General features: G+C 68.4%; 57 protein-coding genes (2 of these 57 cut by a window edge). 36 read left to right on the forward strand and 21 right to left on the reverse strand.

What is annotated here, in order from left to right; all coding sequences use genetic code 11:
• Positions 1–382, forward strand: partial view of an ACR3 family arsenite efflux transporter gene (arsB, locus tag EV138_RS20690; protein ID WP_133982030.1) — the final stretch only. It extends 650 nt beyond the left edge of the window; only the last 382 of its 1,032 coding nucleotides appear in the window; its start codon lies off the left edge, out of view; its stop codon occupies positions 380–382.
• Between the two features lie 19 nt (positions 383–401).
• Complete coding sequence (locus EV138_RS20695) at positions 402–818, forward strand: arsenate reductase ArsC (RefSeq protein WP_133980506.1); 417 nt, start codon at positions 402–404, stop codon at positions 816–818.
• A gap of 36 nt (positions 819–854) precedes the next feature.
• Here the strand turns inward: EV138_RS20695 and EV138_RS20700 are convergent, their stop codons facing one another.
• Positions 855–1,355, reverse strand: coding sequence for a P-loop nucleotide/nucleoside kinase family protein (locus tag EV138_RS20700; protein ID WP_133980507.1), 501 nt, complete (start codon positions 1,353–1,355; stop codon positions 855–857).
• A 151-nt stretch (positions 1,356–1,506) separates the two neighbouring features.
• Here EV138_RS20700 and EV138_RS20705 point away from each other — a divergent pair, with 151 nt between their 5' ends.
• The gene (locus tag EV138_RS20705; protein ID WP_133980508.1) at positions 1,507–2,403 is read left to right on the forward strand and encodes an alpha/beta fold hydrolase; all 897 of its coding nucleotides are present in this window, start codon (positions 1,507–1,509) and stop codon (positions 2,401–2,403) included.
• A 389-nt stretch (positions 2,404–2,792) separates the two neighbouring features.
• Positions 2,793–5,321: a tetratricopeptide repeat protein gene (locus EV138_RS20710; protein WP_133980509.1), complete on the forward strand. Its 2,529-nt coding sequence runs from the start codon at positions 2,793–2,795 to the stop codon at positions 5,319–5,321.
• Between the two features lie 6 nt (positions 5,322–5,327).
• On the opposite strand, the gene EV138_RS20715 is transcribed toward EV138_RS20710, so the two are convergent.
• Positions 5,328–5,852, reverse strand: coding sequence for a hypothetical protein (locus EV138_RS20715; RefSeq protein WP_133980510.1), 525 nt, complete (start codon positions 5,850–5,852; stop codon positions 5,328–5,330).
• Positions 5,853–5,975: 123 nt separating this feature from the next.
• Here EV138_RS20715 and proC point away from each other — a divergent pair, with 123 nt between their 5' ends.
• Together proC and EV138_RS20725 are read left to right on the forward strand one after the other, a co-directional pair.
• On the forward strand, positions 5,976–6,779 hold the full coding sequence (proC, locus tag EV138_RS20720) for a pyrroline-5-carboxylate reductase (protein WP_112248254.1): 804 nt from the start codon (positions 5,976–5,978) through the stop codon (positions 6,777–6,779).
• A gap of 61 nt (positions 6,780–6,840) precedes the next feature.
• Positions 6,841–7,404: a hypothetical protein gene (locus tag EV138_RS20725; RefSeq protein ID WP_238158258.1), complete on the forward strand. Its 564-nt coding sequence runs from the start codon at positions 6,841–6,843 to the stop codon at positions 7,402–7,404.
• A 4-nt stretch (positions 7,405–7,408) separates the two neighbouring features.
• Here the strand turns inward: EV138_RS20725 and infA are convergent, their stop codons facing one another.
• Entirely contained in the window at positions 7,409–7,633 is a 225-nt protein-coding gene (infA, locus tag EV138_RS20730) for a translation initiation factor IF-1 (protein ID WP_133980511.1), read from the reverse strand.
• A gap of 205 nt (positions 7,634–7,838) precedes the next feature.
• On the opposite strand from infA, the gene EV138_RS20735 reads away from it, so the two are divergent.
• Complete coding sequence (locus tag EV138_RS20735; RefSeq protein WP_133980512.1) at positions 7,839–8,741, forward strand: TIGR03560 family F420-dependent LLM class oxidoreductase; 903 nt, start codon at positions 7,839–7,841, stop codon at positions 8,739–8,741.
• On the opposite strand, the gene EV138_RS20740 is transcribed toward EV138_RS20735, so the two are convergent.
• From EV138_RS20740 to EV138_RS20750, 3 genes are all read right to left on the reverse strand, one after another.
• Positions 8,712–9,485 (reverse strand): endonuclease/exonuclease/phosphatase family protein, encoded by a 774-nt coding sequence (locus EV138_RS20740; RefSeq protein ID WP_133980513.1) that lies wholly within the window; start codon positions 9,483–9,485, stop codon positions 8,712–8,714. The two genes, EV138_RS20735 and EV138_RS20740, sit on opposite strands and share 30 nt — an antisense overlap.
• Entirely contained in the window at positions 9,482–10,450 is a 969-nt protein-coding gene (gene trpS / locus EV138_RS20745; protein WP_133980514.1) for a tryptophan--tRNA ligase, read from the reverse strand. Before trpS ends, EV138_RS20740 begins: the two co-directional genes overlap by 4 nt.
• 189 nt (positions 10,451–10,639) lie before the next feature.
• The gene (locus EV138_RS20750; protein WP_133980515.1) at positions 10,640–11,776 is read right to left on the reverse strand and encodes a GDSL-type esterase/lipase family protein; all 1,137 of its coding nucleotides are present in this window, start codon (positions 11,774–11,776) and stop codon (positions 10,640–10,642) included.
• Between the two features lie 143 nt (positions 11,777–11,919).
• On the opposite strand from EV138_RS20750, the gene EV138_RS20755 reads away from it, so the two are divergent.
• Together EV138_RS20755 and EV138_RS20760 are read left to right on the forward strand one after the other, a co-directional pair.
• On the forward strand, positions 11,920–13,095 hold the full coding sequence (locus tag EV138_RS20755) for an acetoin utilization protein AcuC (protein ID WP_133980516.1): 1,176 nt from the start codon (positions 11,920–11,922) through the stop codon (positions 13,093–13,095).
• A 262-nt stretch (positions 13,096–13,357) separates the two neighbouring features.
• On the forward strand, positions 13,358–13,573 hold the full coding sequence (locus tag EV138_RS20760) for a helix-turn-helix domain-containing protein (RefSeq protein ID WP_112248247.1): 216 nt from the start codon (positions 13,358–13,360) through the stop codon (positions 13,571–13,573).
• Positions 13,574–13,636: 63 nt separating this feature from the next.
• Here EV138_RS20760 and EV138_RS20765 read toward each other — a convergent pair whose 3' ends face one another.
• Positions 13,637–14,152, reverse strand: a complete 516-nt coding sequence (locus EV138_RS20765; protein ID WP_133980517.1) for a MarR family winged helix-turn-helix transcriptional regulator — start codon at positions 14,150–14,152, stop codon at positions 13,637–13,639.
• A 65-nt stretch (positions 14,153–14,217) separates the two neighbouring features.
• Here EV138_RS20765 and EV138_RS20770 point away from each other — a divergent pair, with 65 nt between their 5' ends.
• Positions 14,218–15,465: an amidohydrolase family protein gene (locus EV138_RS20770; RefSeq protein ID WP_133980518.1), complete on the forward strand. Its 1,248-nt coding sequence runs from the start codon at positions 14,218–14,220 to the stop codon at positions 15,463–15,465.
• Between the two features lies 1 nt (position 15,466).
• Here EV138_RS20770 and EV138_RS20775 read toward each other — a convergent pair whose 3' ends face one another.
• Both EV138_RS20775 and EV138_RS20780 read right to left on the reverse strand, forming a co-directional pair.
• A complete protein-coding gene (locus EV138_RS20775) occupies positions 15,467–15,928 on the reverse strand; it encodes an NUDIX domain-containing protein (RefSeq protein WP_133980519.1) in 462 nt (153 codons plus the stop codon).
• A 79-nt stretch (positions 15,929–16,007) separates the two neighbouring features.
• Positions 16,008–16,649 carry an NADPH-dependent F420 reductase gene (locus EV138_RS20780; RefSeq protein ID WP_133980520.1) on the reverse strand — a complete coding sequence of 214 codons (642 nt, stop codon included), beginning with the start codon at positions 16,647–16,649 and terminating at the stop codon, positions 16,008–16,010.
• A 63-nt stretch (positions 16,650–16,712) separates the two neighbouring features.
• Between EV138_RS20780 and EV138_RS20785 the strand changes: the two genes are divergently transcribed.
• From EV138_RS20785 to EV138_RS20795, 3 genes are all read left to right on the forward strand, one after another.
• A complete protein-coding gene (locus EV138_RS20785) occupies positions 16,713–17,063 on the forward strand; it encodes a winged helix-turn-helix transcriptional regulator (RefSeq protein WP_238158259.1) in 351 nt (116 codons plus the stop codon).
• A 181-nt stretch (positions 17,064–17,244) separates the two neighbouring features.
• A complete protein-coding gene (locus tag EV138_RS20790; protein WP_133980521.1) occupies positions 17,245–18,000 on the forward strand; it encodes an AIM24 family protein in 756 nt (251 codons plus the stop codon).
• Between the two features lie 108 nt (positions 18,001–18,108).
• Entirely contained in the window at positions 18,109–19,098 is a 990-nt protein-coding gene (locus EV138_RS20795; protein WP_133980522.1) for a helix-turn-helix transcriptional regulator, read from the forward strand.
• Here the strand turns inward: EV138_RS20795 and EV138_RS20800 are convergent.
• Positions 19,070–19,927, reverse strand: coding sequence for an alpha/beta fold hydrolase (locus EV138_RS20800; protein WP_133980523.1), 858 nt, complete (start codon positions 19,925–19,927; stop codon positions 19,070–19,072). The two genes, EV138_RS20795 and EV138_RS20800, sit on opposite strands and share 29 nt — an antisense overlap.
• A 114-nt stretch (positions 19,928–20,041) precedes the next feature.
• On the opposite strand from EV138_RS20800, the gene EV138_RS20805 reads away from it, so the two are divergent.
• Both EV138_RS20805 and EV138_RS20810 read left to right on the forward strand, forming a co-directional pair.
• Positions 20,042–21,949, forward strand: coding sequence for an AfsR/SARP family transcriptional regulator (locus tag EV138_RS20805; protein ID WP_238158260.1), 1,908 nt, complete (start codon positions 20,042–20,044; stop codon positions 21,947–21,949).
• 14 nt (positions 21,950–21,963) lie between these two features.
• Positions 21,964–22,473 (forward strand): GNAT family N-acetyltransferase, encoded by a 510-nt coding sequence (locus EV138_RS20810; protein ID WP_133980524.1) that lies wholly within the window; start codon positions 21,964–21,966, stop codon positions 22,471–22,473.
• Here the strand turns inward: EV138_RS20810 and EV138_RS20815 are convergent.
• Positions 22,470–22,952, reverse strand: coding sequence for a GNAT family N-acetyltransferase (locus tag EV138_RS20815; RefSeq protein WP_133980525.1), 483 nt, complete (start codon positions 22,950–22,952; stop codon positions 22,470–22,472). The genes EV138_RS20810 and EV138_RS20815 overlap by 4 nt on opposite strands.
• Positions 22,953–23,126: 174 nt before the next feature.
• Here EV138_RS20815 and EV138_RS20820 point away from each other — a divergent pair, with 174 nt between their 5' ends.
• The 3 genes from EV138_RS20820 (at position 23,127) to EV138_RS20830 (ending at position 25,397) form a co-directional block, all read left to right on the forward strand.
• Positions 23,127–23,228: a 30S ribosomal protein bS22 gene (locus tag EV138_RS20820; RefSeq protein WP_008356322.1), complete on the forward strand. Its 102-nt coding sequence runs from the start codon at positions 23,127–23,129 to the stop codon at positions 23,226–23,228.
• A gap of 65 nt (positions 23,229–23,293) precedes the next feature.
• Positions 23,294–24,301 carry an NAD-dependent epimerase/dehydratase family protein gene (locus EV138_RS20825; protein ID WP_238158262.1) on the forward strand — a complete coding sequence of 336 codons (1,008 nt, stop codon included), beginning with the start codon at positions 23,294–23,296 and terminating at the stop codon, positions 24,299–24,301.
• Entirely contained in the window at positions 24,294–25,397 is a 1,104-nt protein-coding gene (locus tag EV138_RS20830; RefSeq protein ID WP_133980526.1) for a lysophospholipid acyltransferase family protein, read from the forward strand. The genes EV138_RS20825 and EV138_RS20830 overlap by 8 nt, the downstream gene beginning before the upstream one ends.
• A gap of 248 nt (positions 25,398–25,645) precedes the next feature.
• Here EV138_RS20830 and EV138_RS20835 read toward each other — a convergent pair whose 3' ends face one another.
• Together EV138_RS20835 and EV138_RS20840 are read right to left on the reverse strand one after the other, a co-directional pair.
• Positions 25,646–26,794, reverse strand: coding sequence for a DUF5667 domain-containing protein (locus tag EV138_RS20835; protein WP_238158263.1), 1,149 nt, complete (start codon positions 26,792–26,794; stop codon positions 25,646–25,648).
• A gap of 110 nt (positions 26,795–26,904) precedes the next feature.
• Positions 26,905–27,447 (reverse strand): sigma-70 family RNA polymerase sigma factor, encoded by a 543-nt coding sequence (locus tag EV138_RS20840; RefSeq protein WP_133980527.1) that lies wholly within the window; start codon positions 27,445–27,447, stop codon positions 26,905–26,907.
• A gap of 332 nt (positions 27,448–27,779) precedes the next feature.
• On the opposite strand from EV138_RS20840, the gene EV138_RS20845 reads away from it, so the two are divergent.
• From EV138_RS20845 to EV138_RS20880, 8 genes are all read left to right on the forward strand, one after another.
• Complete coding sequence (locus tag EV138_RS20845; RefSeq protein ID WP_238158264.1) at positions 27,780–29,228, forward strand: class I adenylate-forming enzyme family protein; 1,449 nt, start codon at positions 27,780–27,782, stop codon at positions 29,226–29,228.
• A complete protein-coding gene (locus EV138_RS20850; protein ID WP_133980529.1) occupies positions 29,225–29,458 on the forward strand; it encodes a glutaredoxin family protein in 234 nt (77 codons plus the stop codon). Before EV138_RS20845 ends, EV138_RS20850 begins: the two co-directional genes overlap by 4 nt.
• A 115-nt stretch (positions 29,459–29,573) precedes the next feature.
• Positions 29,574–30,332 carry a redox-sensing transcriptional repressor Rex gene (locus EV138_RS20855; RefSeq protein WP_112248238.1) on the forward strand — a complete coding sequence of 253 codons (759 nt, stop codon included), beginning with the start codon at positions 29,574–29,576 and terminating at the stop codon, positions 30,330–30,332.
• Positions 30,329–31,612, forward strand: a complete 1,284-nt coding sequence (locus tag EV138_RS20860) for a glutamyl-tRNA reductase (protein ID WP_133980530.1) — start codon at positions 30,329–30,331, stop codon at positions 31,610–31,612. The genes EV138_RS20855 and EV138_RS20860 overlap by 4 nt, the downstream gene beginning before the upstream one ends.
• The gene (hemC, locus tag EV138_RS20865) at positions 31,609–32,487 is read left to right on the forward strand and encodes a hydroxymethylbilane synthase (RefSeq protein ID WP_133980531.1); all 879 of its coding nucleotides are present in this window, start codon (positions 31,609–31,611) and stop codon (positions 32,485–32,487) included. The genes EV138_RS20860 and hemC overlap by 4 nt, the downstream gene beginning before the upstream one ends.
• Positions 32,484–34,226 carry a bifunctional uroporphyrinogen-III C-methyltransferase/uroporphyrinogen-III synthase gene (locus tag EV138_RS20870; RefSeq protein ID WP_133980532.1) on the forward strand — a complete coding sequence of 581 codons (1,743 nt, stop codon included), beginning with the start codon at positions 32,484–32,486 and terminating at the stop codon, positions 34,224–34,226. Before hemC ends, EV138_RS20870 begins: the two co-directional genes overlap by 4 nt.
• A 1-nt stretch (position 34,227) precedes the next feature.
• Positions 34,228–35,211: a porphobilinogen synthase gene (gene hemB / locus EV138_RS20875; protein WP_133980533.1), complete on the forward strand. Its 984-nt coding sequence runs from the start codon at positions 34,228–34,230 to the stop codon at positions 35,209–35,211.
• 12 nt (positions 35,212–35,223) lie between these two features.
• Positions 35,224–35,652 (forward strand): EVE domain-containing protein, encoded by a 429-nt coding sequence (locus EV138_RS20880; RefSeq protein WP_133980534.1) that lies wholly within the window; start codon positions 35,224–35,226, stop codon positions 35,650–35,652.
• Here EV138_RS20880 and EV138_RS20885 read toward each other — a convergent pair.
• Positions 35,649–36,209: a TetR/AcrR family transcriptional regulator gene (locus EV138_RS20885; protein ID WP_133980535.1), complete on the reverse strand. Its 561-nt coding sequence runs from the start codon at positions 36,207–36,209 to the stop codon at positions 35,649–35,651. The two genes, EV138_RS20880 and EV138_RS20885, sit on opposite strands and share 4 nt — an antisense overlap.
• Positions 36,210–36,281: 72 nt before the next feature.
• On the opposite strand from EV138_RS20885, the gene EV138_RS20890 reads away from it, so the two are divergent.
• Positions 36,282–37,289: an alpha/beta hydrolase gene (locus EV138_RS20890; protein ID WP_133980536.1), complete on the forward strand. Its 1,008-nt coding sequence runs from the start codon at positions 36,282–36,284 to the stop codon at positions 37,287–37,289.
• Between the two features lie 98 nt (positions 37,290–37,387).
• Positions 37,388–38,158: a DinB family protein gene (locus tag EV138_RS20895; RefSeq protein WP_202866777.1), complete on the forward strand. Its 771-nt coding sequence runs from the start codon at positions 37,388–37,390 to the stop codon at positions 38,156–38,158.
• A 30-nt stretch (positions 38,159–38,188) separates the two neighbouring features.
• Here the strand turns inward: EV138_RS20895 and EV138_RS20900 are convergent, their stop codons facing one another.
• Together EV138_RS20900 and EV138_RS20905 are read right to left on the reverse strand one after the other, a co-directional pair.
• The gene (locus EV138_RS20900) at positions 38,189–38,716 is read right to left on the reverse strand and encodes a dihydrofolate reductase family protein (RefSeq protein WP_133980538.1); all 528 of its coding nucleotides are present in this window, start codon (positions 38,714–38,716) and stop codon (positions 38,189–38,191) included.
• A 58-nt stretch (positions 38,717–38,774) separates the two neighbouring features.
• Positions 38,775–40,535 carry a hypothetical protein gene (locus EV138_RS20905; protein WP_202866778.1) on the reverse strand — a complete coding sequence of 587 codons (1,761 nt, stop codon included), beginning with the start codon at positions 40,533–40,535 and terminating at the stop codon, positions 38,775–38,777.
• A gap of 205 nt (positions 40,536–40,740) precedes the next feature.
• Between EV138_RS20905 and EV138_RS20910 the strand changes: the two genes are divergently transcribed.
• From EV138_RS20910 to EV138_RS20930, 5 genes are read left to right on the forward strand one after another with little or no spacing between them, the layout of a single operon-like run.
• Complete coding sequence (locus EV138_RS20910) at positions 40,741–41,676, forward strand: carbohydrate ABC transporter permease (protein WP_133980539.1); 936 nt, start codon at positions 40,741–40,743, stop codon at positions 41,674–41,676.
• Positions 41,666–42,550 carry a carbohydrate ABC transporter permease gene (locus EV138_RS20915; RefSeq protein ID WP_133980540.1) on the forward strand — a complete coding sequence of 295 codons (885 nt, stop codon included), beginning with the start codon at positions 41,666–41,668 and terminating at the stop codon, positions 42,548–42,550. The genes EV138_RS20910 and EV138_RS20915 overlap by 11 nt, the downstream gene beginning before the upstream one ends.
• Positions 42,551–42,570: 20 nt before the next feature.
• Positions 42,571–43,902: an ABC transporter substrate-binding protein gene (locus tag EV138_RS20920; RefSeq protein ID WP_133980541.1), complete on the forward strand. Its 1,332-nt coding sequence runs from the start codon at positions 42,571–42,573 to the stop codon at positions 43,900–43,902.
• A 25-nt stretch (positions 43,903–43,927) separates the two neighbouring features.
• A complete protein-coding gene (locus EV138_RS20925; protein WP_133980542.1) occupies positions 43,928–45,103 on the forward strand; it encodes a Gfo/Idh/MocA family protein in 1,176 nt (391 codons plus the stop codon).
• Positions 45,104–46,015, forward strand: coding sequence for a DUF6807 domain-containing protein (locus tag EV138_RS20930; protein ID WP_133980543.1), 912 nt, complete (start codon positions 45,104–45,106; stop codon positions 46,013–46,015).
• Positions 46,016–46,024: 9 nt separating this feature from the next.
• Here the strand turns inward: EV138_RS20930 and EV138_RS20935 are convergent, their stop codons facing one another.
• Complete coding sequence (locus EV138_RS20935; protein ID WP_133980544.1) at positions 46,025–46,954, reverse strand: phosphotransferase enzyme family protein; 930 nt, start codon at positions 46,952–46,954, stop codon at positions 46,025–46,027.
• Between the two features lie 342 nt (positions 46,955–47,296).
• On the opposite strand from EV138_RS20935, the gene EV138_RS20940 reads away from it, so the two are divergent.
• Positions 47,297–49,012: a hypothetical protein gene (locus tag EV138_RS20940; RefSeq protein ID WP_133980545.1), complete on the forward strand. Its 1,716-nt coding sequence runs from the start codon at positions 47,297–47,299 to the stop codon at positions 49,010–49,012.
• Between the two features lie 406 nt (positions 49,013–49,418).
• Here the strand turns inward: EV138_RS20940 and EV138_RS20945 are convergent, their stop codons facing one another.
• The 4 genes from EV138_RS20945 to EV138_RS20960 form a co-directional block, all read right to left on the reverse strand.
• A complete protein-coding gene (locus EV138_RS20945) occupies positions 49,419–50,246 on the reverse strand; it encodes an isocitrate lyase/PEP mutase family protein (RefSeq protein ID WP_133980546.1) in 828 nt (275 codons plus the stop codon).
• Between the two features lie 54 nt (positions 50,247–50,300).
• Entirely contained in the window at positions 50,301–51,317 is a 1,017-nt protein-coding gene (locus EV138_RS20950) for a glutathione S-transferase family protein (protein ID WP_133980547.1), read from the reverse strand.
• Between the two features lie 42 nt (positions 51,318–51,359).
• A complete protein-coding gene (locus EV138_RS20955; RefSeq protein WP_133980548.1) occupies positions 51,360–52,568 on the reverse strand; it encodes a cytochrome P450 in 1,209 nt (402 codons plus the stop codon).
• Between the two features lie 138 nt (positions 52,569–52,706).
• The gene (locus EV138_RS20960; protein WP_133980549.1) at positions 52,707–53,921 is read right to left on the reverse strand and encodes an aldose epimerase family protein; all 1,215 of its coding nucleotides are present in this window, start codon (positions 53,919–53,921) and stop codon (positions 52,707–52,709) included.
• Between the two features lie 234 nt (positions 53,922–54,155).
• Between EV138_RS20960 and EV138_RS20965 the strand changes: the two genes are divergently transcribed.
• Positions 54,156–54,755: a cysteine hydrolase family protein gene (locus EV138_RS20965; RefSeq protein WP_133980550.1), complete on the forward strand. Its 600-nt coding sequence runs from the start codon at positions 54,156–54,158 to the stop codon at positions 54,753–54,755.
• A 7-nt stretch (positions 54,756–54,762) separates the two neighbouring features.
• On the forward strand, positions 54,763–55,569 hold the 5' portion of the coding sequence (locus EV138_RS20970; protein WP_133980551.1) for a GlxA family transcriptional regulator. Its footprint extends 132 nt past the window's final position; 807 of the gene's 939 nt are visible here — the first part of the coding sequence; its start codon is at positions 54,763–54,765; its stop codon lies off the right edge, out of view.

Raw genomic sequence — 55,569 nt, forward strand, 5'->3', positions numbered from 1 at the left:
CGGCCCGGTCGCCCTGTACGGGTTGCTCTTCACGATCGTCATGCTGTTCGCGCTGCAAGGCGACGCGATCATCAGTGCGCCGCTCGACGTCGCCCGGATCGCCCTGCCGCTGCTGGTGTACTTCGTGATCATGTTCGGCGGATCCTTCGCGCTCGGCCACCGGCTGCGGCTGGGCTATGCCAAAACCGCGACCCTGGCCTTCACCGCAGCGGGCAACAACTTCGAACTCGCCATCGCGGTCGCGATCGGTACCTTCGGCGTCACCTCCGGCCAAGCCCTGGCCGGCGTCGTCGGCCCACTGATCGAAGTACCTGTGCTGGTCGCTCTGGTCTACGTGTCGCTGTGGGCCAAGCGTCGCTTCTATCCCGACTCCGCCAACTGAGCTCTCTGTGAGGAGCAACATGCCCGGGACCACACCTGAGGTCTTGTTCGTCTGCGTCCACAACGCCGGTCGGTCCCAGATGGCCGCGGCTCTGCTCGACCATCACGCCGCCGGACGGGTCGTCGTACGGTCGGCCGGATCGAAGCCCGCCGACCAGTTGAACCCCGCCGTCGTCGAGGCGATGGCCGAGATCGGCCTGGACATCTCCAAAGAGTTTCCGAAGCCGTTGACCGACGAGGCGGTGCACGCCGCCGACGTCGTCATCACCATGGGCTGCGGCGACGAATGCCCTTATTTTCCGGGCAAAACCTACCTCGACTGGAAACTGGACGACCCGGCCGGTCGCGGGATCGAGGCGGTCCGCCCGATCCGCGACGAGATCGACGCCAGAGTCCGCGCATTGATCGCCGAACTCGTCCCGCCGACCACAAGCTGATAGCGATTCTCCGGAGTGGCGCGATCTCCCCGGTCTTCAGATCGTCAAGCCCCGCAGGTCATCGGCGGACTGCACCCGGATCGCATTCTCATCGTCCTGAGGCGGCACGAAGTCGGCGAGGTGCTGGTCCAGTACTGCGTCCGCGACATCGCGTCGCCGAGGGTCCACCTGGTTCTCGGCCCGGCGTCGGCGGATCGTCGCGTGGTTCACGTCGACGTAGACCAGGCTGAAGTGCGCCCGCGCCGACGCGGCCAGCGAACGCCAGCCGTCGCGCAGGAACCGCGGCGAACTGGTGTCGTCGACGACGACGGACGTCCCCGAGGTCAGGAGTTCCCGGACCTCAGCAGTGGCCAGCTCATGGGTCCGGACCCATTCCCCGACCGGGATACCGTCGCCACCCCACAACCCGCGGCGCTCGTTGATCTCATCGAGACTCACGATCCTCGCCGACAGCCTCGGCGCCAGGGCCCGCGCCACCGTACTCTTCCCGGAGAACGAGGTCCCACACAGGAGAACCAGCCTGACGTCCGATGCCATCCCCGCATCCAACCGAATCGCCGATGCCACAGCAACGGAGTATCGCCCACCTGGGGGTACGCGGCTTCCTTGGTGCAGACCGGGTCTTGAGGCCTGCTGAGGTTGAAAATGCGGTCGGCTCACGTCGACGGGACAACTATGGTGACCTGTCATGACCGAGACTTTCGTGCGCTCCGGTCCGCTGCGCTTGTGGACGGAACAGATCGGAAGACGCGATCATCCCGCCGTTCTGCTGATCGCGGGCTCGTCGGCTCAGGGAATCATCTTTCCCGACGCGTTGGTCGACCGCCTGGTACTGCGCGGGGCGCAGGTGATCCGCTACGACCATCGCGACACCGGGCGCTCGAGCATCGTCGACTTCGACCGGCATCCGTACGGCCTGTCCGATCTGGCCGCCGACGCGCTGGCCGTCCTGGACGCCTATGAGCTGCCGTCCGCCCATCTCGCCGGGGTATCGATGGGCGGCGCGATCGCGCAGTGGCTGGCCGTGCACGAGTCGGCCCGCGTGCGCTCCCTCACCCTGCTCTCCACCACCCCCATGAGCCACGATCCCGGTCCGGTGTGGCAGCGAGCCATGACCGGGCAACCAGCCGACCCCGATGAACTACCCCCGCCGACCCCGCGTTTCCTGCAGCATCTGGCCGACTCGGACGGTACGCCGCCGGGCCTGGAAGCCGACGTTTCGAACTTCCGGGCCATGAACGGCGACGGCCGCCCGTTCGACGAACCGGCCGTCAGGGCGATGCTCCAGCGTTGTCAGGCGAGGGCCACCGATCCGTCCGCCGCCGCCCACCACGCGCTGATCGGCCGGAAGAAGGGCCCGGATCTGTTCGCCCCGCTGTCGACGATCGCCGCCCCCACCACGATCGTCCACGGTGATCAGGACCCGCTCTTCACTCTGGCCCACGGCGAGGCGCTGGCCGCGGCCATCCCGGGGGCACACCTCCACGTCGTCCGTGGCATGGGCCACGGCTACTTCTCCCCGGGCCTCCCGGAGCTGCTCGCCGACCTGATCTCCCTGGACACCGGCTTGCTTGGCAGCGGTTGACCTGGGATTGCCCGGCGGGTTGTTGATCAGTCAGAAGTCGGGACGTCCGGGGGACTTCGAGCACTGACGAGCGGCCGCCTGGGTGATCGAACACGACGTGTGCCTTGGGGCTGGCGCCCGCGTCGGTGTGGCTGGGGGGCGCCGGCCTTGCTGTACACATCGGCGCGGCGGGTGAGCTGCACAGAGCCACAGAGTCGTGGGCTGAGCATCCGCTGTCGCGGTTCCCGGTCAAGGTCGGTCAGCCGCGGGGAACTGGACCAGGGCGACCCGCGTCGTACTGCGCGCCGCGGTGGCCGTGCTGGTTCGCGTTGCCGCGGGTGGGGTTGTCGACCACACTCGAATGCGGCGTGAACGACGGCGAGCCGATCAGGTCAGCGGGGTGGAGAGCAGTGGGGCACACGGGGAGAACGGCACCGCCGGAACCAGGTGGCGCACAGACCGTCGACGAGCTGGCCGCGCGGCTCCGGGCGCTGCACAGCTGGGCGGGGGTGTCGTACCGCGAGATCCATCGCCGCATGGTCGCGTCCCGGCGCCGCCGCGGGATCACCGAGATCCCGGTCTACAACACCGTCTACCGCTGTCTGCAGCCCGGACGAAGCCGGCTGGACGTCGAACTGGTCGTCGACATCGCCGCCGCCCTGCTCGAGGACGAGTCGCTGGTGGCGGCCTGGCGGCAGGCCCACCAGGTCGTCGCGGGCCGCGCCGCGGACGCGGCAATCGTCAGTGTCACCGACAGCATCCCGGCCGACCAAGACAGCTTCACCGGCCGGTCGGCCGAGGTCGGGGAGCTGTTGGCTGCCTGCGAAGCCGGTACGACGCAGTTCGTGCTCGGCGGGATGGCCGGTGTCGGCAAGACCCAGCTGGCCAGGTACTTCGCGAACCGACTGGTTGAAGCGGGTCACGGGAACGACCTGCAACTCTCGGTCGACCTGCGCGGGTTCGACCCCGACAGACCGCCCGCCGATCCGGCCGCCGTGCTCGACGGGTTCCTGCGTCGGCTCGGCGTACCGGGTAGTCAGGTGCACGCTCTTGATCTGGCCGGGCGAGCCCGGCGGTTCCAGCAGTTGATGGCGGATCGCAAGGCGATTGTCCTGCTGGACAACGCGGCCTCGGAAGACCAGGTGCTGCCGTTGCTGCCGCGGAGTCCGAGCTGTGTGGCCGTGGTGACGAGTCGCTATCAGCTGAGCGGTCTTCCGGATGTCCGCTGCCTGCGACTGGACGTGTTCAGCCCTGCGGAGTCGCTCGACCTGCTGCGCGGCGTCGCCGGCGACGAGGCGATCGCGGCCGATCAGACAACGGCAGCAAGGATCGCGACCCTGGTCGGTCATCTGCCGCTGGCCCTGGCTGTGGTGGCCGGCCGGATCACCGAATCACCCGGCTGGTCCTTGGCCGATCACCTGGAACGCCTCGCCGAGCATCGCGAACGGCTCCGGCTGGAGGGCAGCGTGGAGCCCGCTCTGGCCTTGTCCTACGAGGCTTTGCCGCCCGAACACAGGCGGTTGCTCCGACTGCTCGCTCTCCATCCGGGTCACGACTTCGACGTGTACGCCGCCGCGGCCGTCTCCGGGCACAGCCGCGAGCAGGTGACTCGCGAACTGACGGACTTGCTGCGGGCCAGCCTGCTCCAGCCGGCCGCGCCCGGACGCTTCGTCCTGCACGATCTGGTCCGGGTGTTCGCCAGTGACCGCTCCCGCGACGAGGACCGAGCCACCGTACGGCGTGACGCGCTGACCAGGTTGTTCGACCACTACCGGTGGACGGCGGCCCAGGCCGCTGCCGGATATGCCCCGTACGAAGGGAGCGTGCGAACCCTGGTCGAGGATCCGGGCACCGAGTGCCCGCCGGTCGGGAACCGCGAGCTGGCCAAGGTCTGGCTCGATGGGGAGCGGTCGAACCTGATCGCTGTGGTCCGGGCCGCCGCCGAGCTGGGTAGTCCGCGACCGGTGACCGACATCTCGACGGTCATCCATTACTACCTGGACACCTCGGGCTATTACCGGGAGGCCGAGGTGCTGCACGAGTGCGCGGTCGCCGTCGCGCCGGACGACACCACCCGCAGCCGCGCTCACAACAACCTCGGCTGTGTCTACTGGCGTCTCGGCCGGTACGCCGACGGCCGGGACTGCTATCAGCGAGCACTCGACCTGACCCGCAAGACCGGTGACCGGGTCGGTATCGGCAAGGCGCTGGGAAATGTTGCCCTCGGCCACTTCAGGCTCGGCCGCTATCCCGCGTCGATCGACTGTTTCGAGCAGGCCCTGGCGATCTTCCAGCAGGAGAAGGCCGAACGCATCTCCAGTGCCAGCACGACTCGTGGCGGACTCGGCTGGAGTCTGCTCCGGGTGGGCCGGACGGCCGAGGCGCTGAAGCGGTTCGAGGAAGGCCTGCGGATCGCGCGGCAGTTGGGTGACAACACCTTCGAAGAGGCCTACGCACTGGCCAATGTGGGGAACGCGCACGTGCGCCTGGGGAGTCAGCGGTCGGCGACGGAGTACGGCGAGGCCGCGCTGGTGTTGTCACGCAAGCTGGGATTCCGGACGGGCGAGGCTGACGGGCTGAATCTCCTCGGCCGCGTGCAACTCGCCGCGGGCGATCCGAAGGTGGCCGTCGGGTTGCAGCAGGAGGCGGTCGAGCTGACGATCGAGCTCGGCAACCGCGCGATGACCGTTGAACTACGCAACGATCTCGGTGTCTCCCTGATGGCGGCGGATCGGCTGGACGCGGCGCTGGACGAACACCGGCTCGCCTTGGTCGTCGCGCGGACGCTCGAAGACCGGTACGAGCTCGCCCGCGCTTGCCGCGGTCTGGCCGAAGTACTGGATCGGCAGGGCGGCGACGGGACGGCGTACCGGGAGCAGGCGCTGAAGCTGTTCGTGGATCTCGGCACCCCGGAGGCTGCCGAGATCCACGCGAGCTGACTCAGCTCAGCACAGGGTGCCGGTCGAGTCGTGGTAGTACGGGCTGAAGACGGTCCAGTTGCGGGTCACGCCGTCCTTCAGTTCGTAGAAGCGGAACCGCACGCAGCCGTCCTCGCGGTGGTCGTAGTTGCACTGACCCCATCCTTGCGCGGCGGGCAGCGCTCCGCAGTACCGGTTCTTGCCGTAGTTGGTCTGCACGTGGACGACGGCCTGCCAGCCGTTGGCGTCCAGGTCACGGATCCACTGGTCGTCGCCGTTGTACTCGTAGCAGGAGATCGCGTAGGACGACTGCACGTACGGGCGGCAACCCGAGGGCGGCGAGGCCAGGGTCGTCATCGTCGAGGTCGCCTTCGCCGTCGAGCCGGACGCGATCGGGGTGGCCGCGACCGGTGCCGTCGGGGTGCCGTCGCCGCTGAGCGAGGCGGATCCGGTCGGGGCGGCCGCGGCCAGGCCGGCGGCGCCGGCAACGAGCAGGAGGGCGCCGGCGAAGGCGCCAAGTGTCCGGCGGGCGGTTCGGAACGTCTTGGGCATTGGATGGTCCTTCCATGAGGGGCGGTGACAGGACTCGACCACCCTGCAAGCGGTCGCCGTACGCCGTCCCGCATCTCGACCAATCTCGATCAGCCCGAGCGAGCGCGCCGCTACGCTGTCGCCATGACTAGTCAGGTGGCCATTCTCGGAGCCGGTGTGATGGGGGAGACCCTGCTGTCCGGATTGCTGCGGGCGGGCCGGCGACCGGAAGAGCTGCTGATCACCGAGCGCCGGGAGGAGCGCGCCACCGAGCTGCGCGAGCGGTACGGCGTGGACGTGGTGACGAATGTGGAGGCCGCAGCCAAGGCGGACACGCTCGTCCTGGTGGTCAAGCCGCAGGACATGCCCGACTTGCTCGCCGAGATCGCACCGGCGGTCCAGCCGACCCAGACGGTGGTCTCGCTGGCCGCTGGTATCACCACTGGTTTCATCGAGTCCCGACTGCCCGAGGGCGTCGCGGTCGTCCGGGTGATGCCGAACACGCCGGCCCTGGTCGACGAGGGGATGGCCGCGATCTCCCGCGGCGCCCACTGCGACGAGAGCCACCTCGTGCTGGCCGAGGGCCTGCTGGCCGCGACCGGCCGGGTGATCCGGGTGCCGGAGAAGCAGCAGGACGCGGTCACCGCGATCTCGGGGTCGGGTCCGGCGTACATCTTCTTCGTGGTCGAGTCGATGATCGAGGCCGGAGTGCACATGGGCCTGCCCCGGACCACCGCCACCGAGCTCGTCGTCCAGACCCTGGTCGGCTCGGCGAAGCTGCTCCGCGAGACAGGCGAGCACCCGACCGTACTGCGGGAGCGCGTCACGTCGCCGGGCGGCACCACCGCCGCCGCGGTACGCGAACTCGAGGACCACAAGGTCCGGGCCGCGTTCCTGTCCGCCATCGAGGCGGCCCGGAATCGGTCGCGCGCGCTGGCCGCCGAGTAATACCTGCGGCCGGACAGGTTATTCTGAGCGGCGCACTCCTGCACCTTTCAAGGGACAAGTCATGTCGGGTCAGCCAGCTCAACAGGGTAAGGACCAGGAAGTCGCCGAGCAGATCCCTGCGTTGCCCTGGCGGGTGCCGCTGGATCCGGCGCCCTGGTGGGCCTGGGCGCTCTTCGTCGCGCCCTTCATCGCCATGCCGGTGCTGAACTCCTGGCTCTGGATGGGCGCGCGCGACTTCCTCGCGGTCACGCTGTTCACGATCATCGGCGCGTCGGTGGTCCGGGTCGCCGGTGGCGTCGTGCTGTACCGGGTCGACCTCACCGAGACCGCGGTGAAGGCGCGCACCAGCCTGCTCGTCCGCAGCCTGGCCTGGCAGGACATCGACCAGATCGAGGTCGTCGACGACGCCGTCGTGCTGACCAGCGGCAAGGACGAGAACGAGATCAACGGCATCGCCAAGGGCCGGCCCGGCTACGTCGCCGCCGTGATGGAAGCGGTCCGCGGCCAGGCCGACGCCTCACCCGTACGCCGTGCGCGCCCCCACCCGGGTCTCGGCGCGCTCCTGGTGCTGATCTACCTGATCCTGTCGGTCGGCGCCTTCCTCGTCCGCTGGCACCTGCTCTGACAGCTCACGAGCGGTAGCGGTAGAGGATCCGCCCGCGGGTCAGGTCGTACGGGCTGAGCTCGACCGGCACCCGGTCCTCCGGAATGATCTTGATGTAGTTCTTCCGGATCTTCCCGCTGATGTGCGCGAGCACCTGGTGCCCGTTCGGTAGTTCCACCTTGAAGGTGGCATTGCGGAGGGCCTCGACGACGATGCCCTCGAATTCGATCGCGCCTGCTTTTCGTGCCATGGGTCTGCGCCTTTCAGGAATGCCGGTAGGTGGCGCTCCTGGCGAGACCTGTGTCAGTCGCCCGACCGTGAAGCTGAGGGAGGGAGCACCCTTGATCCTGCGTTCATGGGTCTCACCTCCAGGCGTGATGGCACGGTCGGGGAAACCGTAGCAACGGACGCCGCGCTCCGCCCACTCATTTTCCGCCGGGCATAGGGTCGGCGGCATGGACTTTTCCCTGTGGCCCAGTGCGGGCCGGACCTGGCAGGAAGTGGTGGACGGCGCGGAGTACGCCGAGCGCACCGGCTGGTACGGCGTGTGGGTGGCCGACCATTTCATGGTGAACGGTGACGACCTGTCCCAGCCGATGAACGAGTGTCTCGCGCTGCTCGGCGGGCTCGCGGTGCGGACCGAGCGGGTGCGGATCGGATCGATGGTGCTCGGGAACACCTACCGGCATCCCGCGGTGGTGGCGAACGCGGCCGCCACGCTGGACCAGATGAGCGGCGGGCGGTTCGTCCTCGGCGTCGGCGCGGGCTGGCAGGTGAACGAGCACGAGGTCTACGGCATCGAACTGCCGCCGGTGAAGGAGTTGCTGGCCCGGTTCGAGGAGGCCTGTCAGGTCTTCACCGGATTGCTGACCCAGGAGCGCACCGACTTCGACGGCAAGTACTACCAGTTGAGCAACGCGCCGCTGGAGCCGAAGCCCGCGAAACTTCCGCTGCTGATCGGCGCCTCCGGCGAAAAGGTTGCCCTTGGCATCGTTGCGAGGTACGCGGACGAATGGAACCACTGGGGCCTGCCGGAGGTCGCCGAGCACAAGGGGATCGTGTTCCGCGAGCACTGTGAGAAGCTCGGCCGGGACCCGTCGACGGTCCGCCGTTCGACCCAGGCGATGATCGAGATCGTCGTTCCGGGCGACACCGAGGCCGAGGAGCGGCGCGACCGGCTGACCTCGCTGGGCCGGCCGACGATCATGGGCTCCGCGGAGTACGTGCTCGACACCGTCGCCCGCTATGCCGCGGCCGGTATCGATGAGTTCCTGGTCCCGGACGGCCTGCTGGGGCAGGGATCCCGCCGCTTCGACGCCCTCGAACGGCTACGCGAAGAGGTCTTCAGCAAGCTCTAGGGTCGCGACGACCGGCCAGTGGTCGCTGGGAAGGCGACCACCTGGCCGGTAGTGCGAAACGCTCGCCTCGACGACCCGCCACGAGCTGTCGGTCAGGATGTGGTCGATCCGGTCCTGATCGGTGGCCCCGGTGAAGTCACCATGCTCGGTCCCACCCTCGGTCGCCGGTACGGCGTCCAGCAACCCGGCGTCCGTCAACGCCTTCAGTGGTGGCGAATCCGGCGTGGCATTGAGGTCGCCCATCAAGATCCAGTGCAGCGAAGGCTCGGCCGCAATCCACCGCGCGAGCAGGCGCGACGACTCCACCCGAGCGACCTCCCCAGCGTGGTCGTAGTGGGTGTTCGCGACACCGACCCGGGTGCCGTCGGCGTGCCGCAGGCGCACCAAGGTGGCGATCCGGGTCAGGTCCGCGTCCCAGCCGACCGATCCGGGCGTCGACGGCTCGGCCGACAACCACCGGGTCTCGTGCGCCTCCACCTCCCAGTCGCCGGGCCGGACCATGACGACGGAGTGCTCACCAGCATGTACTCCGTCGTCCCGGCCGGCTCCGAGGATCTGCCAGCCGGCGAACTGCTCGCGCAGGTAGTCGACTTGATCCGGCAGCACCTCCTGGAGCCCGACCACCTCGGCATCCAGGGCCTGGATCGCCGCGACGGTGGCCTGCCGGCGTACCGGCCAGGCGTTGTCACCGTCGGGCGCTGAGGAGTTCCGGATGTTGAACGTCGCCACTGTCAGTCGGATCACCCAACTGATCCTGCCAAACCCATCGCGCGGACCGCAGCCTGGAGCCGCGGCGCACTCGCCTCGATCGCCCGGTCGCGCCCCTCGGCGAGCATCGCGTCAACGGCTCCTGGATCGGAGGCGAGTCGCGCGTACTCCTTCTGCAGCGGCTCGATCACCGCCAGTACGGCGTCCGCCGTGTCCGCCTTGAGCGCCCCGTACGTCGGATACGCCTTCGCCAGTTCGACCGGATCACCGTCGGTGCAGGCAGCCAGGATCTCCAGCAGGTTGGTGATTCCGGGCTTGGCCGCCTCGTCGTGCCGGACCTCGCTGTCGGAGTCGGTGACGGCCCGCATCACCTGGCGGCGGATCACGTCCGGCGGGTCGAGCAGCCGGATCGTCCCGACCGCGTTGTCCTCGTCGGACTTGCTCATCTTCGCCGTCGGGTTCTGCAGGTCCTTGATCCGCATGGCCAGCGCGGCCTTCTGCAACTGCGGTACGACGAACGTCTCGCCGTACTCGCGGTTGAACCGGATCGCCACGTCGCGGGCCAGCTCGACGTGCTGGTCCTGGTCGCCGCCGACCGGCACCCGGTCGGTGCCGTAGAGCAGGATGTCGGCCGCCATCAGGCAGGGATAGGTGAACAGCGAGGCCCGGGTCATCGGTCTGCCCCGGCCCTTCTCCTTGTACTGGATCATCCGGGACAGCTCCCCGACGTACGAAGTGCATTCGAGCAGGTACGCGAGCTGGGCGTGCGCGGGGACGTCGGACTGGACGAACACGGTGCCCGGTGGCAGGCCGGCGGCGAGCATCAGGGTCGCCATCTCGCGGGTCAGCGCGACGAGTCGGCGGGGATCGTGTTTGGTGGTCATCGCGTGCAGGTTCGCGACGAAGTAGAAGCCGTCCGGGTCGGTGAACCGGCGCAGTGCGCCGAGGTGGTTGCCGAGGGTGAGCCGGCCGGACGGAGTGATACCGGAGAGCGAGGTCATGGTTCCTTCTTTCGGGGATGGGCCTCGCCCGGGCATCAAAAAAGGCCGCCTCGGCGAGGCGGCCTTTTGGATGCGTGTGAACGCTGCGGGTCCGCCGTCAGGCGGTCCACCACTGCTGCAGGGTCGTGCGCTGCGTGTTCACGGTCCTAAGAATAGCCCCAGGACCGTGAACTCGCGCAACCCCCTTGCTCAGTTGACCGGGACCGGACCGACGTCGATCGCGTCCAGCTCGGTGTAGCAGTCGCCCTTGCTGAACTTGACCGTGTTCTGCCCGGCCGTCAGCGCGACGTCCACCGCGCCGACGCCGAGCAGGTCCCAGCTGTACGACGGGTAGGTTACGGTTGCCGCCGGGCCGCCGTTGGCCGAGACCTTGTGGGTGCAGTTCGTCCCGGTCCCGTTCGCGCCGCGGGCCCGGATCCGATAGTTGCCAGCAGCCCCTACCTGGAACTTGAAGGTGACCGAGCTGTCCGCGTAGTCGATGTAGCCGATCTTCCCGCCGCCCGAGGCCGAGGTGATCTGCACCCGGGTCGCGTGCACCACCGTCGCGTTGGCGGTCTGCTCAGCCTCCAGCCGGGTCAGCGGTGCACCGGTGAGCGCGGCGTACCAGCGGGCCGCGGCCTTCGAGGCGGCGCCGTAGTTCGGGTGCCACGTGTCGACGAAGTCGTAGGTCTGGTAGAGGCCCGAGTTCGCGTCTAGGTAGCTGACCGGCTTACCGGCGGCGGCCTTCGCGGCGACGATGCCGGGGATGATCGCGTTGAAGGCGGCCACCCGGCTGTAGTGGTTGGCGTCGTTGAGTTGCGGGAGGTTGGAGACGAACACCTTCGCGTTCGGCAGTGTGGCGTTGATGGTGTCGATCAACGTGGACAGCTTGCCTGGAGCGGCCCCGGCCGACGCGTCGTCGTACATGTCGTTGGTGCCGATCTGCAGGGTGACGACATCCGGCTGGTAGGTGTTCAGCCAGCCGACGACGCCGGCCTGGAGCTGGCCGATCGTCCAGCCGCCGTGGCCTTCGTGGTTCTTGTCGCCGAGCGCCGCCGATCCGCTGGTCACCGAGCCGACGAAGTCGACCGGGCGGCCGTCGGCCTTCAGCAGTTGCCACAGGTCGGTGCGGTAGCCACCGCCCGCCGCGTCGCCGCCCGCGGTGTTCGAGTCGCCGAGCGGCATCAGCTTCGTCGGGGTGGCGCGGTTGATCGGTACCGCGGGGTCGTCGACGGCCTGGAGTTGCGCGGATTGGCTGGTGCGACCGGCGGTCAGGCCTGGGCTGAGGTTGAGTGCCAACGCGGCACCGGCGATCACGACGGGCAGAGCACGGGCGAGTACGCGCATGGCGGCTGTCTCCTTCAGGACGGAACGTGGCCAGTCGATCGTCGGCTGTCACTCCTGCCCCAGCAATCAATTCCAGCTCGCTCGAACACCACGCCCGCCGTGAGCGCAGGACCCAGCTGGCCGGGTGGCCTAAGGTCGGGGACATGAGTGGTGAGGCGATGCTGGTCTTCGACGAGGGCCTGACGGCGTACGACTTCGGGCACGGGCACCCGATGAGCCCGATCCGGGTCGACCTGACCGTCCGGCTGGCCCGGGCGCTCGGCGTACTGGACCAGCTGAAGGTCGTGCCCGCGCCGATCGCCGACGACGCGCTGCTGCAGACGGTGCACACGGCCGAGTACATCGCCGCCGTGAAGCGGGCCGGCGAGCATCCCGACGTACCGGATCTCGATCATGGTCTCGGGACCGACGACACCTACTGTTTCCCCCGGATGCACGAGGCGTCCGCCCATGTCGTCGGCGCCTCGGTCGAGGCCGCGCGGGCCGTTTGGGAAGGCGACGTCGTGCACGCCGCCAACATCTCCGGCGGGCTGCACCACGCGATGCCGGCGATGGCGAGCGGATTCTGCGTCTACAACGACCCGGCCATCGCGATCCAGTGGCTGCTCGACCACGGCGCCGAGCGAGTCGCGTACGTCGACGTCGACGTGCACCACGGCGACGGGGTACAGACCGTGTTCTACAACGACCCCCGGGTGCTCACGGTGAGCCTGCACGAGTCGCCGACGACGCTGTTCCCAGGCACCGGTACTGCGGGGGAGACAGGCGGGCCGGATGCGGAAGGCAGCTCGGTCAACGTGCCGCTGCCGCCAGGAACTGGAGATGCCGGGTGGCTTCGTGCGTTCCATGCGGTGGTGCCTGATGTGGTGAAGGCTTTTCGGCCGTCAGTGCTGGTCACACAGCATGGGTGCGACTCGCATGTCGAAGACCCGCTGGCCCACCTGACCCTGACGATCGACGGGCAGCGGGCGGCGTACCAGGCACTCCACGACCTCGCCCACGAGGTCTGCGACGGCAAGTGGGTCGCAACCGGCGGTGGCGGCTACGCGATCATCGACGTCGTCCCGCGCGCCTGGACCCACCTGCTCGCCATCGTCGCCGGCCAGCCGATCGACCCGTCGACAGCGGTGCCCGAAGGCTGGCGCGAGGACATCCAGATCCGCTTCGGCCGCGTCGCCCCTTCACGAATGACAGACGGCCGAGATGCGGCGTACACGGATTGGTCGACGGGCTACAACCCGGACACCTGGCTGGACCGCTCCATCAAAGCCACCCGCGACGTCTCCTTCCCCCTCCTCGGCCTCGACCCCACGTACTAACACCAGCCCCCGTCGCGCCTCCTACGTCGGCTGCTCGACCCGCCCGCCCCGGATCGCCACTCCTGCGTCGCGGCTCGGCAAACCCGCGGGTGGTTGAGGTGGTCGGCCGGGGACTGCTGACGCGCGACGGGGGCGTTCTTTCGAGTCACAGGAGTCCCCCTCTTTCCCATTCGCACCAACAGCCACTACGCTCGGTTCATGCACGGGCGGAAGTGCCGGAGGGGAAGCCGGCGCACGACCCGTGCTGGAAGTGCGGTGCGCAATGGCATCAAAGAAGTCCGGCGGTGAGTCGCCGCTCGCCGAGGTGAAGTTCCTGACCGTGGCGGAGGTCGCCACGGCCATGCGCGTGTCCAAGATGACGGTGTACCGCTTGGTGCACTCCGGAGAGCTGCCCGCGGTACGGGTGGGTCGGTCGTTCCGGGTGTCTGAGGACGCCGTGCACGACTACCTCAAGGGCGCCTTCTTCCAGGCCGGATAACTACGAGAAGCGCAAGCGGCCGACTCCCTTCGGGGACCGGTCGCTTCGCCATGCCCGCGTCGGCTAGCTCCTCGTGCCGGTCCGCGCCGCCGGGCGGTCGGTGACGAAGAGTGCCCGGAGTGCCTCCGCGGCGGCCTGCACGGTCTCGGGTGGCAGCTCGGACCACATCTCGTCGTGCGCCGCAGCGCTCGCCTGTACGGCGCGCTCGGCCGCCTCGATGCCTTGCTCGGTGAGCCTGATCTGGGTTCCGCGGCCGTCGTCCGGGTCGGGCTCGCGGACGACCAGGCCCCGGCCGGCCAGCTGGTTCGTCACGTTGCTGGTGCCGCCGGAGGAGAGCAGCAGGTTGCGGCTGAGATCGGACGGCTTCATCCGGTACGGCGTACCCGCGCGGCGAAGTGAGACCAGTACGTCGAACTCAGCGGTGGTCAGCCCAACGTCTCGCAGCACCCGCCGGGTCACCTCGCTCAGGTCGTCCGCGAGCAGCATCACCCGCTTGGTGAGCTCCGTCGTCGGATAGAGCACCGACGGCAACTCTCGCTGCCAGGCCGCGATCAACTGGTCCACCCGGTCCCCGGTCATGGTTGACAGTCTAGGTTCCTTTGATGATAGCTTTCCATAAAGCTTTCTACTGAGGGGATGTGCGAATGAGTCAGCGTCTACTGCTCCGAGGAGGACTCGTCATCGACACCGAGCCCGGCCCAGTCGTGCGCCGCGACACCGACGTCCTGATCGAGGACGGGCGGATCGCCGCGGTCGGGCGCGACCTCGGGGTCACGGATGCCGAGGTGATCGATGCATCGGACCGGATCGTGCTGCCCGGGTTCGTCGACACGCACCGGCATCTGTGGGAGGTGGCGCTGCGAGGCACGGCTGTCGATGTGGATCTGATGACCTACCTCCAGCGGATCCTCGGCGAGTACGGCTCCCGCTACCGTGCCGAAGATGTTGCTGCGGGCAACCTTGTCGGCGCGCTCGAATGCCTGGACGCCGGAATCACCACCGTGCAGGACTATTCGCACGTTCAGCAGGGCATCGAACACGCGGATGCGGCGCTCGATGCGTTGATGAGCAGCGGCATCCGGGCCGTCTACGGGTACGGGCAGTCGCCGCTCACCGGCGCCGCTGTCGACCCGACCGGAATGCGGCACGTGGTGGGGCGAGCGTCCGGCCGGATCACCGTGGCACTGGCCGCCATCGGACCGGCGTACTCACCGCTCGAGGTTGTCCGTGCGGACTGGGAGTTGGCGGCGTCGCTCGGTCTGCCGATCGTGGTGCATGTCGGGAGCGGGCCGGTTGCGTACGAACCGCTGGCGCTGCTGCGGGACGAAGGGTTGTTGCGGCCCGATGTCCTCTATGTGCACGGCAACACCCTGGCCGATTCCGAGCTGAAGCTCATCGCCGAGTCCGGGGCGAGCGTGTCCATCACGCCGGCGGTCGAGGCGCGGATGGAGATGGGTGATCCGATGGCCACGCGGTTGCGGGCGGCCGGCGTCACGACCGGGCTCGGGATCGATGTGGTGACCAGCGCACCGGGTGACATGTTCAGTGCGATGCAGTCGATCCTTGCCCTCGGCTACAAATCCTTCACTGCCGCGGAGGTGCTCCAGCTCGCCACCCTGGAGGGAGCTCGCGCACTCGGCCTCGACGATCAGATCGGCTCGCTGCGCCCCGGCAAGCAGGCCGACATCATCATGCTCCGTGCTTCCGACATCAATCTGATCGGTGGCTCGCAGGACCCGATCGGCACTGTCGTCACCGCCGCGCATCCGGGCAACATCGACACCGTGCTGGTCGACGGTCAGCCGGTGAAGCGCGACGGGCGGTTGCTCGCTCCCGGCCTGCCAGCCGCGCTGGAGGCAGTACGTCGTACGGTCGACTACCTGGCCGCTTGACTCAACGGGGGCGGGCCGGGCGAGGGCAGGCCAGCGCGATCCGGAGCCAGCGAGAGACCGGTCCGTCGGTAGGCAGGGCGTCCGGATCCGTGGAGACCCAGCGGGCCTCGGTGAGTTCCGCGGACAACTCGAAGTGATCCGAGGTCGGCCTTGCCAGCACGATCGTGAGGTTGTCGACCTTGCCCTCGCGGTTGGTCGTCAGGGTCTGCAGTACGACCGGCGGTTCGGTGATCGACAGCGACAGTTCCTCGCGGACCTCCCGGATCGCCGCGCCCTCCGCAGTCTCGCGCTTCGGGTTGTACCCGCCACCCGGCAGCGCCCACCACTCCTGATCCACATAGGAATGCCGTACGACGAGGCAGCGCGCCGGGTCGTCCGGATGAAGCAGCAGCGCCTTCACGCCGAACGTCGTCGGCTTCCGCACCTTCCACCACAGCCGGATCCCTCGATGACCTAGTCGCATCACAACGGACCGAAACGGCACAAGGTTCTCCTGGCACGACGACAACGCGGTCCGGAGATCGTATGCCTCTCCCGGGTCCTCAGGTGGTCGGCGGGGTGGTTCCGAAAGCGGCTGCCCTGGGCGGGAACAGGGCGCGAACGTCGCCGCCGGTGACCCAGATGCCGACGGCGAGTGCGGCTGTTGCCTCCAGAAGACGTGCTCTGGCAAGGGATCCGGCGGGGACGGGAAGGTAGCCGAGGTCGCGGACGAACCTCCCGACGAGGTCCGCAGCGGCTGGATCGTCAGCACAGATCGGTACGCCGAGTGGGGCACCGTCGAACAACTGCGGAGCGTCCCGCCAGACAGTGTCGGCAGCGAGGTTGAAGGCTTTGACCACCCGGACATGGGGAACGGCCTGGCTGATGGACTCGGCCATCGCAGGCACGGCGAGGGTGAAGTCACCATGATCGAAGGCGTTCGTGCAGTCGACCAGCGTCGTCCCGGGCGCAAGGTCCAGCCCGGTCAGAACTCCCACCGCCACCTCGGCCGGCAGGGCGAGCAGCACGACCTTGCCGTACTTCGAGGCGTCCTGCATCGATCCGCCGGTAGCGCCGATCCGCGCGGCCACCGTCGCGGCTCTCCCGGGGTCGCGGCCGCCGATCATCACCTGGTGGCCCGCCCGGACCCAGTGCCGTCCGAGAGCTTCCGCCATTTCGCCGTTGCCCAGTGTCCCGATTCGCATGGCTCGAAGGTAGTGAACCCGAAACGCACCCCACGGTGTGTAACGGGCCGCCAGAATGGCTGGGTGGAGCCGAGATTCTTCGCCGATTGCCAGGCGCGCGTCGCCATCGACCTGATCAGTGGGCGTTGGCCGATGGTCGTGCTCTACTCGCTCGCGACCGTCGGGCCGTCGCGACCCGGTGTCCTGACGGAGCAGATCGGTGGGATCAGCCAGAAGGTGCTCACCGACACGTTGCGCCGGCTGCAGGCCAACGGGCTGGTCGAGCGGCATCGGTACGCCGAGGCGCCGCCGCGGGTGGAGTACTCGCTGACCGAGGCCGGTCAGGCCCTGATCGGGCCGCTGGAAGCGCTGGGCGAGTGGGCCCAGAAGTACGGCGACGCCGTGCTGGCCGCCCAGGAGACCGCCGACTGGTGATCTGCCACGCAGGAGTGCGACCTTCGAGAGCCGAGCCCACCAAGTTCCCGAACGCCAAGGCTCTTCCCCAGCGCCGCTGGTGCTGGGAGAGTCGGTCGAGCAGCGGGGGTACGGCACCGGGGGCGGGGATGGTGCGTCTATGCCAACGCTCAGGCACATCCACGTGGGAGGGGAAACCAGCATGCGAAGTGAATTGTTCGCCGCGACCAACCAGGAGCAGGAGTCCGCTCAGGCCGGTCTGCGGTTGCAGAACTCGAAGTTGCTCAAGATCGAACTGCGCGGCGAGGTGTTCGCGCGCCAGGGGGCGATGGTCGCGTACCAGGGCAACGTGCAGTTCGAGGCCCAGGGCTCCGGCGGGATCGGCAAGTTCCTGAAGCAGAAGCTCACCGGTGAGGGCATTCCGCTGATGAAGCTGCGCGGGCAGGGCGACGTGTTCCTGGCCGACCGCGCCGCGGACATCTACCTGATCGATCTGGAGGGCCCGCACGACGGTCTGAGCATCAACGGCGCGAACGTGCTCGCCTTCGAGCCCACGCTCAGCTGGGACATCAAGATGGTCCAGGGCGCCGGCATGTTGTCGAACTCCGGCCTGTTCAACTGCAACTTCACCGGCCAGGGCCGGATCGCGATCACCTGCAAGGGCACGCCGGTCGTCCTCACCGTGGACCAGCCGACGTACGCCGACCCGCAGGCAGCCGTCTGCTGGTCGACCGGCCTGCAGACGGGTTACCAGCGCGCCGACTCGATCGGCCTGGGCACGCTGCTCGGCCGGTCCACCGGTGAGGCGTTCACGATGAGCTTCGCGGGTCACGGCTTCGTCGTCGTCCAGCCGTCCGAGGAGCCGCCGGGCGGTTTCGTCGGTGGCACCGGCGGCGGTCAGCAGTCGGGTCAGGACGGCGTCGCCGGAATGCTCGGGGGCCTGCTCGGCGGCCGCTGACCCGAGGGCGCGGCACCACCTCGACGACCACCAGCGCCGCGTACGCAGTACGCCGCGCTAGTGTCTTTTACCGACGATCCACTTCCGGAACAGCGGGGGGAGTTGCCGGTGCACGACGACCTGAGTCCGACCTCGCGGGCGCTGCTGCTGCTCGAGCTGATCCAGAACAGCCCGGGCATCGGCGCGTCCCGGCTGGCCGAGCGGCTCGGGGTGTCCGAGCGGGCGATCGGCCGGTACGTCGGGATCGTGCGCGAGGCCGGCGTACCGATCGAGTCGACTCGCGGCCCGTACGGCGGTTACCGCGTCGGCCGGGGCGCCCGGGTTCCGCCGCTGATGTTCACCACGACCGAGGCGCTCGCGCTGGTGATGGCGGCGCTCGACGGCCACCACAACGCGGCCGACCCGGCCGATCCGGTCGGCAGCGCGCTCGGCAAGATCATGCGCGTCCTGCCCGAATCGGTCGCCAGCCCGGTCGACGCCGTACGCCGAATCAGCGCCGGGCGCGGCCAGGATCCGCCGACGCCCGAACCGGAGACCACGGCAACGCTGGTTCAGGCCTGTACGTCGAACCGTTCGCTGCGGCTGGTCTATCGCGTGAACTCCGGCGCGGAGCATCCGATGGAGGTCGATCCCTGGGCTGTCGTCGTCCGGCACGGCCGCTGGTATCTGCTCTGCTGGTCGCACGCCAAGGACGCGCGCAGGGCCCTGCGGATCGACCGGATCCGATCGGTCGAGCTCCTCGACGGGACCTTCACCCCACCGGCTGACCTCAATCCGAAGCAGGCGCTCGAGGAGCAACTGTCGGAAGGGTGGAAGTACCGGGTCGAGGTCGTCATCGATGCTGCCTTCGACGACGTGGCGCCGTGCATCCCGCGCGCGCTCGGCCGGCTGGAGGCGATCACGCCGACCACGACCAGGCTGACCGGCAGCACCGAGAACCCGGGCTGGTACGTCGGTCAGCTGACCGAGATCTATGCGCCCTTCCGGTTCGTCGATTCTCCCGAGGTGCAAGCCGCCGCCGAGAGGCTCGGCCGTCGGCTGCTCGAGTCCGTGCAGCCGGCAACGGAGGTCAACGGTTCAGCAGGGAGCGAAGGGTAGCGGCGATCTCGGTCGGAGCCTCTTCGGCCATGAAGTGACCGTGGTCGACCGTCAGGTGTTCCAGTTTCGGCGCCCAGGCCCGCCACAAGGCGGCCGCGTCGAAGCCGAGCTGAGCGCCCCAGTCCTGTTGCACGACCGTCACCGGCATCTGCAGTTGGTTGCCTGCGGCAAGGTCTTCCTGGTCGTGCCGGATATCGATCCCGGCCGTGGCGCGGTAGTCGGCGACGATCGACGGGATCGCGTTCCGGCAGGCCCGCAGATACTCGGCCCGTACGTCGGCCGGGAACGGGCTCTTCCCCCACAGATCGAGGAAGTAGCCGAAGAAGGCGTCCGGGCTGCCCGCGATCAACTCCTCCGGCAGGCCGGCCGGCAACGCCATCAGATAAAGGTGGAACGCCACTGCCGCGTTCACTCCGTGCAGTGAGTCCCACATGTCGAGCGTCGGCAGGACGTCGAGGCAGGCGAGGTGCGTGATCGTGTCGGGGTGATCCAGGCCGGCACGGAAGGCCACCAGTGCGCCGCGGTCGTGACCGGCCAGCGCGAACCGCTCGTGCCCCAGTGCCCTGGCGACTGCGACGATGTCGGCCGCCATCAGCCGCTTCGAGTAGTTGCCGTCAGCGGGCTTGTCACTGGCGCCGTACCCGCGCAGGTCCGGGCAGATGACCGTGTGGTCCGCGGCCAGGCCGCGAGCCACGTCCCGCCACATCAGATGGGTCTGGGGGAAGCCGTGGAGCAGCACGATCGGCGTACCGGTGCCTCCGACTGCCACTTCGAGGGTGACGCCTTCCGCACCCTCCAACCGCTGGTAGTCGAAACCACTGATCTTCATGACGCCTGCTTTCTGTGAAGGAATCGGTACCCCAAACCCTCGCTGGTGCGGATGAGCATTCGATGAGCACGCGCTACGGTGACGGCATTCGCGCGATCCGGAAAGGCTGGGCTGGTGCAGTTCGGAGTACTGGGACCCGTAGTGGCCTGGGACGAACGTGGTGAGCCGCTCGCGCTCAAGGGTCCACGGCATCGCGCAGTACTCGCCCGGCTGATCATCGCCCGCGGCCGCGTAGTACCGGTCGATCTTCTGGTCGATGACCTGTGGTCCGACCCGCCGGCCGGAGCGGTCAGCGCCGTACGCACCTTTGTGGCAGCGCTCCGCCGAGCAGTGGAGCCGGACAGAGCGCCTCGTACGCCGCCTCGCGTACTGGTGACTGCCGGGCCGGGCTACTCGCTTCGAGCCGAACCGGATGCAGTGGATGCCTGGCGGTTCGAGCAGGTGGTGTCGATGACGACGGCCCAACCAGAGCAGGCGCTGAAGCTGCTGAGCGAAGCATTGGGGTGGTGGCGTGGGCCGGCGTATGCGGAGTTCACCAATGATCACTGGGCAACGGCAGAGCGAGCCCGGTTGGCTGAGCTGCGACTGCAGGCGGTCGAGCAGCAGGCGGAGGCGCGGCTGGCACTAGGGCTGGCGGGGGAGGCGATCGCGGACCTGGATGCTCACGTGTCCGAGCACCCTTGGCGTGAGGAGGGCTGGCGACTACTGGCCTTGGCGCTGTACCAAGCCGATCGGCAAGGCGATGCATTGGCCGTACTACGGCGCGCCCGCGGCCTCCTCGTCGAGCAACTCGCCGTCGATCCCGGCCCCGCGCTGCGCCGCCTGGAGACCGACATCCTCAACCAGGCCGAACATCTGCGGTCAGCTAGTACTGGCGTGGGCAAGGTGTGGGAGGAGGCCGCGGCGGCGTACGACGAAGCGGTGGGTGTGGGTGCCCGGGCGCGGCTCGAATCGACCGTAGGACTGCTGCGGAACCTGGCGGTCACCGGCGGAGGCGGGCTGGAGGCTGCGCGGCGACACCGGCTGGCGGCGATCGTCGCTGCCGAGGAACTGGGGGATGTGGAGCTGACGGCGCGGGTGATCGGCGCGTACGACGTACCGGCGATCTGGACGCGGTCGGACGACGAGGAGCACGCGCGGCAGGTGGTTGCGGCAGCGGAGCGGACGTTGGCCACACTGCCCGTCGATCGCGACGCCGCTCGGGCTCGGTTGCTCGCCACGATCGCGCTGGAATCCCGTGGGAGCAGGGATTCCCGCGGTCGCGAGGCGGCGGCTGAAGCCGAGCGGATCGCCCGGCGGTTGGACGATCCGGGGTTGCTGGGCTTCGCTTTGAACGGCGTGTTCATGCAGAGCTTCGAGCGTGCTGGTCTGGCGGCTCGCAGAGATGAGATCGGTGCCGAACTGATCAGCCTCGGTACTGCGCATGATCTGGTCGGCTATGAGGTGCTCGGCCATCTCATCCGGATCCAAGCGCTCAGTGCACTTGGCGACTTCACTCAAGCCGACCAGCACGCAACGGCAGTGGATCTCCTGGCCGCTCGCCGGGAGCTGCCGCTGGTAGGGGTCTTCACCCAGTGGTACCGCGTACTACGGCTCGCCGCGGAAGGCCGTACCTCGACGGGCGAGCTGGAGGCCGCCTACCGGGAGGCCGCGAGGTCATTGGACGGCGCAGGCATGCCCGGCGTACAGAACGGGCTTCTGCCGCTTGCACTGTTGGCTGTGCGGGGTGAGCCCGGTCGTGACGAGGACTGGGGACCGTACGAGCCATGGGTCCGCCCGCTGGTACTGCTGGCCGAAGGCCGTCGCTCCGAGGCGGCGCTGGCCTTGAGTGCGATCCCGGAGCCACCCAAGGATCTGATGTACGAAGCGATGTGGTGCCTCGTACTGCGTGCGGCTCTCGCCCTTGGCGATCAGGGGATGGTGGCAAGGGCGAGGGATGAGCTGGCGCCTGCTGCTGGAGAGCTGGCAGGAGCCGGCTCGGGACTGCTCACCTTCGGGCCGGTAAGTGACTTGCTGGAGTGATGGAGACTGAGCAGATGACGTACAGATCTGGGCTGCGGTTGGTGGGGGACGGGCTGGTACTGCGGGAGTGGGAGCGGGGTGACCTGGCTGCCATGGTCAAGCTCTTCGACAACCCGGAGGTGGCGCACTGGACGCCACTGGTCACGCCGTTCGACCTGGACGCGGCGAAGGCGTATCTGGACAGGGCGCTCACCGCCAACGGCACCATTCAGCTTGCGATCACCGTCGACGGCGGGCAGCCGATGGGTGAGGTGTTGCTGATGACCGACCGGGCGACGCTCGGCTACTCGGTCGGCCCTGAGTTCCGCGGTCAGCGACTCGCAGTACGGGCCTTGAAGCTGCTCACGGCGTACGCGCACGAGGAAGCGGGTCTGCCGCGGGTCCTCCTCGAGATCGAGCCCGAGAACGACGCCAGCTCAGGAGTCGCCCGGTCCGCCGGCTACCGGCTCACCGACCTGCTGCCGACCAACGTCACCGACAAGGGCCGCCCGGTCTCGCTGCTCACCTGGGAACATCTCGCCTAGAGCTCCAGGGCCCAGTCGTTGCAGGTCATCCAGTGACCTTTCGGGTACTCGAACTGACGGGGGCCGAGCAAAGTGAAACCTGCCTTGCGGCACAGCGCGTTCGACGCGGTGTTGTCGACACGGGGATAGGCATGCAGGCGCCGATGAGTGCCTTCCGCCGCCGCGGCCTTCGCCACTTCGGCGATCGCCGCGCTCGCGATCCCTCGGCCCTGGTACGCCGGCAGGATCGCCCACCCGGTCTCCCAGACCGTCTCGCCACCCTCGGTGTGCTCCCAGTACCCGATCGACCCGGCCTTCTCCCCGCCGTCGAGCACGATCACCGACATCTGCCCCGGCATGCTCTGATCGAAATACCGCCGCTGCCGATCCTTCACCTTCTCCGCACTCTCCGGCCCCCCGAGAAACGCAGTCATCTCCTCGGTATTGCAGGCCTCCAACAACCAGAAATCATCCTCGGTCCACCTCGTAAGCCGCACCACGATCGGTTCCTCCTGGTCGGGATGACAGACTGCAGGTCCAATTGCGTCGGATTCGCAGCTTAGGCAGCCCCGCCGACAGTCCCAGGTTGAACCGCTCCCAGGCCTCACTTAGGTCGGAGTGGCGACTTGCGGGTAGGCTTTGCCGACGCTCTCTTTAAGTTTGGAAGGTCCACTGTGGGTTCTGTTATCAAGAAGCGCCGTAAGCGGATGGCGAAGAAGAAGCACCGCAAGCTGTTGAAGAAGACGCGGGTGCAGCGCCGCAAGCTCGGCAAGTAGCAGGTCCCGCCGCTCTGGTTCACCAGAGCGGCGTTGATGGTGTTGCTGTCTGGCTGGGGGTTCTCGTGGCACAGGTAGTGATGGTTACCGGCGTCTCCCGGGACGCCGGTGCTCGTTGTGCCCGCCGCTTGGCCGCGGATCCGGCGATCGGGACTGTGATCGGCATCGACGTGGTTCCGCCGCGGGCGGAGCTCGGTCGGGTCCGGTTCGTTCGCGCGGACATCCGCAACCCCGTGATCGCCAAGGTGATAGCCGGTGAGGACGTCGACACGGTCGTCCACACGGGCGTCGTGGCGACCCCTGGCAGCGCCGGTGGCCGGTCGTCGATGAAGGAGATCAACGTCATCGGCACCATGCAGTTGCTCGCCGCGTGCCAGAAGGCGCCCGGCGTCCGCAAGCTGGTGGTGAAGTCGTCGACCACGGTGTACGGCGCGGGTCCGCGCGATCCCGCGATGTTCACCGAGGAGATGGCGCCCCGGGCGATCCATCAGACCGGGCTGAGCAAGGACGCGGTCGAGGTCGAGGGGTATGTGCGCGGGTTCGCCCGGCGCCGCCCCGACGTGTCGGTCACCACATTGCGGATGGCCAACTGGATCGGCCCGCAGACCGACTCGCCCATCACCCGGTACTTCGCGATGCCTGTGGTCCCGACCGTCTTCGGGTACGACGCCCGCCTGCAGTTCCTGCACGAGAGCGACGGCGTCGAAGCGATTCACCACGCCACCACCAACGACCTCCCCGGCACCTTCAACCTGGCCGGGGACGGCGTACTCGTCCTCTCCCAGGCGATCCGGCGACTCGGCCGGCCCGTGCTCCGGCTGCCCTCGTTCACCGCGGCCGGCACCGCCGCCGTCGTACGCCGGGCCCGGCTCGCCGACTTCTCGCCCGACCAGATCACCTTCTTGACCTACGGCCGCGCCGTCGACACGACCCGGATGCGGGCCGAGTTCGGCTTCGAACCGCAGTACACGACAGCGGCCGCCTTCGACGACTTCCGGAAGTCGCTGCCGCCCGGCGCGGTCACCTCGGCCGCGCGGCTGCTGACCGCAGGACTGGGAGCGGTTCGTGGCTGACGCCGACGTGATCCCGATCGGCTCCGGCGGCCGCCCAGGCCGCGGCACCGGACGCCGTACGACGCCGTCATCCGCAGCCCGCGCCCTCGCAGGGCCCGGCGCCCAACCACCCAAGCGCACCAAGCGCGCCAACGACCGTCGGGCGGACGAGCGGCGGGGCGGGGATGAGCCGGACCTGGTGATCGAGGAAGCGGTCGAGGAGCAGGCTGCGGCTGCGGGGCAGTTCGCTGGGTTCGAGCAGTTGGTCCGGGACGCGTTGGGCGCGGACGGGGAGCGCAAGGTCGCCGAGTATTTGGCGTTCCTGCGCCGCCGGCTGACCGGTGACTACGAGGTCGACGAGTTCGGCTACGACCAGGACCTGACCGACCAGGTGCTGCTGCCGTTCCTGCGTCCGCTCGCGGAGAAGTGGTTCCGGGTCGAGGTGCGTGGAATCGAGAACATCCCGGACACCGGCAGCGCGCTGATCGTGGCGAACCACTCCGGCACGATGCCGCTGGACGGCCTGATCACCCAGCTGGTGGTGGCGGACCACGCGAAGCGCCCGCTGCGGACCTTGGCCGCTGACCTGGTGTTCAAGACGCCGTTCGTCGGTGAGCTGTCCCGCAAGGGCGGCGCGACGCTGGCCAACAACGACGACGCCGAGCGACTGCTGCGGCAGGGGAATCTGGTCGGCGTCTGGCCGGAGGGGTTCAAAGGACTCGGCAAGCCGTTCAGCGAGCGGTACAAGCTGCAGCGGTTCGGCCGGGGCGGATTCGTCAGCGCCGCGATGCGTACCGGCGTACCGATCGTGCCGTGCTCGATCGTCGGCGCGGAGGAGATCTACCCGCTGGTCGGGAACATGGCGTCGCTGGCGCGGCTGGTCGGCGTGCCGTACATCCCGGTCACGCCGTTCTTCCCGCTGCTCGGTCCGCTCGGGTTGATCCCGTTGCCGTCGAAGTGGCTGGTCGAGTTCGGCGAGCCCATCCGCACCGACGAGTTCCCCGACGGCGCCGCCGACGACCCGATGCTCGTCTTCAACGTCACCGACCAGGTCCGCGAAACAATCCAGCAGACCTTGTACTCCCTGTTGATGCAACGCCGCAGCGTCTTCTTCTAACCCGCACCAGCACGAACCAACCACCGCCCATCCCTCACCACCCCCAAGCGGCGGTGCAGCTCTCAGCGACATCGAGTGGCGGACGTCTCGGTAGAACGAGCCGGGCAGCACCACCGAGGCGTGTAGTTCCAGGCACCGATTGCCTCGTGCTTGGTCGCGCATACGACCGAAGAGCCCCGGGTCGAAGGTGGTCGACCGGGGCTCTTCGGGTGCTCGGAGTACTTCTGCTTGGACTGCTTCTGCGTGGATTACTTCCAGGGTGGCAGCAACGAGTTGACGACGCCTGGGAGGTTGATGGTCGGCAACGGGAGGCTCAGGCTGGGAAACGGCCAGGGCCAGCTCGGGGTCGACGCGGTCGGCAGGCTCGGCAGCGACGGCCCGCTCGGGGTCGTCGTCGGCTTGGTCGACGGTTTCGGTGGGGTCTTCAGATCCGTCGGCGGCTTCACCGGGGTCTCGACGATGGTCGTGTTCGGCACCTGGGTCGGTGACGTCGACGGCTTCGTGGAGGTCTTGGTGCTCGGCGCCACGGTGGGATCTTCGGTCTGCCCGCCCGGAGTGTTCACCGTCGGCTGACCGTTCTTGGCCGGCTTGGGCTTGTCGCACTTGGGGCACGCCACGGTGGTGTGCTGGGCCAGTTGCTCGATCGTGGCCAACGCCTCGACCGCCGACTTCAGCGACTCCGGTGGCAGCTTCGGGGCGAGCTCACCGATGGCCTGGCGGGCGCCGGTGATGAAGGTCGTGATCGCCGTGATCGACGTGGTGTCGCCGTCCTGCTGGTACGAAGCGACCAGTCTCGACACACCCTTGCGCGCCTGCTGCGAGAACAGGTCCAGCGTGTTGTCGATGGTGGCGGCGTCGCCGTGGTTGTTCACCAGTCCCCGGACCTCGGAGAGCCGGGTCATCGCGTGCTCGAGATCGCGCCGGCCCCGGGAGTCGTCCCCGACGCTGACGTTGGTGGAGACGTTCTCGATGCTGCGCTTCATCCCGTACAGCGTGTCGCCGGGCATCGCCTGCTGAGCGGCGGCGGCAGAACCGATGCCACCTCCGAGCAGCACGAGCGCGGCGGTACTGGCCACTAGCCGGATACGCCGGCCGTGACGATGGCGGATATCTGTCACGGACGCGTCGTCGTCCTCGCGGGGCAGCGGGTCTCCCGCGCTTTCCGGAGTGCTGCGCACCACGGTCGGAGTCGTTGCGGCTCGGGCCGCGGCCTGCTCGAGGAGGCGGTGCCTCAGCTCGGCAGTGAACTCCGGTCGCGGTGCCACTGCGCCGGCGGTCCTCAGCCGTCCGACCAGCTCCACAGCGTCCATCAGCTCGGGGTCATCGAGAGTGACGGGGCCCGTGATCGACGGCGTGCGCGAATGACTCCGCGCGCGCTCGAGCCCTGTGTAGGTCACTCATGATTGCTCGTTCTCCTCAATGGCCAGTCGGGGTCACCGACAGGTCCTCACCAGGCAAACGAGGAAACTCCCTGACGGGTTACGAAGGACATTCGTTGTCATTCGTCTCACCTCAAGTCCTTGGGGATAACCTTCGCCAAGTGCCGGACGGCCCTCAGTTGCAGTTGCTTCACGGCACCTTCCGACTTCTCCAGCGCCTTGGCCGTTTCCGCGATCGACAGACCGGCGAAGAACCGCATGGTCAGGCAGTCGCGCTGCTCGTCGGGCAAGGCCGCGACCGCCTCCCGGAGGACCTCGGCGGTGGCGGCGGCCAGGACATCGACCTCCGGCCCCTCGGTCTGCCGGTCGTGGGTCTCGATCTCGTCCGTCACCACCTCGAGCCGCACGCGGCCCGACTTGTAGTGGTCGGTGATCAGGTTCCGGGCGATCGTGACCAGCCAGGCCCCGAAGTCCCGGCCCTGCCAGCGGAACGAATCCAGCGCGCGGAGCGCCCGGACGAACGTCTCACTGGTCAGGTCCTCCGCGAGTGCCGAGGACGACACCCGCGCGTAGATGTAGCGATACACGGTCAGCGAGTACTCGTCGTACAGCTCGCCGAACGCACCGACGTCCCCTGCCTGGGCGCGATCGACGAGCTCTGCGCGTCTCATCCCGTCCGGGCTTGGCTCCGGCGTCGTCAAGTTCTCTCCCCGTTCAACTGACACGTCTACGACTGGTCCATCCGCGAATGGCCACAGCGGCTGAGACAGCACCGAGCGTTACGTCTGAAGCACCGGCTGTCAACAGTGTGCGGCGTGCCGGTTTCGCGCCGCCGGGGAAATCGCCCCGGTCCTGATCGCCCCCGAGTGCACCTGTATAGCCGCCGGCGGCCGAGTGTGCAATCGTTCCCAGCCCACCTCCGGCGAGCGCGGGCCGCGGACGCGGCCTACGCCGGGTAGCTCGAGTCATGAAGAGCACCCTAGTGGGCTCGTGACAGACTCGCATGGTGAACTTCAACTTTGCGGACATTCTTCGTGACACAGCGCGACGTCACGGCGAACGTCCGGCCCTGGTCGACGGCGACCGGCGGCTGACCTGGAACGACCTCGAGCAGGCGGTCGACAGCGCGGCCCGCGGGTACGCCGCGGCCGGCCTGGTACCGGGGTACCGGGTGGTCCTCCTGATGGCGAACAGTGTCGAGTTCGTCACGTCCTACCTGGGGATTCTCCGCGCCGGGCTGGTCGCCGTACCGCTGAACACGGGCCTGACGAAGAGCGAGATCAGTACCGTGATCGCGCATTCCGGGGCCCGGCTGGCGATCGCCGACGGCGACCTCGCGGACAAGATCGAGGGGCTCCGGACGGTCCGGGCCGGCGAGCTCGTTGGTGACGCTCCGCTTACGCCGCAGACCGACCCGGAAACCCTCGCCGTCCTGCTCTACACCTCCGGCACCAGTGGTGATCCGCGGGCCGCGATGCTGACCCACCGGGCCCTCGCGGCCAACGTGAAGAACCTGGCCGCCCTCGGTGCGGACCGGATGGGCCCCGACGACGTGGTGCTCGGCGTGTTGCCGATGTTCCACGCGTTCGGCCTGAACGCCGTGCTCGGCTGGGTCGTCGCCACCGGCGCGGCACTGATCATCGACCGGCGGTTCGACTCGACCCACACCATCGAGCAGATCCGCTCGTACGGCGTGACGAGGCTGCCGCTGGCGCCGCCGGCGCTCAACGCGCTGCTGGCCCGCGACGATCTGAAGGACGCGCTGAGGACCGTCAAGGTGGTCCTCACCGGCGCGTCCACACTGGACCGCGGGATGGCCGACCGGTTCGAGCAGGCGACCGGTCTGTTCGTGCATCAGGGCTACGGGCTGACCGAGGCCTCGCCGGGTGTCACCACCACCCTGGGCGAGAGCGACCCGAAGCCGGGCTCGGTGGGCCGCCCACTGCCCAACGTGGAACTCCGGATCGCCGACGAGCAGGGCGAGGAGGTCGAGGGCGACGACCCGGGCGAGATCCTGGTCCGCGGCGACAACCTGTTCTCCGGCTACTGGCCGGACGGCGTGGACGGACCGGACGCCGAGGGCTGGTACCGCACCGGCGACGTCGGCTATCTCGACGCCGACGGCGACCTGTTCCTGGTCGACCGGTTGCGCGAACTGATCATCGTGTCCGGCTTCAACGTCTTCCCCAGCGAGGTCGAGGAGGTCCTCGTCCAGGCGCCGGGAGTCCGCGAGGCGGCGGTGATCGGCGTACCGTCCGAGGCGACCGGCGAGGCGGTGAAGGCGTTCGTCGTACCGGCGACCGGGGTGGCGGCGGAGCCGGCCGAGATCAGGCAGTACGCCGAGACGCGGCTGGCCCGCTTCAAGTGCCCGGTCGAGATCGAGGTGGTCGACCATCTGCCGCATTCGGTCACCGGCAAGGTGGCCAAGGGCCGGTTGCGGGCGGACCGATGAGAGTCACGCTGTACGGGAAACCGGGCTGTCATCTGTGCGACGACGCCCGGGCGATCGTCGACCAGGTCTGCGCCGAACTCGGCGTCGGCTGGACCGAGATCGACATCACCACGGACCCGAAGCTGTTCGAGGAGTACGGCGAACAGATCCCGGTCACCTTCGTCGACGGCCGCCAGCACGATTTCTGGCGGGTGGACCCGGTCAGACTGAAGAAGGCCTTGACAACTTAGTGCCATCCATCACGGACGGCCTTCTCGATTTTGTTCTCACGTTCACAAGCTCCTAGAGTGGGGTAGTCGCCAGCCGTGAGGCGGTGACTCGAGAACCACCATTTCCAGGAGAATTGTGACGCCTGCCCGCAGCCGTCGCCCCGGCGCGCCGACGAGAACCGAACGCGGCATTCCCGAGGCCACTGTCGCGCGCTTGCCGGTGTACCTGCGGGCCCTGACCGCGCTGTCGGACAGTGGTATCGCCACCGCGTCGAGCGAGGATCTGGCGACCGCGGCCGGCGTTAACTCGGCCAAGTTGCGCAAGGACCTTTCCTACCTGGGTTCCTACGGCACCCGCGGCGTCGGGTACGACGTGGAGTACCTGCGCTACCAGATCGCGCGCGAGATCGGTGTCACCCAGGACTGGGCCGTCGTCATCGTCGGGATCGGAAACCTCGGCCACGCGCTGGCGAACTACTCCGGCTTCGGCACCCGCGGCTTCCGGATCGTCGCGCTGCTGGACGCCGCCCCCGAGCTGGTCGGCGAGAAGATCGGCGACATGGTCGTCCGCGACTTCGCCGAGCTGGAGGAGATCGTCGCCGCCGACCGGGTCTCGATCGGGGTCATCACCACTCCCGCCGGTCCCGCCCAGGAGGTCTGCGACCGGCTGGTCGCGGCGGGCGTGACGAGCATCCTGAACTTCGCGCCGGTGGTGCTGTCCGTGCCCGACGGCGTCGACATCCGCAAGGTGGACCTCTCGATCGAGTTGCAGATCCTGGCGTACCACGAACAACGAAAGTCCGGAGAGGCGGCGCTCCCCCCGGTGCCCGAACTGCCAGCGATGAACGGTGTCGTCACTGATCTGCCCAGTGTCGGTGGGGGTGTCGGCGCATGAGTTACCTCGTCGTCGGCATCTCGCACCGGTCCGCGGAGATCTCGGTGCTGGAGCGGGTCGCGCTCGACCCGGACGCGGCCACCAAGCTGGCCATCGCCGTGCAGCACACGCCCGCGGTGTCCGAGACGGCCGTCCTCGCCAGCTGCAACCGCACCGAGGTGTACGCGAACGTCGACCGCTTCCACGCCGGCATGGACGAGGTAACAGCGATCCTCTCCGACGTCACGGGCGTCCCGCTGCTCGACCTGGCCGAGCACCTCTACGTGCACTTCGAGGAAGGCGCCGTCGCCCACCTGTTCCAGGTCACGGCCGGACTGGACTCGATGATCGTCGGCGAGAGCCAGATCCTCGGCCAGGTGAAGGAAACGCTGCGCGTCGGCCAGGACCTGGAGACGGTCGGCACCGGCCTGAACGCGCTGTTCCAGCACGCGCTCCGGGTCGGCAAGCGGGCCCGCGCCGAGACCGGCATCGACTCAGCCGGCCGCTCCGTCGTCTCCGCCGGGCTCGAGGCCGTCGGTGGCCACGAGGGCCGGCGCGCGCTGGTCGTCGGGGCCGGCTCGATGGCCTCGCTGGCCGCCCAGACCTTGCTCGCGGGTGGCGCCGCCACCGTCACGATCGCGAACCGGAACTTCGATCGCGCGGTGGCACTGGCCGACCGGATCGGCGCGACAGCGATCCGGCTGTCCGACGTACCGCAGGCGCTGACCGAGGCTGACCTGGTGGTGTCCTGCACGGGTGCACGCGGTGTCGTGCTGACCGAGGAGATGGTCCGCAACGCGGCCGACGGCCGGCCTTTCGGCGTACTGGATGTGGCTCTTCCGCACGATGTGGATCCCGCCGCGGCCCGGCAGCCCGGCGTCCGGCTGGTGACCCTGGCGGACCTCGCCGGTACCGCGGGCGGCACCGAGCGCGACATCGACGACGTACGCCGGATCGTCGCCGAGGAGATCGGTGCCTTCGAGGCGACCCGGCGGGCCGCGTCGGTCACGCCGACCGTGGTCGCGCTCCGGGCGATGGCCGCCGAAGTGGTCGAGGCCGAGCTCAGCCGGCTCGATCGCAGGCTGCCCGGACTCGACGAGGTCCAGCGCGCCGAGGTGGCCCGGACCGTCCGCCGGGTGGTCGACAAGGTGCTGCACACGCCGACCGTCCGGGTGAAGGAACTCGCCGCGGACCCCGGCGGACCGACGTACGCCGATGCGCTGCGCGAGCTGTTCGCGCTGGACCCAGCGACCGTGGACGCGGTCACCGCACCCAAGACCACCGGAGGTGAATCGGCATGATCAGGCTCGGAACCCGCCGGTCGGCACTCGCGACCGCCCAGTCGAATCTGGTCGCCGACTCGCTGCGCGCTCTCGGCCACGAGGTCGAACTCGTGCTGATCACCACGATCGGCGACGTGAACCGCGCGCCGATGGCTCAGATCGGCGGCACCGGGGTCTTCGTCAGCGCCCTGCGCGACGCCCTGCTGGCAGACCAGATCGACATCGCGGTGCACTCCCTGAAGGACCTGCCGACCACACCGCTGGACGGACTGACGCTCGGCGCCATCCCGCTGCGCGAGGACCCGCGCGACGTACTGATCGCCCGGGACGGACTGTCGCTCGGCGAACTCCCACCCGGCGCCGTGGTCGGGACCGGGTCGCTGCGGCGGCAGGCCCAGCTGGACGCGCTCGGCCTCGGCCTCGAACTGACCGGCATCCGCGGCAACGTGGACACCCGGATCGCGATGGTCGCCGATGGCAAATTGGACGCGGTGGTGCTCGCGAGGGCAGGGTTGGCCAGGTTGGGCCGGTTGGACGAGGTCACCGAGACCCTGGATCCGATCCAGGTTCTGCCGGCTCCCGGACAAGGTGCCCTCGGCATCGAATGCCGCGCCGACGACGTCGCGGTACTGGCGGCCCTGGCACCGCTGGACGATGCGGCCACCCGGGCCGCGGTGACGGCGGAACGGCAGTTGCTTGCCACTCTCGAGGCAGGGTGCTCGGCTCCGGTCGGCGCGCTCGCCGAGGTGGTCGAAGGTGAGGACGGTCCCGAGCTCTGGCTGCGGGGCGCGCTCGGCCAGGACGGCGGCGTACGGCGCCTGTCGGCCAACGGCCCGGTGGACGACCCGGTGTCGCTCGGAAGGGCGCTGGCGAAGGAGTTGCTGGAGGAATGACAGCGGCACGGGGAACGACGAGTACGAAGACGAGCAGCAAGACAAGGGCAAAGGCGACAGCAGACGTGAGCAGCGCGAAGACAGCAGCGGCCACCAAGGCGCCCCAGAACGTGCCCGCCAAGGCAGCGGCCAGCACCGGCGCGGCCGCGGCACGGCAACCCAAACCGCTCGGCCACGTCACCTTCGTCGGCGTCGGCCCGGGTGACCCAGCACTGCTGACCCTGGCCGGTCGCGACGTGCTGGCGAACGCCGACGCCGTCGTGGTCGAGGGACCTGAGCACGACGCGTTCCTGGCGTACTGCAAGCCGGGCGTCGAGGTCGTCGACGGCTCCGGCGCCGAGGGCAGCCGGGCGCTGAAGATCGCGGCCCGGGCGCGTCTGGTGGTGAAGACCGCCAAGACCTCGGCGAACGTGGTCCGCCTGCTCACCGGTGACCCGTTCACCTTCTCCAGTGGGGCCGAGGAGGCCGCAGCCTGCCGCAAGGCCGGGATCGGCTTCAACGTGATCCCCGGTGTCAGCGAGGTCAGCGCCGTCCCGACGTACGCCGGTATCCCGCTGACCGTCAAGGGTGAGCGCGAGGTGACGGTGCTCGATCTGGCCGAGGCCAAGCTCGACTTCACCAAGGTGCACCCCAAGCAGACCCTGGTCCTGCTGAACGCCACGGACGTGCTCAAGGACGCCACCGCCGCACTGATCGAGGCCGGTTTCGACGCCGGTACGCCGGTCGCCGCGACCGTCGGCGGTACGACGACCGCGCAGGCGAGCGTCGTCGGCACGCTCGGCACGATCGTGGCCGACCTGCGCGCCGCCAAGCTGACCGGCGAGGCCGTCATCGTGGTCGGCTCCGTGGTCGAGCAGCGCGAGGCACTCAGCTGGTTCGAGACCAAGCCGCTGTTCGGCTGGCGGATCCTGGTGCCGCGCACCAAGGACCAGGCCGGCCCGCTGATGGACCGGCTGCGCCGCTACGGCGCGATGCCGGAAGAGGTGCCGACGATCTCCGTCGAGCCGCCGCGCAACCCGCAGCAGATGGACAAGGCCATTCGCGGCCTGGTCGAGGGCCGCTACGAGTGGGTCGCCTTCACCTCGGTGAACGCCGTCAAGGCCGTCCGGGAGAAGTTCGACGAGTACGGCCTGGACGCGCGCGCGTTCTCCGGCCTGAAGATCGCCGCGGTCGGTGACAAGACCGCCGAGGCGATCGCGGCCTGGGGCATCCGGCCGGACCTGACCCCGACCGGTGAGCAGTCCGCCGCCGGGCTGGTCGAGGACTGGCCGCCGTTCGACGAACTGCTCGACCCGATCAACCGGGTCTTCCTGCCGCGGGCGGACATCGCCACCGAGACGCTGGTGGCCGGGCTGACCGATCTCGGCTGGGAGGTCGACGACGTCACGGCGTACCGGACCGTGCGGGCCGCCCCGCCGCCTGCGCCGACCCGCGAGGCGATCAAGTCGGGCAAGTTCGACGCGGTCGTGTTCACCTCGTCCTCGACCGTTCGCAACCTGGTCGGCATCGCCGGCAAGCCGCACGCGTCGACGGTGATCGCGGTGATCGGCCCGGCGACGCTGAAGACCGCCGAGGAGCACGGCCTGCGGGTCGACGCGATGGCCGAGTCGCCGTCCGCCGAGGAGCTGGCCGAGGCGCTCGCGCGGTTCGGCGCCAACCGGCGTGACACCATGGTGGAGGCCGGTGAAGTCGTCACCCGGCCGTCAGAGCGTCGTTCGGGTTCACGTAGGAAGAGCTGACATGACTGGATTCCCGGGTGTGAGGCCCCGTCGGCTGCGGTCGTCGGCGGCGATCCGCAAGCTGGTCTCCGAGACCACGCTCGAACCGAGGCAGCTGATCCTGCCGATGTTCGTCCGGGAAGACGCCACCGAGCCGATCCCGATCAGCTCGATGCCCGGCGTCTACCAGCACACTCGCGACACTGCGCGGAAGGCGGTCGCCGAGGCGGCTCAGCTCGGGCTCGGCGGAGTGATGCTGTTCGGCGTACCGACCGAGAAGGACGAGACCGGATCGGGCGGGATCGATCCGGACGGCATTCTCAACGTCGCGATCCGGGACGCGGTCAGCGAGGTCGGCGACGAGCTGCTGGTGATGGGCGACCTGTGCCTGGACGAGTTCACCTCACACGGGCACTGCGGCGTCCTGGACGCCCAGGGCCGGGTCGACAACGACGCGACGCTGAAGCTCTATGCCGAGATGGGCATCGCGCAGGCTGCCGCCGGCGCGCACGTGGTCGGACCGTCGGGGATGATGGACGGCCAGGTCGGAGTCGTCCGGAGTGCGCTGGACGCGGCGGGCTACATCGACACGGTGATCCTCGCCTACTCGGTGAAGTACGCGTCCGCCTTCTTCGGGCCGTTCCGTGAAGCGGTGGGTTCTTCCCTGCAAGGCGATCGGAAGACGTACCAGCAGGACCCGGGCAACGCGCACGAGGCTCTTCGCGAGGTCGATCTCGACATCGCCGAGGGTGCCGACATCGTGATGGTGAAGCCCGCCTTGGCGTACCTCGACATCATCCGGCAGGTCCGCGACCACGTCGACGTACCGGTTGCCGCGTACAACATCTCCGGTGAGTACGCGATGGTCGAGGCCGCGGCCGCCAACGGCTGGATCGACCGCGAGCGGGCGATCCTGGAGACCCTCACCTCGATCCGCCGCGCCGGCGCCGACACGATCCTCACCTACTGGGCCGCCGAGGCCGTCGACCTGCTGGGCCGGCGGTAAGACTCCCGCTCGATGACCCGGCGGGTGACGGCGGACAATCTCGGCGGCTGGATCCTCAAGTGCAACCCGTCGCTGACCGAGCTGCCGGAGCTGGTCGCGCACGGCGTCGAGACCTGGTGCGTCCAGGACAACTACCGGTCAGCCATCTTTGCGGCCGGGCAGCCGGTCTTCCTCTGGGTCAGCGGTTCGTCCGGCGCGACACCTGAGCCGGGCATCCATGCGGTCGGTGAGATCCGGGGTCCGGCGTACTGGGCCACCAAGTACGTCGTACCGCTGAGCCTGCGGTTCCTCGGCGACCCGCTCCCGCGCACCGAGATCGCGGCTCAGCCGGCGCTGTCGACGCTCGAGGTTCTCCGGCAGCCGCACATGAGCAATCCGTCCTTCGCGACGATTCCCGAAGCCGGCGCCCTGCGGCGGCTGCTGGCCGAATCCTTGCGCTAGGCAACTTCCGGGCCGAAGTCCCGTTGGATCATCGCGACCAGGGCGTCGACGTCGGCGCCGACCATCGGCTCGCCGGTCATCCCCATCCGGTGCAGCAGGGTGCCGATGACGACGTCGATGAAGAAGAGGACGCGCTGCTCCGACTCGCCGAGCACTTCCTGGAGCACGATCCGGTAGGGGTCCTGCAACTGCGTGGACAGGATCTGCCGCAGCGCGGGGTCGCCGATGGCGTCGGTGAACACCCCGGCGAAGGCCGCGGCGATCCCGGGTTCGCCGATCTTCGCCGCGCCGAAGTGAATCGCTGAGGCCAGGTCCGCGGCCCGGTCGGTCCCGGTCACCGGCAGCGGGCCGAAGGCGTCGACGAGGCAGGCGGTGATCAGGGCGCCCTTGGAGGGCCAGCGGCGGTAGATCGTGGTCTTCGCGACGCCTGCGGCGGCAGCGATGCGGTCGACGGTGGCGTGGGTGTAGCCGAGCTCGTGGACCGTCTTCAGCGTTGCCGCGAAGACCTCGGCGTCGACGCTCACGCGCGGCCGGCCGGGTCGTGTTGTTCGAGCCATGGTCACACCTTAGCGACTTATGCTACTTTCAGTATCGATACTAGCGGTAGCGAAATAGCAGGAGGAGCAGACATGACCCACTCCACCGCCGTCCAGCAGCCGTCGCTGGGAGTCCGGCTGCTCTACTCCCTGCGAGGCGAGCCGGACTGGTCGACGATGTCGATGGAAAGCCTGGTCGGCTTCCGGGAGGCTCAGAACCGCAGGCTGAAGTCCCCGCTGATCCGGGTGGTCACCGGGCTTCCGGACCGGAAGGCGAGCAGCAAGTGGGAGCAGGTGAGGCTGCCGGACCGAGTGGTCCCGGTCCGGGTCTACCGGCCGACCGGCGGCGGTAGCGCCCTGCCCCTGGTGCTGCACGTCCATGGCGGCGGATTCGTCGGTACTGCGGTGCAGTGCGACTGGACCAACAGTCATCTGGCCGCACGGCTGCCTGCCGTAGTCGTCTCGGTGGAGCACCGGCTCATCGACTTCAACATGCCACTGTCCGCCGCTGTCGACGACGGCTGGGACGTACTGCGTCACGTCGTACAGAACAACGCGCAGTGGGGAGTGGACCCGGCGCGGGTCGTCGTGTTCGGGGAGAGCACCGGGTCGATGGTCGCGGCGCTGTCTGCCTTGCGGGCAAGAGAATCCGGTCTGCTGCTGCGCGCGCAGGTGCTGGTCAATCCCTGCGTCGACCTGACCACGACAGCGCTCGACTACCCGTCGATGACGGAGTACGCCGACAGCCCGGTCCTCACGGTGAAGCAGATGGAGTTCTTCCGTCGACTGGCCGTTCCCGCGGGAGCGGATGCCAGAGCTGTGTCGCCGCTGTACGCCGACGATCTCGGCGGCCTGCCGCCGGCGCTCCTGGTCGTGCCGGTCCTCGACCCGGTGGCGGACCACGGCCGGACGTACTTCGACGCCCTGCGCAAGGCCGGAACGCCGGCGGAGTTGATCGAGATTCCCAAGGCGGCGCACGCGTTCCTCAGCATGCCCGGGCTGGTGCGGCAGGCCCGGTCCGCGCGGGCCGCGATCGCCGGATTCCTCCGCGACCGGCTCGGCGGTGGAGAGCAGAGCCCCGATCGCCAGGCCGCCGGATGATTCTCGCCCGGCCGTGGTGGTGGGTGGTGTGGCCGACCGGGCAGCCCGCGCACGCTGCAGGCTGGACCCGGACGCCTGGGATGGGAAATGCTGCCCGGGTGGCTGACTTCATCAAGCAGAACCTGGCCGGCTCCCGGTTCGAGGACGTCTACCTGACCGACGCGCGGTTCCGCGACGTCGATCTGAAGGGTGCGCGGTTCAACCTGGTCGATCTCTCCGGGGTGACGATCCGGGGCGCCCTGGTGGCGGATGTCGAGATCAGCGGGGAGATCGAGAACGTCCGGATCAACGGTGTCGACGTCGTTCCGCTGGTCGAGGCGGAACTGAACCGGCGGTATCCGGAGCGCGCGAAGATGCAGCCGAGTGACGCCGACGGTTTCCGGGCAGCGTGGGATCTCCTCGAACCGCTCTGGCAGGGGACCGTGGAGCGGGCCGCCCGGCTCGACCCGGCGTTGCTGCACGAGCGGGTCGACGGCGAGTGGTCGTTCATCGAGACCCTGCGGCACCTCGTCTTCGCCACCGACGCCTGGGTCAGCCGGGCCGTCCTCGGTGAGCCGGCGCCGTGGGATTCGCTGGACCTGCCGCACGACGAGATGCCCGACATCCCCGGCGTACCGCGTGATCTCGACGCCCGCCCCTCGCTCGACGAGGTCCTCGTCCTCCGCGTCGACCGCCAGGCGACCGTACGCCGGGTCCTCGCCGGCCTCACCGACGAACAACTCGCCGGCCACACCGAGCCCGTCCTCACTCCCGGCTACCCGGAGTCGGAAAGCTTCCCCCTGCGCCGCTGTCTGGGCGCCGTCCTGATCGAGGAATGGGAACACCGCCAGTACGCCGAACGTGACCTTGCCGTCCTCGAAACCCGCTGACCCACCGGGACCTGCAGCCGGGGTTGTGGTTCAGCGCAGGCGGACGGTGTAGTCCGATTGGGTGAAGCCGCCGTTCAGGGTACGGGTGGCGTTGTGGGTGAGGTGGATGTCGTGGTCCAGTTCGCCGAACAGCCGGATGCCGGAGCCGATCAGGACCGGCACGGTGGTGATGGTGAGTTCGTTCAGCAGGCCGGCTCGCAGGAACGTCCGGATGACCCCGCCGCCGTCGGCGTACACGCGCTTGGCGCCGCGGTCGTTCAGGGTCTGCACCAGTCCGTCGAGGGTCCGGTGCACGATGATCCGCTCGTCGGCCTCGGCCGGCAGGGTGCTGCTGAGCACCTCGACCTGCTTGCCCTCGTACGGCCAGAAGTCGAAGCCGAGCACGGTTTCATAGGTCTTCCGGCCCAGTACCACGGTGTCGATGACGGCCATGAACTCCTGGTACCCGGTGTCGCCGGGCTTCTCGGCGGGGTCCGTCAGCCAGTCGATCGACCCGTCCGGGCGCGCGATGAATCCGTCCAGGCTGGTCGCAATGAAAACCGCGGCATGAAAAGTCACGCTCCCTTTGTACAGCCTGGCACCGACAGCCGGGTCCCGGGACGTGAGCAGATTTCAGTCAGCCGCTGGTGCGCAGCTTCAGCGTGTACCGGAGAGGCGAGCGGCCGGTGAGGTAGACGCGGAGGCCGTCCGGCGTCAGGTGGCCGTTGAGCTGGGTGTAGCGCTCGCCCGGATCCATCGCCACCCGGGTGTCTCCGTTGCCGGGCCCGAACTCGATCCAGTCGCCGCCGACGGTGTACCGGCCGGTGCCTGTGCTGAGCTGGTAGTTGCCATCGGCATCGAGCATGTCGACGCCGGTCAGGGTTCCACCGGGCCGGAAGCAGAGCTCGATCGCCAGCAGCACCTCCGACTCGGTCAACTCGAAGGTCAGGTCGAACCCGTCGGCGACCTCGGCGACGGTGACGGCGGTTCGTAGTACGCGGTAGTGCTTGGGCCGGTGCGGGAAGTCCATCGAGGCGTAGAACCGGCCGTCGGGGGTGAGAGCGTAAGCGCCGTCGGTACGCCGGTGGCTCGGTGGCAACGGCAGGTGGTACGGCACTTTCACCTCGTCGGACAGCCGGAAGGTGGCCGGCCCGATCCGTTCGAGGCCGTCGCTGCGGAAGTGGCCGGTGCCGAAGAACTGTGGGGACAGCCGAACCGAGTCGAGGATCGCGGCGCCCTGCCGGAGTTTGAAGAAGGTCGGATTCGTGGACAGACCCGAGGCGATCACGGGGATGTCGTGGAAGTCGGTGCCGCCGAAGACGGTGGCGGTCCGCCCGCCGCGCCGGATCCGGGCCAACTGCTGGGCGGAATAGTCCTGGACGAAGTCGTCCGGAGTCGGCGCCGCCGCCGGCAGCCGGGTGGCGAGGAACGGCTGTTCGAGTACCTCGGCCAGGAAGTCGCCGAGCTCGCCGGCGTCGCGGTCTGCGATCTCCTGCGCGACGGCCGCGAACCGCCCGTCGGCGTCGCGCAGGGCCAACTCGCGGAACTGGGTCAGGTACCGCGAGACGTGCTGGCGCATGGTCTGGTCCTGCCGACGGGAGGCGACTGCCTCGACTTCGCCGTTCGGCTCCAGGTGGAACATCGTCGCGATCAGGTTCCGCCGGACGTAGTCGATCAACTCGGGCCGGTCCCGGAGCCGGGCGATCGTCAGCAGACTCGGATTCGTGACGGCCACCGCGTAGTTGGGACTCCGCTCGCTGTAGATGCCGTCCTCGGTCGCGTCCACACCCTCCGCGAGCCATTCGTCGATGCGTACGGCGTACCGGTCGTCGGGGAAGAGTTGGTGGGTGCGGGCCAGTGCGGCCGAGACCTCGAAGCGGTGGTTGGGCGTGTGGAGACCCCCGGAAGCCAGTGCCGGTCCAGCTTTGCGGAGGATCTGCTCGATGACCTCGCGGTGCGGACCGGTCGCCGCCTCGTCGTCGGCGTCCAGCAGCGCCCAGGTCAGGCACAGATCCTGGATGGCGAAGGAAGTGTCCGGCGGCGAGTGCAGATTGCCGATGTCGAAGAGGCCGTCCTCGTGTTGCGCGGCGGCCACTCGGTCGCACAGCACCCCGAGCGGGTCGAGCAGGCTCGCGTCGTGGAAGTAGGCCGAACGGTTCCAGACGTAGGCCGCGACCAGCCGGCGGCCTTTGCGTGCCAGGGCTCGGACGTCGTCACCGGGCTCCTGGGTGCTGCTCAGAACCAGCGGGACCTGCGCGTCGTGGGCCCGGGTCAACAGGGTCAGGAAGTCCTCGTCCAGATCACCAGCGGCAGGGTAGGGACCGGACCCCTCAGCTGTCGGCAGGTCCTCGCCGGACAGGCCGATGAGCGGTCCGGCGTGGAAGGTACGGCGCTGCATCAAGTCCTCCGGACAGGCGGGGAAAGCGGTTGCCAAATGCACAGTACTGTTGCCGGACCAGTATGTCCTGTCAATACTCCGCAGCTGTCCGGAACCGGTCAGCGAATCTGCTGGTGAGGTCTTGCCCGATCCGTGTGTGAGCGCTAACTTGGCGGGCCTGGGCAAACGCTTTCCGAGCATCAGAGCTTTCTGGAGGAAAGAAAGTATGAGCGCGCTGGGAGAACTGAGCACGCTCGGTCGGAACAAACCGCCCGGGCAGGGTAAGACGAAGAAGCGGGACAACCTCGCGGGGTACCTGTTCCTGACGCCCTGGCTGCTCGGGCTGTTCGTGATCACCATCGGCCCGATGCTGGCCTCGCTCTACCTGGCGTTCACCGACTACAACCTGATCCAGGCGCCCGAGTGGATCGGGTTGGAGAACTTCACCCGGATGCTGTCCGACCAGCGGCTGCACAACTCGCTGCAGGTCACCTTCACCTACGTGTTCGTCTCCGTCCCGCTGCAACTCGCGGTGGCCCTGCTGCTGGCCGTGGTACTGGATCGCGGCGTTCGCGGAATGGCCTTCTACCGTTCGATCTTCTACCTGCCGTCGCTGCTCGGCTCCAGTGTCGCGATCGCGATCCTGTGGAAGCAGGTCTTCGGCACCGAGGGCCTGCTGAACCAGGTGCTGCAGCCGCTCGGCTTCGACGGCAAGGGATGGATCTCGGACCCGAGTACGGCGCTCGGCACCCTGGTGGTGCTGAACGTCTGGACCTTCGGCGCCCCGATGGTGATCTTCCTGGCCGGCCTGCGCCAGATCCCGGCGATGTACTACGAGGCCGCGTCGGTCGACGGCGCCAGTGCGTTCCGCCGGTTCCGCAGCATCACGCTGCCACTGCTCACCCCGATCATCTTCTTCAACCTGGTGCTGCAGATCATCCACGCGTTCCAGTCGTTCACCCAGGCGTTCGTCGTCTCCGGCGGGACGGGTGGGCCGTCCGACTCGACGATGTTCTACACGCTCTATCTCTACGACCGTGGCTTCGGCAATTTCGACATGGGCTACGCGTCCGCGATGGCGTGGTTCCTGCTCGTGATCATCGGGGTCTTCACCGCGATCAACTTCATCGCCTCGAAGTACTGGGTGTTCTATGACGACTGAGACGCTGCGGACGGCCGTCGTACGCCGCCGGTCCGCCACCTTCGGCCGGGCCCGGATCCGGCCGGTCCTGACCCATCTCGCGCTGGCCGCGGCCGCGCTGGTGATGCTCTACCCGGTGATCTGGATGGTCGTCAGTTCGCTGCGGCCGGGCAACGAGATCTTCCGCGAACCCGGCCTGCTGATCAAGGATCTCGAGATCAGCAACTACCGGGTCGGCTGGAACGCCCTGACCGAGCCGTTCACCCGGTACCTGCTGAACTCGGCAGCCGTCGTCTTCGGTGCCGTACTGGGAAACCTGGTGTCCTGCTCGATGGCGGCGTACGCGTTCGCGCGACTGGAGTTCGCCGGGAAGAAGTTCTGGTTCTCGATCATGCTGGTGACGATCATGTTGCCGATCCACGTGGTGATCGTGCCGCAGTACATCCTGTTCTCCCAAGCCGGCTGGATCAACACGTTCCTGCCGCTGATCGTGCCGAAGTTCCTGGCCACCGACGCGTTCTTCGTCTTCTTGATGGTGCAGTTCATCCGCGGCATCCCGCGCGAACTGGACGAGGCGGCCCGGATCGACGGCTGCGGCAAGGCCGGGATCTTTCTGCGGGTGATCCTCCCCTTGATGGTGCCGGCCCTGGCGACCACGACGATCTTCACGTTCATCTGGACCTGGAACGACTTCTTCAGCCAGTTGATCTACCTGACCGATCCGAAGATGTACACCGTGCCGGTCGCGCTCCGGTCCTTCGTCGACGCCACCGCCAGTACCAACTGGGGTTCGATGTTCGCGATGTCGGTCGTCTCGCTCGTCCCCGTCTTCCTTGCCTTCCTGCTTGGTCAGCGCTTCCTGATCAAGGGGATCGCGACCACCGGTATCAAGTAATCCGCTGAAAGGTGCCCACCATGAGGCCGCTCTCCCGCTCCACCCGCGCACCGCTCAGAGGCCGTCGTCTCCGCGGCCTGGCCGCCGTCGCCGTCGCCGTGGCGATGCTGGCCGCGAGCGCCTGCGGCGGCTCGTCCGGCGGTCAGTCCGCGAACGGCGAGGTCACCCTCCGGTTCAACTGGTGGGGTTCCGACACCCGGCACAAGCTCACCCAGCAGGTGATCGACTCGTTCCAGAAGGAACACCCGAACATCAAGATCAAGGGCGAGTTCGGCGAATGGGCCGGTTACTGGGACAAACTCGCCACCACGGTCGCCGCCAACGACGCGCCGGACATCATCCAGATGGACGAGAAGTACCTGCGCGAGTACGCCGACCGCGGCGCGCTGCTCGACCTGAAGAAGGCCGACGGCCTGGACACCGGCAAGTTCCAGCCGGACACCCTCGGCGCCGGCGAGTTCGACAACGGCCTGTACGGGTTGAACGCCGGCATCAACGCCTTCACCATCGTGGCGAACCCGGCCGTCTTCAAAGCCGCCGGGGTCGCGCTGCCCGACGACAAGACCTGGACGTGGGACCAGTACAGCCAGTTGGCCCAGCAGATCAGCGCGAAGCTGAACGGCAAGGGCTGGGGCACAGCGGCGTACGGGACCAACGATGCCAGCCTGAACATGTGGGCCCGGCAGCACGGTCAGTCCTTGTTCACCAAGGACGGCAAGCTCGGCGTCACCAAGGAGGGCGTGACCGAGTTCTACACCAACCTGCTCAAGATGCAGGACGCGAAGGCGATCCCCTCCGCGGCGTTCACCGCGCAGGACATGAACGCGCCGCTGGACCAGTCCGGGATGGCGACCGGCAAGCTGGCGATGGGCTACGCCTGGAGCAACCAGCTGAATGCCCTCAGCAAGGCTTCCGGTCAGCAGCTCAAGCTGTTGCGGCTGCCGAGTGTGACCGGCAAGGCGACCGAGAACGGCGCGTACTACAAGGGATCCATGTTCTGGTCGATCTCCTCCCGGACGAAGCACCCGAAGGAGGCGGCCGAGTTCGTCAACTACCTCGCGAACAGCCCGGCCGCGGGCAACATCCTGCTCGCCGAGCGGGGTGTGCCGCCGAACACCGAGATCCGCGCCGCGGTCGCGTTGAAGCTGAAGCCGGCCGATGCCGCGTCGCAGGCGTTCATCCAGGCCATCTCGTCCGAACTCGGCGAGCCTTCGCCGCCCCCGCCGGTCGGTGGTGGTCAGGTGGAGAAGATCATTCAGCGCTACACCACCGAGGTGCTGTTCGGCCGGATGAAGCCCGACCAGGCGGCGCAGAAGTTCATCGACGAGGTCAACGGGGAGCTCACCAAGTGACGTTGCTGTCAGCAACTGATTTCCGGTGATCGGCTGGGACGCCGCGACGGCGTCTCGGCCGGCCACCGTGGCACTGGCCGGCGTGCACGGGCACGGCGCCACGCATCTTCGGCACGTGATCAAGTTGGCGACCGAGGGCAGGGTCCGCCTGCTCGCGGTCGCCGATCCGCGACCGCCCGGTGACGAGTTGCCCCCGGACGTGGCCGTGTACGCCGACCTGCGCGAGTTGCTCGCCGCTGTCGAGGTCGACGTGGTGGTGATCAGTACGCCGATCCAGACCCACGTGCCGCTCGCGGAACTCGCGCTGCGCTCGGGAGCCGACGTACTGCTGGAGAAGCCGCCGGCCGCGTCGCTGGCCGAGTTCGAGCACCTGGTGTCGGTGATCGAGGAGACCGGGCGGATCTGCCAGGTCGGGTTCCAGGTCGCGGGATCGCGGGCGGCCCGGACGTTGGCCGAGCTGGTGGCCGACGGGAGTCTGGGCGAACTGCGGGGGATCGGGGCGATCGGCACGTGGGTTCGCACCGCGCAGTACTGGCAACGCGCTCGCTGGGCCGGGCGCCGGAGCCTCGACGGGATCGATGTGGTGGACGGCGCGGTGACGAATCCGTTCGCTCATGCGACCGCGGCCGCGTTGATGATCGACGGTTCGGGGCGTGCCGACCAGGTGGAGTCCGTCGAGACCGAGCTGTTCCGGGCGAATCCGATCGAGTCCGACGACACGTCCGCCGTACGGGTGGTGACGAGCCGCGGTACGACGGTGGTGACGGCGCTGACCTTGTGCGCCGACCAGAACGATCCCGAGCCGATGGTGATCGTGCACGGCTCTGAGGGGCGGGCCGTCCTGCGGTATTCGGTGGACCGGCTGTCGTTGACGATCAACGGGCGGACGAGCGATACGCAGTACGGGCGGGACGATCTGCTGGAGAACCTGCTGGACCATCGGGCGGATCCCTCGGTGCCGTTGCTGGCGCCGTTTGCGGAGACGGGTGGATTCACTCGCGTGGTCGAGGCCGTTCGGGTGGCGCCGGCGCCGCTGGAGATACCGGCCCGGTTCATCCGCTGGGACGGTGATGGGCCGGAGCGGCGCCCGATCGTGGCCGAGGTGGAGAAGTGGGTGACACGGGCGGGTGAGGAGCTTGCGCTGTTCAGCGAGCTGGGCGCGCCGTGGGCGATCGAACGAGACGACGAGGAGCACGGATAGATGACGCAAGCACTGGGCTGCAACCATGCGGTCGGCCGGTCGATCCAGGTGACGGCCGGCGACGGCGAGCTGTTCACCTACGTGTACAACCCGACCGACCCGCAGTTGGAGTCGCCGCGGCCGTACATGCATCCGATGCGCACGCTCGGCGGCGATCTGGTCTCCGTCTACCGGCCGCACGACCACATCTGGCACAAGGGGCTGACCTGGTCGCTGCCGCACTTCGGGCACGAGAACTTCTGGGGCGGGCCGACGTTCTCGCTGGCGAACGGGTACGAGCAGTTGGACAACAACGGCGCGATGGTGCACGACGAGATCGATGCGCTCGACGTTTCCGACGACCTTGTTCGCTTCACGCATCGGCTGTCCTGGCACACGCAGGCCGGTGCGCACGTGGTGGATGAGACCCGCACGTTGTCCACGCGGCTGGCGGACGACGGGTGGGTGCTCGTCTACGAGACCTCGATGACGAACGTCTCCGGTGAGAACGTGCAGATCGGTAGCCCGACAACGGCGGGCCGGGAGAACGCTGGGTACGGCGGGCTGTTCTGGCGCGGCCCTCGGTCCTTCACGGGTGGAACTGTCCTTGCACCACAAGGGCTCGGTGGCGACGACCTCCGCGGTCAGCGAGCGGCGTGGATGGGCTTCTCCGGCAAGCACGACGAGGTGGACCGTGGATCCACGGTAATCATCGCCGACGCCACCGACAACCCGCGCCACCCACCGCAGTGGTTCGTCCGCTCCGAGGACTTCGCCGCCGTCTGCCCAGCGCCCTTCTTCTCCGAGGAACTCCCCTTCGCCCCCAACGAGACCCTCCACTTCCGGTACGCCGTACTGGTCTCCGACGGCACCTCGGACGACGCGCGCTCCGGCGCCCTCGCCGCCCAGGCCCAGAAGATGCTCGTCGACTGAATCGCCACGTCAGAGCAGGTCGGCGGCGGCTTGGCGTAGTACGCCGAGTTCGCCGTCGGCCCACCCTTCGTTGATCGACTCACTGCCGCGGAACAGCGGTTTGTCGCGGAGATGGAAGCGCAGGTTGGAGATGCTGCCGACGACTCTCGAGTAGGGGACAGCGGCGAGGTCGGCTGCCGGAATCGGACGCCTGGTGGTGTAGCCGTCGACGAAACTGCTCCAGTGCTCGGTGCCGGCGACGCCGGCGAAGTCGGTGGCGCGGTAGCCCTCGGCCGACAGGTCGAAGTCGTGGATCGCGAGACCGTCACCGTTCTGCAGGATGTTGTCGAGGGTGACGTCTCCGTGGCAGATGCCCCAGCTCGGCCCGTCGTGCTGAGCGAAGTGATCCTGTACTGCGATCGCCAGTCTCTCGAGCAGCTCGCGGTCGGCCGGTGCGAGGAGTGGTGCGATCTCGGCGAGCGGCGTTTCCAGGTTGTGGTGAAGGTCGGCGGGGAGTCTCGGGTGCGGGGAGCGGAAACTGTCGGCGGCGTCGTGGAAGGTGGCGATCAGCTCGCCGAAGGAACGGTAGAGCTCACCGGTGAACGGGGGACGCGGCTTGGTGCCCAGCACGAATGTGGACAGGAGATACGGTCGCGCGCCCTCGGCTGCTTCGAGTAGTCCCACCTCGGAGCCATCAGCCAGAGGCACCACCCGCGGGACCGCGAGACTTGCGTTGCTCAAGTGAGTCGCGAGGTCGGCCTCCCAGCGCACTTCGCCCGGTTGCCGGCCACCTGCGCGATAGAGCTTGAGTACGTACGACTGCTCGGCACTCGCCAGGTGGTAGACGTCGTTGACGAACGACCGGATCAAGGTGCACTCACGGAAGCCGACGCCGTAGACCTCGCCCAAGTGGTCGCGTAAGACCGACGGATCGACCAGCGACCTGATCGTCTTGATCACGTTCCACCTCCAGGTTTCTGAGATCGTTGCCGCACACATGAGGTCCTGCAAGTCGATTACCGGTCCTGGAGCCGCGGCACGTAGTACGGAGAAGGGTGGTTCCGTACTGCGGGGCGCTTCGGGATGCGCGGGTTTTCCTCCGTGATGGGCGGGGGTGTGGGGGAGTTGGAAGTGTGAAGCAGACGTTCGTTGGGGACGGTGGGGTAGCAGTAGCAGATCGATTCCGGGATCGACTCCCCGGGAGGGCCCCGGAACCGGTAGCCTCGTCCAGCCACCTGGGGAGGCCGCATCAACATCGCCGACGAACTGCCGGAGAGCCCAAACCGGTCAGGAGACCACGTCTTGCAGGAGAACACCACCAGCACCAGTACTGGCGAGCTCGCCAACGTACCTCTCACCGGTGCTGACAAAGTTGCTTACGCTTTCTACGCCACCGCGGCCACGGCCGCCCTCGTCGGTCAGGTCTGGGCCGGCGTCACTCACATCCCGTGGCCCGACGAGGGCTTCTCACCGTTCCTGAAGATCGCCCTCGTCACGCCCGCCGTCGCCGTCATCGAGCTCGGCGGTGTCGCCACCGCGGCGCTGGCCGACCTGCGCCGCCGCAAGGGTGAGCAGGCCTACGCCTACCGCGCGATGTCGTTGTTCGCCGCGATCGTCGCGCTCGTCTTCAACGTGGTCGGTCACTGGCGGCCGGAGGAGCGGTTCCTCGCCTTCGGCTTCGGCGGCCTGTCCGCGTTCGCCTATGTGCTGTGGTTGATCCACAGCTCCGCCCGTCGTCGCGACGCACTGCGCAAGGCCGGCCAGATGGCCACCACCGGACCCGTGTACGGCGTGGTCCAGTGGGCCCGCGAGCCGAAGGTCACCTGGCTGGCGCGCTCGATCGCGCTCGAGCACGGGTACGGGCTGTACGAGAGCCTGCGCGCCGCGCGGCACCAGATCCGCAACAACGCGCGCCGCGACGCGATCGCCGGGACCGTTGCCGAGTACATCCGTTCCGAGCACCAGGACGAGCGGCTCGCGAAGATCGCCGAGACGACGTACGACGCGGACCGGCTGGCCGGGATGCTCGAGGAGCGGATCAACTACGAGGTCGTCACGAACAAGTTGACGCTGGCGATCTCGCCGCCCCCGCCCGAGGAGCCGGAACCTACACCGGCGAAGGACGAGCGGACCGATCTGCGCGCCGCAGTGTGGGTCGTCGAGGGCACGACGCCGCCGGTGCAGCAGTTGCCGGCCCACCAGGTCCCCGCTCAGCAGCTCCGCCCGGGCGGGGTGCCGCTGCGCGACGACGACCAGTGGGGGGAGGCGATGACCGGTGAACTGATGGCGGTCGAGTACCTCCCGTACGACCGTAGTACGGACGATGCGGACGAGGCCGAGGTCGTCGAAGAGGCGCCCAGCTCGCTTTACGTGAAGCCCGTCGTCCAGGAGACCTCACCGTTCGCACCCGTGGTCCCGGAGCCGGTCGCACCGGCTGTCCCGCAAGCGGATCTGCCGGGTGCGCAGCAGTCGGCCGCCCCCTCGGTCGCGTCATCGGTCGCCTCGTCGGTCGCTCAGCCGGTCGCCTCGTCGGTTGCGCAGCCGGTCGCCGAGCAGGAGCACGTCGTACCGGCAGCTCCGAAGCCGGCCGTGGTCAAGCCGTCGCTGCCCAAGCCGGCGGCCGCGCGCAAGCCGAAAACCGTGGTACGCAACAGCGTTCCCTCGTCGACCGCGCCGGTGCCGGCCGTCGAGGAGCCGGTCGTCGTCGCGTCGCAGGAGCCTGCGGTGCCGGCTGGTTCCGAGCCGGTACGCGCCGAGGAGCCGACCGTGATCGCCCGTGAGGTGACCGCCCGGACGACCCCGAACCGCCCGGCCGCCCCGAAGCCGAAGACCTCGGCCGGCGGCGACCTCGACAAGAAGCGTCAGCGCGCCTGGGCCCTGCTCAGCGACTGGCCGTCGGACCGCCCCCGCACCCCCGAGGTCCTCGCCTCAGCCATTGCCTCCAGCAACGACGACGCGGCAGCCTTCATCGTCCAGTACGACGCCGAAAACAACCTCGCCACCGCAAACCAGAACTGACCCAACCCGTCAACAGCCGGCCAGAATCTCTGGCCGGCTGTTGCTTTCGTACTACGCCCGCTTCGCGCCTCCTCCGTCGTCGCTCGACCAACCCACCCCACGACGCCGCTCCTGCGTCGCGGCTGACAAACGCGGTCGTCCCCCGCCAACTCCCGCCAGGCAACCGGTTTCGACGCACCCCGCTCCTGCGTCGCGGGTCGGCCACGTTGGGCCGACCGAGCGTGCCGCGCGTCCGCCTCGCCGCTCCACCTACTTGTCGGTTTCTGCGTCGCGCTCTCACCAGTGATGTGGTCCACCCCAAACCACCACGGGTTCGTCGCACCTCAGTTGGAAAGAAAATTGCACATGGCGATGGTTTCTATCCAGCTAGTGAAGAAACCGCGCCTTGGCAGGCGGAGTGGAGGGGTCAGTCCTGGGTGGTTTGGTTGAGGAGTTCGGTCAGGCGGGCGAAGGTGATGCCGTTGGTGGCTGAGGCGATGTCGCCGGCGAGCAGCGACTTCGTGGCTTGTTCGAGGGCTGCCATTGTGTGGGCGTAGAGCGCCATGCCGAGGCTGATGCGTTTGACGCCGGCCTCCTGCAGTTCGGCGACTGTCAGCTTCCGGTCGGCCGGGGAGACGACGATGTTGACAGGCTTCGGGGCGACAGCCGTGACGATCGCGCGGACCGCGGCCAGGTCGGGTGGGAAGGGTGCGTAGAGCACATCGGCACCTGCCTCGGCGAAGGCGGTGAGGCGGCGGATGGTGTCGTCGAGGTCCGGGTTGCCGCGGAAGAAGTTGTCGGTGCGGCCCGTGACGACAATGCGGCCCTTCGCCGCGTCGACGGCGTGCCGAACGCGGAGTACGGCGTCGTCGAAGTCGCGAATGGGTCGCTCGGCGTCGCCTGAGCTGTCCTCGATGCCGATCCCAGCGAGCCCCGCGGCGACGGCGACCTCGACCGTACCGGCGACGTCCTCAGGCGTTTCGCCGTACCCGTCCTCGAAGTCGCCGTTGATCGGCAGCCCGGTGAGCCGGCCGAGCAGGCGGGCATGGTCGAGATGTTCGTCGAGGCTGATCGCGTGGAGTCCGTCGTGCCGGCCGAGGGTGGCCGCGAGCGCCGCGGACGACGTACCGATCGCCTCGAAGCCCGCCTCGGCCAGGATCAGAGCGGACAACCCGTCCCAGGCGTTCGGCATGACGAAGCCACCCTCGCGGGTGTGCAGCGCCATGAACTTCTCGTAGAGCTCGGAGCCGGGCATGCCGGCCTCCTTCCAAGGTTGAGGTGCCCTCAGTGTGCTCCGACGGTTCCTGTACTACGGGCGCCGACTCGCGCTGTGCTCGGCCGGGACCCGTTCGCCGTCGCCGGGCGGACCGGGCGGCGTACCGTCTCCGAACGGCTTTCCACCAAGCTCTTCCCGGCCGTGCGGGGTCAGCCACGTCGACAGGTCGGGCCCCTTGGGGACGATGTGGGTCGGGTTGATGTCGGTGTGCACGAGGTAGTAGTGCTGCTTGATCTGCACGAAGTCGATGGTGTCGCCGAAGCCCGGCGTCTGGAACAGGTCGCGCGCGTACGCCCACAGCACCGGTAGTTCGGTGAGCTTGTTCCGGTTGCACTTGAAGTGGCCGTGATAGACGGCGTCGAAGCGTGCCAACGTGGTGAACAGCCGCACGTCGGCCTCGGTGATGGTGTCACCCACGAGATACCGCTGCTTGGCGAGCCGCTCGGACAGCCAGTCGAGTGCCGCGAACAGCCGGTCGTACGCCGATTCGTAGGCCTCCTGCGATCCGGCGAACCCAGCGCGGTACACCCCGTTGTTGACCTCCGTATAGATGCGCTGGGCAACTTCATCGATCTCGGCCCGCAGCGCCTCGGGGTACAGGTCGGGCGCGCCCTCGCGGTGGTACTGCGTCCACTCGGTCGACAGGTCGAGCGTGATCTGCGCGAAGTCGTTCGTGACGACGGCGCCGCTCTGTACGTCGACCATCGCCGGCACCGTGATGCCCTTCTCGTACCCCGGGTCGCGCTTGAAGTAGGCGTCCTGCAGTCGCGGAATCTTCAGGACCGGATCGACACCACCCGGATCGAGATCGAACGTCCAACTCCGCTTGTCGTGGGTGGGCCCGCACAACCCGAGCGACAACACGTCCTCGAGCCCGAGCAACCGCCGTACGATGATCGCCCGATTGGCCCACGGACAGGCCCGCGCCGCCACCAGCCGGTACCGCCCCGGCTCGACGGCATACCCGTCCCGCCCATCCGCCGTGATCCGCGTACTGATGTAGTCACTGTCCCGCTCGTACTCACCCTCAGGATCCACATAAGAAGCCACACCCCCACAGTGCCCCATCCCCCAACCTTCTGAACCCACCGGTCAGGCGGGAAGACCCAGGTTGACGGGGAGTTCGGCTAGGCCGCTGACCAGGACTTGGCGCCAGGGGAGGGATTCGGCGGGCTTGGTGAGGGTGAGGTTGGGGAAGCGGCGGAGGAGGGCCAGGAGGGACTCCTGGAGTTCGATGCGGGCGAGTTGGGCGCCGAGGCAGAAGTGGGGGCCGAAGCCGAAGGACAGGTGCTTGTTGTCCTTGCGGTCCAGGCGGAGTTCGTCGGGATCGTCGTATTGGCGAGGGTCACGGTTCGCCGAGTTGAGTGCCGCCATCACGCCTTCGCCGGCTTTGATCTGTACGCCGTGCAGTTCGACGTCTTCGAGCGCGACCCGCAGTTGGCCGACCTCGCTGAAGCGGTTGAAGCGAAGGAGTTCTTCGATCGCGGAGTCGACCAGCGAGTGGTCGGCGACCAGGCGGGCCCAGTTCTCCGGCCAGCGCAGCAGGGTCGCGACGACGCTGGAGATCTGGTTCGCGGACGTCTCGTGGCCGGCGACGAGCAGGTTGACGCCGAACGAGATCAGCTCCTCCTGGCTGAGCCGATCGCCTTCCTCGCGAGCGCGCACCAGTTCGTCGAGGAGGTCCTCGGCCGGCTGGTCGCTGTTCGCCAGCTTCCGCTCGACCAGCTCTTCGATGTACGCCGTGAGGTCGGCCATCGCCTGCTCGACCAGGTCCTTCTCGGCCATCCGCATGCTGTACCCCAGCTCGGTCCACTCGCGGAACTGGGCCCGATCGGCGTACGGGACTCCGAGCAGCTGGCAGATCACCTGGATCGGCAGGGGCAAGGCGACCAGCTCGCGGAGATCGGCTCCGTCGCCGGCGGCCGCGACATCATCGGCAAGCTTGGCCGACAACTCCGCGACCCACGGCCGGGTGCGCTCGATCCGCCGATGCGCGAACGTCGACGACACCAGCTTCCGCAGCCGCGTGTGCTCCGGCGGATCCGTCGTGGTCAAGCTGTTCGGCATCGGCTTGGCCAGCGCGACCCGAGGCGCCCCCTGCTTGACCACCGCTGCCCGCGAGAACCGCGGATCGGCGAGCACCATCCGTACGTCGTCGTACCGCGTCACCAACCACACCTCGGCCCCCGCCAACGTGCGCACCCGGGCAACCGGCCGGTTCTCCCGCAACTCGGCGAACGTAGGCGACGGGTCGAACTGAAACGCATCAGCAAACGGAATCTCGAGCACGGGCTCCGACATACCGTCGACCCTAAGCGAGTTAGGCCACCCTTCGCTTCTGACTCCAGCGGGTCGCTGCCACCTGCGATCCGGCGTACTCCACACCAGTCACAAGCGCCGTACTGCGGTCTCCCGGAGACCGCAGTACGCGCAGTGGGGCTACTTCGTGCCGAAGGTGTAGATCGTGGTGGAGGTGAAGGTCTCGCCCGGGCGGAGGACCGTGGACGGGAAGTTCGGCTGGTTGGGGGAGTCGGGGAAGTGCTGGGTCTCGAAGGCGAAGGCGTCGCCCTGGCGGTAGGACTTGTGGCCGATGCCCTGGATGGTGCCGTCGAGGAAGTTGCCGCTGTAGAACTGGGCACCCGGCTGGGTGGTGTGGACGGTCACCGTCCGGCCGTGTTCGGGCTCCCAGAAGCGGGCCGCGAACCGCATCCCGTGCGAGTCGGGCTTGCCGAGGACGAAGTTGTGGTCGTAGCCACGCCCGATCACCAGTTGGGGGTGGTCGTCCCGGATCCGGGCGCCGATCGGCGTCGGCCTGGTGAAGTCGAACGGCGTTCCGGCGACCGGGGCGAGTTCGCCGGTCGGGATCAGGCCGGCGTCCACCGGCGTGTACTTCGCGGCGTTGAGCTGCAGGACGTGTCCCTCGATCGTGCCGGATCCTTCACCGGCCAGGTTGAAGTACACGTGGTTGGTGAGGTTCTGCACGGTCGGCTTGCCGGCGACCGTGACGTGGTAGTCGATCCGCAGGTTGTCGTGCCGGTCCAGCGTGTAGGTCACCCGGCTGGTCAGCTCACCCGGGAAGCCCATCTCGCCGTCCGGGCTGACGTAGGTGAAGGCGACGCCGACGGCCGACGAGGTCTCGACCACCTTGGCCTTCCAGACCTTCTTGTCGAAGCCGATCGTGCCGCCGTGCAGGGCGTTCTCGCCGTTGTTGACCGGGATCTGGTAGTGGTTCCCGTCGATGCTGAACTGGCCCTTGGCGATCCGGTTGCCGTAGCGGCCGACGGTCGCGCCGAAGTACGGGCTGAGGGCCGCGTAATCGGGCAGGTTGTCGAAGCCGAGGCTGATGTTCTTGGTGTGGCCGCGCCGGTCGGGCGTCTCGACCCGCTGGATGGTGGCCCCCCAGGTCAGCATCGAGATCGTGATCCGGCCGTTGCTGAAGGTGTAGACGTCGACCGCCTGACCGTCCGGCGTCGTACCGAACGGGTCCTTGCGAATGACGAGTCGTCCGTGTCCGTGGTGCGCATCCATGGCGGCGACCTTATCGGGCGTTCCCACGGCGTCGGCCCCGGTCTGCAGGGCGCCGACGGCCGCGGCACCCAGGCCGAGCGCACCGGCGGTACGCAGGACTTGGCGGCGGGGCAGGTTGTCAGGCATTGCTATCCCCTCACTGGTTGACGCTGGGTGTCGGCGGGAGAGCGCGCTCACAGTGCCGACCCGGGCACTGTAAGCAGGCTTTTCGGCTGTTTGGAATAGTTTGGAACGGTTCGAATTCGTCAAATCACTTCTCCAACGTTGTAAATACATATGCCCGGGATTGACCAGATCCGTCCGGTGCGGGGCTGGTTGATGTCTTTCGCGAGCCGCCCGTCCGGCCGCAGGATCGACGGCATGAGCCAGACAGCGCTGATCGTCATCGATGTCCAGGAATCCTTCCGGGTCCGCCCCAACTGGAGCGCGGTCGACCACCCCGACATCGCCGACCGGGTCAACCGCCTGGTCGCCGCGGCCCGCGACCGCGGCGACCTGGTGGTCTGGATCCTGCACACCGAACCGGGCACCGGTGGCGCGTTCGACCCGGCCGAGGGGCACGTCCGGCTGATCGAAGGCCTGACCCCGGCGGCCGGCGAGCCGGTCATCGCCAAGACCTCGCACAACGCCTTCACCACCACGAATCTGCAGCAGTTGCTGACCCAGCGCGGCATCCGCGAACTCGTCATCAGCGGCATCCGCACCGAGCAGTGCTGCGAGACCACCACGCGGGTCGCGTCCGACCTCGGGTACGACGTCGTCTTCGTCACCGAGGCGACCGCGACCACCCCGCTACCGCACTGGACGATGCCCGCCGACGCCACCCTCGAGGAGATCCTGGCCGACCCGCGAACGCTCAGCCCGGCCGTGATCGCCGAGCGGACCGAGTACGCGCTGGCCGGCCGGTTCGCCACCATCCGGACGCTTGACGAGATTGCCCCGGTGCTCGTGGGATCCTGACCGGATCATGCCTACCAAGGTCGTCTTCCTGCTGCTGCCGAAACTGCATTTGCTGGACCTCGCCGGTCCCGCGCAGGCGTTCTCGACAGCGAACGACCTCGGCCATGGTTACGACCTGTACTACGTGGCGGAAGCGGACGAGGTCGTCACGGCGCAAGGAATCCCCGTCAAAGCGCAACGCGACTGGCCAGAGCTCAGCCCGGCCGACCTCATCGTCGTACCGGGCTGGCGCTCGCCACGCTTCACCCCTCAGGTTCCGATCGCGGCGCTGACGAAGCAACGGTTGCGGAGTCACCACGCGGCGGGCGGCCAGGTCGCGAGCGTCTGTTCAGGTGCGGACGCTCTCGGCGCGGCCGGCCTGCTCGACGGTCGCAGCTACACGACCCACCACGACCTGACCGACACCTTGTCCACGCGGTACCCGAAGGGCCGCCTGGTCCGCGACGTCCTGTACGTCGTGGACGACCGCGTCATCACGTCGGCAGGCATCGCCAGCGGGATCGACCTGGCGCTGCATCTGATCGCGGTCGACCGGGGCGCCGAGGCCGCTGCTCGGGTGGCGCGCGAGATGGTCGTGTACGCCCGGCGGAACGGTGACGAACCGCAGGAGAGCGCGATGCTGCGCCACCGGGGACATGTCAGCGATCTCGCGCACCGGGTCCAGGACGTGATCGACAGCCGGTACGCCGATCAGCTGCGGCTGGCCGAGTTGGCCCGCGGCGTCGGGGTGAGCGAGCGGACGCTGACCCGCGTGTTCACGGCCGCGACCGGTCTCACGCCTCTGCGCTACCAGCAGATCCTGCGGCTCGAACGC

The organism is Kribbella voronezhensis (genome assembly GCF_004365175.1).
In the GTDB taxonomy this organism is placed as follows: Bacteria; Actinomycetota; Actinomycetes; order Propionibacteriales; family Kribbellaceae; genus Kribbella; species Kribbella voronezhensis.

What these genes read in the sequence shown, in the direction of transcription:
- EV138_RS20845 (WP_238158264.1), top strand. Translation starts at nt 27,780, where the DNA reads ATGGTGAACTTCAACTTTGCGGACATTCTTCGTGACACAGCGCGACGT.
- EV138_RS20905 (WP_202866778.1), bottom strand. Translation starts at nt 40,535, where the DNA reads ATGCAGCGCCGTACCTTCCACGCCGGACCGCTCATCGGCCTGTCCGGC.
- EV138_RS20920 (WP_133980541.1), top strand. Translation starts at nt 42,571, where the DNA reads ATGAGGCCGCTCTCCCGCTCCACCCGCGCACCGCTCAGAGGCCGTCGT.
- EV138_RS20790 (WP_133980521.1), top strand. Translation starts at nt 17,245, where the DNA reads ATGCGAAGTGAATTGTTCGCCGCGACCAACCAGGAGCAGGAGTCCGCT.
- EV138_RS20960 (WP_133980549.1), bottom strand. Translation starts at nt 53,921, where the DNA reads ATGCCTGACAACCTGCCCCGCCGCCAAGTCCTGCGTACCGCCGGTGCG.
- EV138_RS20965 (WP_133980550.1), top strand. Translation starts at nt 54,156, where the DNA reads ATGAGCCAGACAGCGCTGATCGTCATCGATGTCCAGGAATCCTTCCGG.
- hemB (WP_133980533.1), top strand. Translation starts at nt 34,228, where the DNA reads ATGACTGGATTCCCGGGTGTGAGGCCCCGTCGGCTGCGGTCGTCGGCG.
- EV138_RS20810 (WP_133980524.1), top strand. Translation starts at nt 21,964, where the DNA reads ATGACGTACAGATCTGGGCTGCGGTTGGTGGGGGACGGGCTGGTACTG.
- hemC (WP_133980531.1), top strand. Translation starts at nt 31,609, where the DNA reads ATGATCAGGCTCGGAACCCGCCGGTCGGCACTCGCGACCGCCCAGTCG.
- EV138_RS20840 (WP_133980527.1), bottom strand. Translation starts at nt 27,447, where the DNA reads ATGAGACGCGCAGAGCTCGTCGATCGCGCCCAGGCAGGGGACGTCGGT.
- EV138_RS20850 (WP_133980529.1), top strand. Translation starts at nt 29,225, where the DNA reads ATGAGAGTCACGCTGTACGGGAAACCGGGCTGTCATCTGTGCGACGAC.
- infA (WP_133980511.1), bottom strand. Translation starts at nt 7,633, where the DNA reads ATGGCACGAAAAGCAGGCGCGATCGAATTCGAGGGCATCGTCGTCGAG.
- EV138_RS20695 (WP_133980506.1), top strand. Translation starts at nt 402, where the DNA reads ATGCCCGGGACCACACCTGAGGTCTTGTTCGTCTGCGTCCACAACGCC.
- EV138_RS20890 (WP_133980536.1), top strand. Translation starts at nt 36,282, where the DNA reads ATGACCCACTCCACCGCCGTCCAGCAGCCGTCGCTGGGAGTCCGGCTG.
- EV138_RS20780 (WP_133980520.1), bottom strand. Translation starts at nt 16,649, where the DNA reads ATGCGAATCGGGACACTGGGCAACGGCGAAATGGCGGAAGCTCTCGGA.
- EV138_RS20945 (WP_133980546.1), bottom strand. Translation starts at nt 50,246, where the DNA reads ATGCCCGGCTCCGAGCTCTACGAGAAGTTCATGGCGCTGCACACCCGC.
- EV138_RS20910 (WP_133980539.1), top strand. Translation starts at nt 40,741, where the DNA reads ATGAGCGCGCTGGGAGAACTGAGCACGCTCGGTCGGAACAAACCGCCC.
- EV138_RS20800 (WP_133980523.1), bottom strand. Translation starts at nt 19,927, where the DNA reads ATGAAGATCAGTGGTTTCGACTACCAGCGGTTGGAGGGTGCGGAAGGC.
- EV138_RS20700 (WP_133980507.1), bottom strand. Translation starts at nt 1,355, where the DNA reads ATGGCATCGGACGTCAGGCTGGTTCTCCTGTGTGGGACCTCGTTCTCC.
- EV138_RS20765 (WP_133980517.1), bottom strand. Translation starts at nt 14,152, where the DNA reads ATGACCGGGGACCGGGTGGACCAGTTGATCGCGGCCTGGCAGCGAGAG.
- EV138_RS20725 (WP_238158258.1), top strand. Translation starts at nt 6,841, where the DNA reads ATGTCGGGTCAGCCAGCTCAACAGGGTAAGGACCAGGAAGTCGCCGAG.
- EV138_RS20880 (WP_133980534.1), top strand. Translation starts at nt 35,224, where the DNA reads ATGACCCGGCGGGTGACGGCGGACAATCTCGGCGGCTGGATCCTCAAG.
- EV138_RS20885 (WP_133980535.1), bottom strand. Translation starts at nt 36,209, where the DNA reads ATGGCTCGAACAACACGACCCGGCCGGCCGCGCGTGAGCGTCGACGCC.
- EV138_RS20750 (WP_133980515.1), bottom strand. Translation starts at nt 11,776, where the DNA reads ATGCGCGTACTCGCCCGTGCTCTGCCCGTCGTGATCGCCGGTGCCGCG.
- EV138_RS20860 (WP_133980530.1), top strand. Translation starts at nt 30,329, where the DNA reads ATGAGTTACCTCGTCGTCGGCATCTCGCACCGGTCCGCGGAGATCTCG.
- EV138_RS20705 (WP_133980508.1), top strand. Translation starts at nt 1,507, where the DNA reads ATGACCGAGACTTTCGTGCGCTCCGGTCCGCTGCGCTTGTGGACGGAA.
- EV138_RS20930 (WP_133980543.1), top strand. Translation starts at nt 45,104, where the DNA reads ATGACGCAAGCACTGGGCTGCAACCATGCGGTCGGCCGGTCGATCCAG.
- EV138_RS20755 (WP_133980516.1), top strand. Translation starts at nt 11,920, where the DNA reads ATGAGTGGTGAGGCGATGCTGGTCTTCGACGAGGGCCTGACGGCGTAC.
- EV138_RS20715 (WP_133980510.1), bottom strand. Translation starts at nt 5,852, where the DNA reads ATGCCCAAGACGTTCCGAACCGCCCGCCGGACACTTGGCGCCTTCGCC.
- EV138_RS20760 (WP_112248247.1), top strand. Translation starts at nt 13,358, where the DNA reads ATGGCATCAAAGAAGTCCGGCGGTGAGTCGCCGCTCGCCGAGGTGAAG.
- EV138_RS20915 (WP_133980540.1), top strand. Translation starts at nt 41,666, where the DNA reads ATGACGACTGAGACGCTGCGGACGGCCGTCGTACGCCGCCGGTCCGCC.
- trpS (WP_133980514.1), bottom strand. Translation starts at nt 10,450, where the DNA reads ATGACCTCGCTCTCCGGTATCACTCCGTCCGGCCGGCTCACCCTCGGC.
- EV138_RS20735 (WP_133980512.1), top strand. Translation starts at nt 7,839, where the DNA reads ATGGACTTTTCCCTGTGGCCCAGTGCGGGCCGGACCTGGCAGGAAGTG.
- EV138_RS20870 (WP_133980532.1), top strand. Translation starts at nt 32,484, where the DNA reads ATGACAGCGGCACGGGGAACGACGAGTACGAAGACGAGCAGCAAGACA.
- proC (WP_112248254.1), top strand. Translation starts at nt 5,976, where the DNA reads ATGACTAGTCAGGTGGCCATTCTCGGAGCCGGTGTGATGGGGGAGACC.
- EV138_RS20775 (WP_133980519.1), bottom strand. Translation starts at nt 15,928, where the DNA reads ATGCGACTAGGTCATCGAGGGATCCGGCTGTGGTGGAAGGTGCGGAAG.
- EV138_RS20770 (WP_133980518.1), top strand. Translation starts at nt 14,218, where the DNA reads ATGAGTCAGCGTCTACTGCTCCGAGGAGGACTCGTCATCGACACCGAG.
- EV138_RS20955 (WP_133980548.1), bottom strand. Translation starts at nt 52,568, where the DNA reads ATGTCGGAGCCCGTGCTCGAGATTCCGTTTGCTGATGCGTTTCAGTTC.